This is a genomic window from Thermosporothrix hazakensis, from assembly GCF_003253565.1.
Taxonomy (GTDB): Bacteria; Chloroflexota; Ktedonobacteria; order Ktedonobacterales; family Ktedonobacteraceae; genus Thermosporothrix; species Thermosporothrix hazakensis.
The window spans coordinates 1-48,089 of the sequence record NZ_QKUF01000040.1 but is presented as its reverse complement, the minus strand read 5'-3'; the positions used below and the strand labels follow the sequence as shown (position 1 = coordinate 48,089).

Here is a 48,089-nt window from a genome sequence, read left to right as displayed (position 1 = left end):
GCATGAGTTAATAGAGGAGCAGGTGAGCAGGACGCCGGAGGCGAAGGCGGTCAGCCTGGAGGGGGAGTGGATCAGTTATCGGGAGTTGAACGAGCGAGCGAACCGGTTGGCGCATTTGTTGCGGAGGCAAGGAGTGGGAGCAGAGGAGCTGGTGGGAGTATATATGAGGCGAAGCATTGAGTTGGTAGTGAGTGTGCTGGCGATCTGGAAGGCGGGCGGGGCGTATATGCCGCTGGAGCCGGAGTATCCGTTAGAGAGGATAAGAGGGATGGTGGAGGAAGCGAAGCCGAGGGTGGTGCTGGTAGATGAGGGAGGGGAGGAGCTAGAGAGGATGTGTGGAGTGGAGGTATGGAGCGTGAGGAGAGAGAAGAGGATAGCGGAGCAGCCGGTGACGAATCCGCAGGTGAGGATGGCGCCGGAGAATCTGGCGTATGTGATCTACACTTCCGGTTCGACCGGTCGCCCAAAGGGAGCGATGAACTCGCATCGCGCGATTTGTAACCGTTTGTATTGGATGCAACAGACCTATCCGCTGAGCCCGGAAGACAAGGTGCTTCAGAAGACACCTTTTAGTTTTGATGTTTCTGTCTGGGAATTCTTCTGGCCGTTGTTAGCCGGTGCATGTCTGGTGATGGCTCGTCCGGAAGGGCACAAGGATAGTGCCTATCTGGTTTCCTTGATTCGAGGTCAGCAGATAACAATAGTTCATTTTGTGCCTTCGATGCTGGCACTCTTCCTTGAGGAACCCGAAGCAGGAACATGCAAAAGTTTACGCCGGGTCTTCTGTAGTGGTGAGGCGCTTCCAGCCTCTGTGCAATCGCGCTTTTTCCAGACACAAACGGCAACACTCCATAACCTCTATGGCCCTACTGAAGCGGCTATTGAAGTTACTTTCTGGGATTGTCTACGAACTGATAGGCAGAAGCTGGTGCCGATAGGAAAACCAATTGCCAATGTTCGTATCTATCTGCTGGATCGTTACGGACAACAGGTTCCGATAGGCGTGCCAGGAGAGCTTTTTATTGGTGGTGTTGCTCCTGCTCGTGGTTATATCAATGAGCCAGCACTAACCGCTTGGAAGTTTCTTCCTGATCCATTCAGCGAGGAGCAGGGGGCGCGGATGTATCGTACTGGCGATCTAGCCCGCTATTTGCCCGATGGATGTATTGAGTTTCTCGGACGCATTGATGATCAGATAAAGATTCGTGGCTGTCGCATTGAGCCAGGAGAGGTTGAGGCTGTGTTACAGCAGCATCCAGATATAGAAGAATGTGTTGTGCTTGCCTATACTGCTTCTGGTGAAAGTGCTGAACTCATCGCATATATTGTACTGCGTGACCCAGAGCAGTTCTCTGTGGACGAAATACGGAACTGGCTACAACACCGATTGCCTGATTATATGATCCCTTCAGCGTTTACGGTACTGAGTCATGTACCCCTTACCACAAGCGGAAAGGTTGATAAAAAAGCGCTCCCCGAGCCGCAGCGAGATCGAGACATGCTGAAAACCGAGTATGTCGGTCCGAGAAGTGAGCTGGAACGGATGCTTGCAGTTCTCTGGGCAGAGGTGTTAGACCTCCCACGAATCAGTGTGACTGATAACTTTTTCAGTCTCGGAGGACATTCATTGCTCGCGATTCAGATCGTTGCACGTATCCGCAAAGTGTTTCACGTTGAGCTCCCTATACGCTCTCTCTTTGAAGCACCGACGGTTGCAGCGCTTGCTGAGCAGATACGGACACTGCATCATACAGGAACAGAATATGATGATGTGTTACGGGTAGAAAAGCGTCCCGAGCTTATTCCGCTTGCGCCTGCTCAGCAGCGCTTCTGGTTTCTAGATCGTATGGACCCTGGATCATCTGCTTATACTATTCCTCTGGCCCTCCATATAAAGGGGGGATTGCAGGAGGCATACTGCCAGCAAGCACTTCAGCTCATGGTGCAGCGTCACGAGGTACTGCGTACAACCATTGCGACGGTGAAAGGAAAACCGGTTCAACGCATTGCTGCACAACTTCATGTGCCCTGCCCCCTGCTTGATCTCAGTGATAAGCCAGGCGCTGCTCAGGAGTCTGTTGTGATGCAGACGTTGCAAGCAGAAATAGAACGGCCTTTTATATTGAGTATGGGTCCACTCATTCGCCTGTCACTGCTTCGCTTGCGTAGTGATGAACATATTCTGCTTGTTACGATGCATCATATCATTTCTGATGGGTGGTCGTTTGATATATTCCTACAGGAATTTTGTACACTCTACAATGCACTGGTTTCAGGAAGCACCCCATCGCTGCCAGCGCTTCCCGTGCAATATGCTGATTATGCGCTCTGGCATACTCGTCGCTTAGAGCAGCATATGATCGAAGAGCAATTAGGGTATTGGAAGCAGCAGCTCGCTGATCTGGCTCCCCTGCCCTTGTCCACGAATATGGTGCAGGGGGATCCTCCCCTTGCGGCCTTTATTGTTCGCCTTTCCCCTTCTCTGAGCGAGGCAGCCCGCTTGTTCAGCCGCCGTGAGGGTGTGACTCTCTTTATGTTGTTGCTTGCTGTCTTTCAGATGGTGCTCAGGAAATGGACAAAGCAGGAAGATATTGCTGTTGGGACGCTTGTTGCTAACCGTACACGCGTAGAAGTTGAGGCGCTGATTGGTTGCTTTATCAATACTCTTGTATTACGTACACGACTCACAGAAGAATTATCGTTTTATGCTTTTCTCCGCAGAGTACAAGCCGTCACGTTAGAAGCATATATGCATCAGGATGTCCCTTTTGATGCTGTTATGAGCGCGCTTCGGCCTTCTGCTCAAAAGCTGTATAGTGCTATGTTTGCTCTGCACACCGCTCCTTATCAGGAGCCCCCCACACTGATAGGGCTTGAAATGAAGCCTGTTGATCTCCGATCAGCCGTTGCCAGAGTAGAATTGTTTCTTTCATTAGGGGAGGAGAACGGAGAAATTAACGGAGCACTGGAATATAACAGCAATCTTTTTCCGGAAGCTGTGATTGCTCGTTTAGCTTATTGGTATGAGCGCTTGCTTCAGAGCGTCATCAACTATCCCGAGAGAACCCTGGAAGAGCATCTCAGGCTGCTGGATGACTGATACTCGTTTTCCATCTGTGGAAAGAAACTGAGAGAATAACCACCAGGAAGGCAAGGCCATGATAAGCCTTGCCTTTTGCTGTTTAAACGTCCCTGGCTGAGGAGAGGGGGGGTGGGGGGATGTGTTCGTAATAGCTCTTTGCCAGCCCCTCTGTTCCCCCCTCTATGGGGGGCGCGAACTTTTTGCTAAAAAACCCTACAGTTTGGTGGAGACAACAGAGGACTAAACCCTGTACACTTTCTTCTATTCAAGAGCGCTGTGTCTGAAGGGGGAGGCTGGTTCTGACTGATGCGGTGGTTTGAGTTTGCGACTCAAACGAAAAATATGCGGGCCTTTTCGCGACGTTGTTCAAGGATTTGGTTGTGAGAAATCACCACAGCATAGTTCAGAGCCACCGGTCAGCACTGTAGCAATCGTACGGAGAAAAGAGAGCCTGTTCCCTCCACAGGTTAACGAGGATGAAGGAGAGAGATATGCAATATGTCGGAAGCCCTGTACAGTTTTCTGATTCTCGGCGAAGAGCTTTGCCTGTGCCGGTTTTTCATTTATTCGTTCGGCTCTGCAATCTTTTTTCTCTGGAGAGCCTGGACGTGTCTTTAAGGGCAGTGGAGGTGTCAGAGGCAAAAACAAGTTCATCTTCTATTTCAATCACAATAAGGATTCAATTGTGTGGTTGGTTGGAGAGCAAGGTTTTGGTACAGAAGATGAAAGATGCTTTTCAGGAATATAATAGAAAACTGGCAGCCGTTGGCCTTCCATCGTTACAGCTCTTTGCAGGCTCTTCCCCTTCATGTGTTGAGCAGCAAGGTGCACAGCGTACTCATCTCCTTGCCTCGAATTCCTTAATGGGTATCAGTCTCTCGTTCCTCCCCCAGGAGCGACGCCTTTTACAGATCACTTTACAGCAGCATGCTTCAAACATGAAGGCGCTCATGGGGATGGTACAGGACATACTGGAAATCTTTTTTACAGGGTATCCCGGGGAAAATGAGTGGAGGCGTGGAGAGGATTTTTCTGTGGAAGATGCACCATTACTCACCGAGCGTGAATTAGAGATCCTCGCATATGTTTCTCAAGGCTTTTCTAATCGTGAAATTGCCCAGAAGTGTTGTATTGCGGAAGGAACCGTGAAGAGGCATATGAACAATATTTACTCCAAATTGCAGGTAAAAAGTCGTACTCAGGCGGTTGCCTGTGCTCAATCCCTCAAACTTTTGGCGTAAGGCCAGAACCAGTTTTTTGTGCTTGAAACAGTGATAGAGCGTGGAGAAGCTGAAGGAAAGGACACCTCAAAACAAAGGAGAGAGGCATGCAAGCTTTCATCAATAGAGATTCTCATGACGGTCATACGGAAAACTATACGCCTTTACAGGCTGTCGATATAACTATATATGGGAGACGTCAGCGCGTCTATCTCAAATTAGAGGGAGCCAACCCGACCGGTTCTGTCAAGTATAGAACTGCAATGGGGTTGCTACAGTCGTTGGCAGAGGAAAGCAAGCTCACAACTGATAGCGTGATTATTGAATCAACCTCTGGCAATTTAGGCGTCGCTCTGGCGTATCTTTGTCAGCAGCAAGGGTACCCTTTTATTGCTGTCATTGACCCAAAAACAACTGAGGAGAACATTGCTAAAATGCTTCGCTTCGGAGCCCAGCTAGAGCTTGTTGAGGAGCCTGATGAAAGTGGTGGCTATCTCCTGTCCCGTCTGGAACGAGTAAGAAAGCTCTGCGATATGCATCCTCAGTATGTCTGGACGAATCAATATATGAATCCCGCCAACCCTCGTATCCACGCTATCACCACTGCGCCAGAAATCTATCAACAAATGGATCGTCAGGTTGATGCTCTTTTTGTTGCGGTCTCTACTGGCGGGACACTGGCAGGTATCGGGGACTATTTTGCGGCGGTGAGCCCGGAAACCCGAATTATTGCGGTCGATGCTTATGGCTCTGTGATTTTTGATACAGTATCAGCTCCTCGCAAGCTAACCGGTATCGGAGCATCTAGACGGTCATACTTCATTCAGTCGCATCACTATAGCCAGTATCGCCTTGTTTCGGATGAAGAGGCTTTTGCGACCTGCCGGCTATTCGCCAGAGAGGCAGATATATTCCTCGGTGGTTCCAGTGGGGCTGTACTTTTTGCCTGTGCGAGTTATCTGGCTGCGGCTGCTGAGCTGGAGCATGTTGTCTGCCTTTGCCCGGATGGGGGAGAAAACTACTTGAACACTATTTACAATGATGAGTGGATTCAACAGAACGGTCTTGATCTGAATAACAAACCAGGAGCATTACTGACTCAGCCCCGTTGTGTGCCTTCATGCCTGGCTGTTGATCCGGGCAAAGGCGTTGTGAGATCCCGGGAATAGGTTCACGCTCTGTTGCCAGTCAGATGAAATGAGATTGTTATTATTTTTTTGATAAAAGAGGTGAAATATGCGAAACAGTTTTTTATATCTCACGCGTGAGGATGTGATGCGAGTGTGTGCTGACCTGGATAGTACTGTGATCATGCGCGAGGCATTTCATTTACATGAGAGCGGTCAGACGATTCTACCTGATGAAGCGTATCTGGGGTGGGTGAATGGAGAAGGGGAACATGTGCGAAGCCTGAATATGCCTGCCTATGTCGGGGGAGAGATTCAATTTGCTGGCACAAAAGTGATCAACGGGAATATTGCGAATCCTCAACGTCGTGGAATCCCTCGAGCCAGTGGGCTTACTCTGTTATATGATGAGCTTACAGCACAGGTGGTGTGTGTGATGGAAGCGGCATATCTTTCCAGTGTTCGTACCGCCAGTGTCAGTATGCTGGCCATTTTACTGCTACAGGGAGCGCCTGTGGAAACAGTGGCTGTGATTGGTGCTGGAGTGATTGCGCAACGGCATCTGGAACTGATGCTGCGATATTTGCCCACACTACGAACTCTATTGGTCTATGATCTGATCCCGGGACAGGTGGAGCGAGTTCAGCATATGTTCGAGCCCGAGTTATATCGGCGTGGCGTTGTGTTGAAAGAGATGCATTCGGCAGAAGCGGCAATCCGCCCGGCACAGGTGGTGATCCCGGCAACCACGGTGACGGAAGGATATATTCAGTATGAGTGGTTACAGCCCGGAGCGATTGTCGTACATGTTTCCCTGGATGATGTTCTGCCGGAAGTGGTGCTGCAAGCGGATACGGTGATTGTTGATGATTGGGAACTGGTGCGCGCTGATACGCGGCGTTTGCTCGGGCGTATGTATCGAAGTGGGCAACTCATTGGACCTGACGAAGCGTTCCCGCAGGATGAGAGGCGCTGCCGCCGAGTAGATGCCCAGTTAGGAGAGCTGGTGTGCGGGACGAAGGTAGGGAGAAAAACGAAAAAAGATATCTGTCTGGTGAATCCATTTGGCCTGGCCATCGAGGATGTAGCTCTCGCTGCTCATGTATATCGACATGCCTGTCAGCTTGGTTTAGGGAGAAAGCTACCCTTGTGAACCTTGAGAAGGCCAGAAGACCAGGGACTTCGGCCCGTCAGAATACCAGCCTCTTTCAACTTTACGTACGCGCTCCGCCACATCAGGAGTAGACAGGTCAGCGTGTTGCCTCAACGCATTGAAAGAGATCCGGGCGTCGTATTGAAGTTCGCGTAGAATCTTCCAGACGGTGCTATCCAGTAGCCTTTTTGATCATAAAGTCATCGGGCTTTTTTTCCTTTTGTTGTTTTGTGAATGCAGTATATTTCCTGTTATTTGTCATTTACCAGCCATCTTTTCTCTGCTATCCTGAAGTCTGGAAGAAGCGAGCGTTGTTTGTTCCGGACAAGAGACTAACAATAACATGAAGGCTTATCCACTTGCTTCTTCTGAGAATGTAGAAATAAGCCATACAGAAACTGTGTATAAAGCAGTGGTGCCTATGTGGACGAAGAGAAACGGGCACATATTCAGGAAAGGAAGCATGATGAGTAATCAGAAGGAATATAATCGGAGATTGATAGAGGAGTTTCGCTCCAATGGAGGAAAGGTCAGCGGGAAGTTTGCTGATGTCCCGCTCCTTCTGCTTACCGTTCTTGGAGCCAGGAGTAATCAGCCCCGGACAACACCTTTGGCGTATACAACCGACCGTGATCGGTTTATTCTCATTGCATCTAACAATGGGAGTGGCTCTCACCCTGACTGGTATTATAACCTGCTTGCTCATCCCATCATAACAGTGGAGGTAGGTCCCGAGCGTTTTCAGGCACGAGCAGTGATAGCAGAAGAGCCGGAACGCTCTCGACTCTATACACAGATGGCGAATCAGATGCCGGCGTTTGCTGAATACCAACGTAATACTGAGCGCAAGATCCCAGTGATTGTGCTGGAGCGAATAGACAGTTGAAAGAATGCCTCCTGAAGGTCAATACTGCTACTGTCCCTCACAGTTCCGCTCTCTCGTGATGTACAGGCCTTATCAACAAGTGTGATAGAAATGGCGAAGCAGCGAAGGCGAGTTTCCTGCCTTCGCTGCTCGAACAAGTTCAGACATTGCCAGAGAAAAGAGCGAGAGATCCTGCTTCCATTGACGACGACCGTTCTTACCCTGACCTTACCCTGAGAAGTCACTTCTTCTGCTGCACAAAAGTGAGGAAGCGATGCAGCATTCGCTCTGTAACTGAGGGTATCTCTATACCCAAGCGCCTGAGCCTTTCCATTGCCTGCTGATTTTCAATGACAGGAAGCCCACGTTTTCGAGCCTGCATGATCAGGCGCTCTGCAACCGACTTACTTTGAGCGTATCCCCCTTCCAGACCGTCATAGCCAAACTCTATAGATGTTTCCTCGTGCATTGGGAGCGTATCCGCAGTGTATGTCGGGAAAACAGACAGGGTAGAGACAAAATGCACAGGTTTGATGCGCCGTCCTGCACAGGCAAAGCGAAGCACCTCCTGCGTTCCTTTCACATTAATGGGCTTGAGATCCTGATATGAGGCTGTGTACTGAAGTGCGGCCCCGCTATGATATATATGACATCTACCCGTCCGGCTAATTGCTGAAACTGCTTCATGCTAAGGTTGAATTCCGGCTTTGCCGGATCACCGGAACAAGGCGAGAGTGATCGACCGCGGCAAGCGCTGTATAAGGAGCAAGCTTTGTTTCAAGCTTCTTGCGAGCCTGTTCCAGTGAAGCAGCTCGCACCAGACAGTAGACTGTTGCTTTTGTATTGCAAAGAAGGTCAAACAGCAGAGCTGAACCAAGCAGACCGGTAGCGCCTGTCAGGAAAACAGATCGAGGCGCAAGGACAGCCTCAAGATCAAGCGTGCCATCAGGAACGATCGATGTATCTAAAACGGCATCTTTATACCATGCATACTCTGTGCCTTCCTGCGGCTTCGGCGTAAGACCAAGTTTGAGCAAGTCAATATGAGGTGCCAGATCGGCAAAGGTCGGGGCATCAAAGAGTGAGCGCAGGGGGATATCCAGGTGAAACATGCGCCGAAGTTGTAGAATAGCTGTTGTCGCAAGCAGTCAATCACCTCCACCAGAAGGAGAAGGCTTGTGTCTGAACTCCACCGCACCTCAGGGAACCGGTGTAGGCGCTCTGCTTTGGCTTCCTTGTTCGACACATCAGGGACAATTGACAGGTGCTCCGTTCTCGTCCGGCAGGACCGGGCGAGAAGCGTTCTCTGTGCGTCCGCTCTCGCTCCATGGTATGAAGCGTATCATCCGATGAAGATCGTGTCAAGCATTCTGAAACATTTGTCATGTTTGAGAGGGAGACGCTGCTGTTCTCGCTTTGGCACGCTTAAGCAGCCTTTGCAGCAGACCCATTCCTCTCCCGTCTGAAGACGGGAGAGGAATGGGCCGCTACTGTGAATTCCCTCCGATGCGGTAAAAATTTGCATCCGTACTGATGCGCGGTAACCTGAGCAATGACTCAAACATCGAAATCACTCGTTTTTTCTGTTTTCGTGCATGGAGCAATATATTCATGTGACCTGAACGCCCATCATTTCAAGGATACATGGTTTGTGATGCAATGGACATAGAGAGAAAGAGACCACTCGATGGCAAGAAAAGCATGTTGAGCCCTACAACAACGGAGCAAGTGCTTACATGTCTGCGCGCCTAACGCGGCTTCTGGGGGTACCCAATAGCAGTCTGTTTGCTCGACGATGATCGCCCGCGTTGTTGTGGTTTCGCGCAGAAGGGCGGTGCAAATGGCTCTCTGAAGTTTGAAGAATATAAGTGGCTGTCCAGAAGCAGTCTCAAGAAGACAGGCATAGCCGTTACTGTTGCCTGTCAGGAGATATTCGCTGTTTGCGCTCAGTACTATTATCATACTTCCGGCTATCGCTTGCTGATCAGGTACACTGCTTGGTTTCATATATCCTTGTTCTAGTTGATGGAGATCGTAACGATAGGTCCAGAGAATCTCAATACCTGCCGCGGTGAAGACATATCCATTGGCGCTAAAAGCCAGTGATCTACTTCTCCAGTACAGCGATGACGAGCAACAAGGCGTGGTAGTAAGGCCAATCCATCGCGTAGAACGGAATAAACGTCCTCCGTAGGCGTGTATCTGAAGGCCTCAATAGCCAGAAGGATGCTTTTTTCCAGAGCATAAGGGATTGTGCCGTTGTGGCAATGGACGCTTGTAAGTGGCGAGCTACTTTGAGAGCTAGAAGGCCCGTATTCCGTTTGACTGTTTCCTGCATTTCTTCCATCACTTTTTGTTCTTTTCGAACTTGCTCTTCTTGCCGCTCACTGGCGAGGAGATAGTCTTCTTCATTGCTGATGAAGTGCATTGGGTGGCGGGAGAGCCAGCATTACGCGTCAAATAAGATCTTTTTAATTTGCTAATGATAAATGTATCTCTGATACTTGACGAAGGCAAGCTTCCTGAACCATTGTTATTATATTGCAGCTCTTTGCCCTTTATAGTGTGTTTTAACTAACACATATGGCATGTAGTAGTAGAGGATATTTTAAAGTGAGAAATCTCTTGCGTTTCTAAAAAGAGAAGAGAGATATTTGTATCAAATGAGTAAGTTAGGAGGAAAAATATGACAGATTTTCAAGAGATTGCTTTGGATGTAAACATACCTGTGCTTCATTCAGTAAGAAAAGATGGAGCTAATGTGATTGCTACTCGTGTCCCTCTAGATGATGTGCGCTTACAAAAATGGGGGTGGATTCTCTCGTTAAGCCATGGAAATGAGTATCAAGAACAAAATGATATTGATACGCTGATAGATCGAAGTGGTAAAAGATATCCGAAAGTGTATTATCTGGCTGATATTTTAAATTATATTGAGAAATGGGAGTGTAGGGATTGGGAGATAGGATATCAAAAATCTGATGATAATAAAAAGCCGTTATTACTAAATACCTCTTCAGGCAAAGAAGAGAGAGATTTGCAGCAAATAATTGAGGCCAGCAATGATCATTTGCGTCACACTCTTGAAATGCAAACAATAGAGCTCTATAACCGGCTGATAAAACAATCTCGTGATTTTCATCAGGAAAGTGAGAACCACCTAAATGAAGTAGAGCGTCAGCTAGGAGTAAATGTACAGCAATTGGAAGAGTCTATTGGAAAGCTTTCTGCAACCCTTGTTCATGAACAGTCTCAGACTATGGAGCAATTAAAGAAAATACTTATCGAAGAACTAATGCCTGGGATCGCTCAACATACTGAATGGCAACGGGTAGAAGAAGTGTTTGAAGAAACTAGGGAAAGAATTGTTCGTGAACAATCTCAGACTATAGAACAAAAAAGCATTTTCTTATTAGATTCTCTCAAAGAGAGCCTAAGCCAACAGCTTACCCTGCAAGGAGATGTGATACGTTCGTTAGAGAATAAAATAAGTTCGGGAAGTGTAGGGTATGTGGAAGAAATAATAGATGGGAATAACGATATAATGCAAAAGTTAGATGTTTTAGAAAGTAATATAGAAAAACAGTATATTACTTTGCAAGAGGATAATGAGCGGCTCACCTCTATTAAGGGCTTGCTATCTACACAGCAGGATAAACAGAATGTGGAAGCTCAAGAAATAAGGGAAAAACTAGCGCAAATAATAGCACTACTCGAGCCAGAGGAGGAGCAAGATAGTACGAAAAAAGATGTATTGTCTGGCTCATCAATGAATGTAAAAACGAGGAGAGCGTCTACTCAAATCGAGAGAATTACTAAGGACCATCAGTCCTTAATCAATGAATTTTTTAATAGCAGTAAGAAACAAGCTGATGAAGCATTTGCTGTCGTGAGATTTATCAATATTTTAGGGGCTATAGCATGCGTGTTTTGTCTGGTTCTTTCTGTTGTAATGTTGTTTTTCCAGCAATTTACCTATAGTGCTGTTCTAGGATCTATTGGTGGTATTGGAACAACTCTTGCAACAATTCTGGGAAAGTTAAGTGCAAATACTCAGATGCATGTTGCAGAACAATTTGAGAAATCTCTAGAAATATTGAATACTACTTATCAGCCTATTGTTGCACAGACCATGTGTGCAATCTACGCTGATGAGGATCGAAAACAGGCTGCTCTGGATAAAATTATTGATCGTTTGCTTGTAACAAATGAGGATAAAAGAACTATAAATGCTAAATAGTGTATAATGGGAGTGAAGGATCATTAAGTAGAGGAGATTGATGTCTTCTTTTCAATTCCTCACGCAGCTTCTGGAGGCACCCAATAGCAGTGGCGTACTCCATGCAGCGAATACTGGCTTGCAGAGCAATCATCTGCTCGCCTTGCATATTCGTCGATGTCGTATGATCCAGAACCGGAACCCTCCCCACTCTGAAGGCGACATAAAAACCCGTCAGACTCAGCATTCATGCTCTGTCCCCGCTGCATAGCAAAGGGGTTCCCTCATTCTCATAGGGGACCCCTTGCTCTTGATCGAGCGCTAGCCTGTCTTGATCGTCTTGTCGGAGAGGTACTGCCGCAGGATAGTGGCAAGCTCTTCTACAGCGGGGCGACGTACCAGCGTGTAGTGATGCCCATTCACTGTATGGATGACTATCTTTCCCTGTACATATGATCCCCACCCAAGATAGAGATCGGCAATGTTGTCATCAACACCAACTCCTACCTGTGAGTTGACTGGAGATCGCTCACCAGCACGAATCAATACCATCTCTCCGCGGAACCGCGAAGGAATATACTCACGCAGCATCAGAATATGGTGGCAAGCAACCTTTATCCGCCGTGCCACGTCCTCATCTGCGGTCCTGGAATGAACCAGCCCGACTCGTTTCATCCACTGAATTACTCTGTCCTGCGCCTCATCTGGAGAAAGCCGTAAGAAGTCCGCTTCGGCCACACTGAAGCGCTCCCCCGTTGTACCCTCTCTACTATGGGCAAGAAACAGCTCAAGTGAGCGTACATAATCAAGCATCAGAAAGAGCGTGCGATCCTCTCCTTTCCACGGGTACTGGCGGACGACCATTGATGGTTCGTGTGAGTCTATCAACGCCAGAAGCGCGATCTTTTCTCCCTCTGCCTGAAGCTGACAGGCCATCTCATAGGCGATCATTCCTCCCATTGACCAACCACCAAGCAGGTATGGCCCATGTGGCTGTATTCGGCGCAGTGCCTGAATATATCGTGCTGCCATCTCCTGTAAGTCTGCTGCCTCATGTGTTCCATAAACAGCAGGATCTTGCAGCCCGATAAAGGGACGCTTTCCATCAAGCAAGCGAGCCAGCTCAAGATAGGACATCACATCACCGCCCGAAGGGTGCACACAGAAAAATGGCGGTGCACCCTCACCAGAGCGCAGGAGAACAACCGGATCAACGTTCTTCTCCATATAGCGATTGCGTATCTCCTGAGCTACTCCCTCAACTGTGGGTGACTGGAAGAGCGCCGCGGCTGGAACCTTGTAATGAAGCTGTTGCTCAAGTGCAACCAGCAGGCGCACAATAAACAGCGAGTTCCCACCGCGCTCAAAAAAGTTCTCGTCGACACCAAGAGATGGCACATCAAGCAGCTTCGCGCATAGAGATGCAATCTGCTCCTCTAGCGCATCGGCATCTCTTCTCTTCTGAACTTTTCGTTTGCTACCACCCCTGCGCTCTCCATGAACAGGGGAGGGCCTGTGCTGCAGTGGGCTGCTCACCGCTCTCTGGATCAGCTCCTGCGCTTCCCAGGTATCTGCATCATCGACCAGTCGTAGCAGAGTCTCCTGATACAGTGCGAACATCTCGTCCAGCATTCCAGCCGGGAAAATGGCCTCAACCGCGTCCCAGTTTACAAGCAGTTCACCATCCTCCTCAAGCACCTGTTGATCAAGCCAGACTTGCGGGGTGCGTACTCTCTCAAAGACATCCTCTATAGTCAACATGTCGGTTGGAATGTGCTTATATGTCGAGTCAAAACCAACCGTACTGGTAAAGACGACCGGCAAAAGAGGCCGTGGCGTCCCGCCTCGCTGGCTCACAAGGTCACGCAAGACGCGAATACCCGAGTACAGACTGTGCTCTAAGGCTTCAGCAAACTGCATCTGAAAGTGACGCACCCGCTCCACAAAGCGCTCACGCTGCCTCAAATCGGCAACAATCGGCATCGTCGAGGAGAATGGGCCAAGCACTCGATCCAGTCCGGGGTGCAACGGCTGCCGATTAAAGTAGAGCATATTCAGAGTAAAGCGGGGCTCCTGACTCCAACGCGCCAGCACTTCGGCATAGAGAGCACACAGCACTGCGGAGACAGTTACCTCATAATAACCACAACGCTCTTTCAAGCGCCCCCAGCGAGCGGCATCGAGTGAGAAGCTGCGCCGTGTCATCTGCGGATTTGTCACACTGGCAGGATCGCAGGCCAGCGGTAATTGAGGAGCCTCCGAAAACTCCTTGATTCGCTCCTGCCAGTAGTGCCGGGCTCGCTTGTACTGCTCCTCCTGTTCCATCTGCTGAAGCGCTAACACGTAATCGCGGAAGGTCACCTCCAACGGCGGCAATTCAAGCTGTTCGTCATTGTAAAGCTGGAAAAGCTCATAAAAGAAGATATAGAAGCTCCATCCATCGGCGATCAGCAAACTACAACAGAGATGCACCCGGCTACGCTGCTCATCAAGCTGTTGTACACGGATATCAAAGAGTAATTGCTGTTCATTCCTCGGTCCCATTTGAATCATTCTATCCCGTAAGGCAGTGATAGCGCGCTGCTGTCCATCGGCACTCAAGGCGCGAAGATCTGTCACCAGCACACGATAGGGTTCCACCTCCTGCCTGATTCGCTGGTGACCATCCGGCAGGATCTCACAACGCAGCATTGGCTGATGCGCAACAAGCCGCTGCAATGCTCGTTCAAGGCGGGTCACATCCAGTCCACGCGTTTCAAAGTCAATGTAGAAATGAGCGGAATTGTAGCTCAACTCATAGAGATGTTGCTGTCCGATCCAGTATGCCTGCTGCAAATCGGCGAGGGGGAACGGCTCGTCTTCCTCTGTGGTTACCAGTTGAGAGACAGAAACATGTTGCTCTCCCATGCGCTTCTCAATAGTCGCAGCCAGCGCTTCCAGCGATTTACAGGCGAAGATCTGGCGCAATGATAGCTCAACCTTGAACGTATCTCGAATACCAGATACCAGACGGACAGCCGAGAGCGAATCGCCTCCCATACGGAAAAAGCTATCATCCAGCGAGACCTTATCGATATGCAATAGCTCTATCCAGAGGTGGGCCAGGCGCTGCTCAATAAGGCTTTGCGGCGGTCGACTCTGGTGATCCCGCTGAATATGATGTGGTACAGGTAGCATCCGCCTGTCAACCTTCCCGTTCTGAGTAAGCGGCAGTATATCAAGCGGAATAATATATGCTGGTACCATGTACTCAGGAAGCCGCTCACGCAGAAAATCGCGCAGAGAAGTGGCATCGAGTGGCCTGACCGCCCGGGCATTACGTGCCAGAATCACATCAAAGCCGAAAAAGTCAGTCACTGAACCCTGCCTGTTCAGAATCACAGGCAACTCAAACCCATGCGCTTGCACTATCTGTCGCCATTGTTCACGGGAGAGCAAGGGATGCTCCTGCCGTGTATCGCGATCCTCAAAGCGATCAAAGCCCTGCTGAAGTCCCATACTGAGATCAAAGGCACGATGGAAACGCGTCTCTTCGATCAGCAGCAGTACGCCATCAGTTGCCAGCAACGACTGTATATGGCGCAATGTTTCCGCGATATCAGCCGTTGCATGCAGCACACTGGACGCGATCACAATATCAAACGCATGCAGATCAAAGCCCTGCACCTGTGGATTCTGTTCAATATTGAGCAAACGATACTCGACATATGGGTACGCAGCAAACTGTTTACGAGCATGCTCCAGGAAGTACCGGGAGATATCGGTATAGACGAATGTTGTCTGCTCGGGTGGGAACAAAGGCAACAGAAAACGCGTTGTCGTGCCATATCCGGCCCCGATTTCCAGAACGCGCAGCGGCTTTTCTGTCGGGCGTCGTTCAAGATAGCGCCTCATGACCTCTGCAGCCATCTGATTACAGTAGTGGAAAAAGCGGTAGCTGTTCGCCATTTCCTCGGTTGCATATACCTCGGCAGAGTGCAGCCGTTCCGTCAGCACATCGGCAAGCCCTCTGACATGAGCCGGGACCACAGGCGCGATATTGTCCAACCAGCCCATGTCTCGTAGCGCATCATCCTCGGCTCGTGCTGCCTCATCCCGGTATGCCTGCCATAACTCATCCAATGAAACCACTGGAAGCGGCTCCTCAGCATGAATCATGTCTCCTTGCACGTGTAGATAGCCGCGTTCGTGCAGCAGGTATATATTGCGCTGAAGCCATTTTCGATAGCGGGGACGAATCGTGCTCCGTTGCATCAGTTCCTCAAATGTATACCTTTCATTTCTCCCGGTAAACACTCCAAGATCCCGCAGTGCCTGACAGACAGAAAAGAGTAGCACTTCTTCCAGCCGGGCCAGCGTTGCCGTGATCCCAGTACTCCCCTGTGGAACAGGTAAGCTCTGCACTACCGCTTCCCATTCTTGGATCAGCTCCTGCCACCTCTGCTTTTCTTCACCCTCAGGATCTGCAACCGGCTCCGGGAGCGCATATGCGAGCAGTTGCTTCAGGCCGAAGCGCTCGCCCATCACGGTCACAACAGCCCGGCTCACCGCTTCATGTTGCATCAGTGTGGCCTCGATCTCCTCAAGCTCGATACGGTGCCCGTTGATCTTCACCTGAAAATCTTCCCGTCCCTGAAACTCAATCGTGCCATCAGGCAGATAGCGCCCCAGATCCCCTGTTTCATAGAGCCGCTCACCGGTTTCCGGATGGATAATAAAGCGCTCTGCCGTCTTTTGGGGATCATTCCAGTAGCCCCGTGCCAACCCAACCCCGCCAATATAGAGCCGTCCTGTTACAAAACACGGGCAGGGCTGTAAGCGTTCATTGAGCACATAAAAGCGCTGGTTCTGCATTGGTTTGCCATAGGGAATGCTCTTCCAGTTCTGCTCTACATGCTCGATAGGGTAACAAATCGACCAGATAGAAGCCTCAGTCGCGCCTCCCAGGCTCACTATCTGCGCCCGGGGGAAGAGCGAACGAACACGCTCCGGCAGATGTAAGGCGATCCAGTCGCCACTGAGCAACACCAGGCGCAGATGTTCGGTCCAGCTTGAGGCCAGCTCTCGCGGCTGAAGATACATCACCAGCATTTCCATCAACGCCGGTGCAGTATTCCAGATGGTCACTTTGTGGCGCTGCATCAACTCAAGCCAGTGAGCAGGATCGCGTACTCCTTCAGGATCAGGCAGGAGAAGCGAGCCACCTGTGCCCAGCAACCCGAAGATATCCCAGACGGAGAGATCAAAATTGAGCGCCGAAAGGCCCAGAACACAGTCTTCAGCTGTCAAAGCAAAGCGCCTGTTTACATCGAGAATGGTATTCAGAGCGCTCTGATGCTCAATCATCACTCCTTTTGGCTCACCGGTCGAACCAGAAGTATAAATGATATAGGCAAGGTCATCGGGCCGCGTGGCTATCGGTTCTGGCTTTCGTAGAACGCCATCACGTTCGCACTGCACAAACTCCGTCCACTCTATCTCAAGGAGGTGTTCCACTACAGGAAGTTCAGCCCGAAAGCGAGGCTGTGTCAGTGCGACTGTCGCCCCCAGATTTTTGAACAGCCGTGCAATCCGCTCACCAGGCAGAGAGGGATCAATGGGAACATAGGCCGCACCTGCTCTCAATACTCCCAATACAGCCGCAATCTGCTCTACGCCCTTTTCCATCAGCACCGGGATCGGCTGCCCGGAGTGCACAGCACGCTCCTGTAAACGGCGGGCAATCTCACCAGACCAGCGCTCAAGCTGTCCATAACTCCAGGCACGTTCCAATGTACGCACCGCAATCCGCTCGGGTTGCTGCCTGGCATGACGCAGAAAGGCCATATGTAATAGTTCCGATTCAAACGGCTCCTGTGTCGCGTTCGTCTCCTTACAGATGTGCAGGAATGTCTGAGGCACGAACGACTCAACAGGTTGCTCCTCTGCAAGCTGCCGAAGATAGGTGCAATAGACCTCAAACATATCGTCAAGGAAACCAGGAGGAAAGAGGCCCTCAACAGAGTCCCAATTGAAGAGCAGCGCACCATCAACCTCAAAGACCTGATGATCGAGCCAGACTTGTGGGGTCTGACTGCACGCATATACCTGCTTACCCGGCCAATCCGACGGGGCAGACTGCTCTGTTAGCCCGAGTGTGCTGGTAAAAACGACCGGCATGCTGACCTGTTCCTCACCCCGCGACAGTTCGCGTAACACATCCACTGCCGTGAACAGGCTATGATCAAGATCCTCCCAGAGCCGCGCTTGAAGCCGCGTTGCACGGTGTTGAAAATCATCACCGGCACGATGATCGATCGCAAGCAGTGTTAACGTGGTAAAATCACCAATCAGCCTCATTACATCTGAATGGACCGGGCGGCGATTAAACAGGGTAAGATTCAACGTAAAACGCGCTGAACGGCTCCAGTATCCCAGTACATCAGCAAAAGCTGTCAGCACGAAGACAGTTGGGGTCACGCCGAGCTGAGCGGCTTGCTTTTGCAGCCGTTGCCATAGCGCAGCCTCCAAACGGGCACTTCGACGCTCAAAACGGGGCAGTATGATCGAGGCCGGGCTACGCTGCAAAGGCAGTTGTGGCGGCACAAACTCATCCAACCTGGCGAGCCAGTAACGTGCGTCCTCCTCAAAAGCTGCCGATGCACGCTGTTCCTGCTCCGCTAAAACATAGTCCCGGAAGGAGTAGCGCAACGGTGGAAGCTCTCGTTCAGGATCAGCATACAATGCCGCGAGTTCCTGCTGTAGGAGACCGTAACTGGCAGCGTCACAGATAAGCACATCGAGGCTCAGGTGAAGACGCGTTATCTGCTCGTTCAGGCGCGTCGCCTCAATGGCAAACAGTGGCCAACGCTCCACATTCACCATATGATGCGAGAGCTGTTCACGCCTGGCATTCAACCTGACCGTTTGCTCTTCATCTGACACCCCCCGAAGATCTTCCACCGCAATTTGATATGCTGGTACCGTCGGCAGAATCTGCTGTCTCCCATCGGGCAAGACAACCATCCTCAGCATCTCATGGCGCTGAATTAGCCGATTCCAGGCCCGCGTATAGCGCTCCAGATCGAGCGATGGGCAGTCAAACTCAAAGTAGACATGGCTGGCCACATTACCCAGATCAAAAGTGGAACCACGTCCGACCCAGTACGCATGCTGTACCTGCGTCAACGGAAATGGCTCCGACTGTTGTGCCGCGTTGATTGTGGGTTCTACCTGAACTTCGGCCTTCTTCTCATGCGTTTCGAGCAGCTCAGCCAGCGCGGCGGAAAGTCTTGCAACGGTGGTTGCACGCAGTAAATCGCTGAGCTTGAACGAGATCCCGAAACGCTCCCGAATGCGAGCAACCAGGCCTGAAGCCAGGAGAGAATGGCCACCTAGCTCAAAGAAATCATCATGCCGACCGATTGGTGATACTCCTAGTGTTTCCTCCCAGAGGACGCACATGGCCCGCTCAAGCTCATTTGCAGGAGGAATACTTGTATCATGTGTGGCGTTGCTTTTTATCGGCTGCACAGGTACGGGCCGCTTCTCCTCTCGACGCTTCATTCGTTGCGAGAGAGACGAGGGTGAGACCGCTACAGATGACAACCCAAACGATCCTGCATGAGCCAGAATCCGTTCAAACATATCAAGCGCCTCGTCAGGCCGCATTGCATAGTGCATCAAGCCGCGAGAAAATGCCGTGTCTTCATCTGGCTTATCAAGCAGCCAGCCATCCCAGGCTATACTGAGCCAGCGCCCATTGGTTTCCTGTGCCATGCCATCAAGAAATGCATTGGCCGCTGCATACGCTCCTAATCCCACGCCGCCAACAGTAGCAGCAACCGATGAGATCAAGACACGGAAATCGAGTACCTCGTCCCAGAGCAGCCAGTCAAGATTCAACGTGCCGCTTACCTTCGCTTGAAACTGGGCTTCTAGCTCGTTCATCGAAAGATCTGCCAGCGGGACAAAGGTTTCGTGCCCGATAACGCCCGCCGCATGAATAACACCGTGAAGCGCTCCAAAGTGCCGCCTGACCTGATCCAGAGCCTCCTGTAATGCGTGGAGATCGGCCACATCTGCCGTCACTGGCAAGACCTCACTCCCGCTTTCCCGTATTTGCTGTATTATCTGCATTGTGCGCTGCGCATTCTTTGCGTCAGCAGACACTGTATGCCGACCAAGCAACGCCAGTTTCACAGGGGCCCGCAGTGCCAGACGCTGCGCCAGTTGCAACCCGATATCTCCCAGACCACCGGTAATCAGATAGACGCCCTGCTCTCGTAAACGAAGCGATGTCACAGGCAGTTCTAGTGTCTCCCATTGCCGATCCCAACGCCTCCGCCCACGATATGCAACTTCTGTGTCCTCGGTCTCACGTACTGCCTCGGCTATCAGCAGACGTGCAGCAGCGTCAGCAGCCATTATAGGGAGATCCACTGTACGAGCCTGTAAAAATGGATATTCCTGTTGTGCGATCCGACTCAACGCATGCAACGGCGTATAAAGCGCCTGCATCCTATCACTGCTCTCTACTTTCTGGCTTCCCCGTAGCGCGACAAGGAGCGTACAGGTCGCGCTACTGCTGCGTCCCTGTGAGGCAAGGAGCGAGGCGAAGTCTACAAGCAGGCGCTTCATCGCTTCTTGCCCCTCGATAGCAAGAGCAGGCAGATAAAGCAGATAGCGCGGCTGAATCTGCTGTTCCGTGAGCCGTTGAAAGAGCTGCTCAAAATCAGCAGCATGTCCGGAACGCACCGTAAAACCAGCTTCATGCTCACCGAAGGCGTCTCCCTCCTGCACCAGAAGGGCGTGAGCTGGCTGAATTTGCCGTAAAAGCTCCTTACCGAGTCCGTGGGGATTCCCGACAATCAGCCAGACATTTTCCTGTGGGATTGGTGGAAGAAGCGGAACCGGGGCTGTCTCCTTCCATGCTGGCACCTGTACCAGGATCCGGCCTGGCGCATCTTGCTCTGGCTCGATCCAGTGCCGTTCGCGCTCAAACGGATAGAGTGGCAACGAGACACGCTGCCATCGCTCACCGTGGAGCGTCTCCCATTGCAAGGGAACCCCCGCACACCAGAGCCGCCCGGCAGCATTGAGCAGCGCGACATAATCATCATCATCGCTCTTCGGATGTCGCATGGATGCGATACTATCAATTGCCGCTTTCTGTTCGGGATGCTGCCTGAGCAGCGTTGTCAGCGTCGTTCCTGGTCCGACTTCCAGAAAGAGCCGGGGGCTTGTCAGGAGCGCCTGTAATCCCTGCGAAAACTGCACCGGACAACGCAGATGCTCCGCCCAATAGGCAGGCCGTGTCACCTGCTCAGCAGTAACCCATGTCCCGGTCACATTCGAGATATAGGGAATCTGAGGCGGTCGCAATGTAAGACTTGCCGCAACCTCTTCCAGCGAAGCCATAAACGGCTCAACCAACCGAGAATGAGCGCCCGCTGCCAGCGGAAGCCTCCTCATCTGAACATCTCGGGCTTGAAGCTGCCGCCCAAGTTCTGCAATCTCTTCTTCGGTTCCTGAGACTACACAGAGAGCGGGTCCATTCACCGCCGCAATATCCAGGGATTGCGCGAGCACGCGCACTTCCTCATACGGAAGGGGGATCGTTGCCATGACCCCGTGTGCAATCTTTGCCATCCATTGAGAGCGTGCAGCAACGAGCTTGAGTGCATCTGCAAGGCTCATGACACCCGCCAGCGTCGCAGCGGTATATTCACCCAGGCTATGTCCAATCATCGCAGCAGGCTCTACTCCCCAGGCCATCCACTGTCGGGCCAGCGCATATTCAACGGCAAAGAGAGCAGGGAGCGCCACTGCTGGATCAAGCAATCCGTGCTTATCTGTCTGATAGATAGCTTGCCTGATATCTCGCTGAATATACGGATAGAGCATCTCTGCACAACGATCCAGTTCGTGCCGAAAGGCCGTTTCACGCGCATATAACGCGCTTCCCATCGCAATATGTTGTGAGCCACCACCCGGAAACAGAAACACGACTTCTGGTTGTTCTTGCAGTGCACTTCGTACCCAGAGCGCCCCGGACTCCTGTCTGAGCGCTTCTAATGCCTGCTCCCGACCGGAGGCAACAATAAAGCTTCGTTCTCGAAACGCTCTTCGCCCCATCTGTAAGGTACAGGCAATATCACCGTATGCCTGTGAGCTGTCTGTCAGATGCTCCGCAAACTGCTCAACCGTTCTATGCAAGGCAGACCGCGTACGCGCAGAGAACACAAAGAGTTCTGGTGAGTCGTCATGCTGTGTATTCCGGGACTCCGGTGCCTCTTCAAGAACAACATGGGCATTTGTCCCACCGAAACCAAACGAACTGACGCCCGCGCGTCGGGGGGTATCATGATGCTGCCACTCAACAAGTTCGGTATTCACGGCGAAGGGGGTCTGTTCCGCCTGAATACGGGGGTTCCAACGCTTAAAGTGCAGACTGGGCGGGATCTGTCTGTGATGGAGAGCAAGCGCCGTCTTGATCAGCCCTGCGATACCTGCCGCAGTCTCTGCATGCCCGATATTTGTTTTTACCGAACCCAGCAAACACTTTTTCTCGGCCTGTCTGCCAAACACCCGCGTTAATGCCTCAACCTCGATCGGGTCACCCAGGGGTGTGGCCGTTCCGTGCGCCTCGATATATGAAATGCTCTCCGGTTCTACCTCAGCGACGGCCAGTGCCTCGGTAATCACCCGTACCTGCCCTTCAACCGAGGGAGCAGTAAAGCCGACTTTTCCGGCTCCATCATTATTGATTGCAGTCCCACGAATGATAGCGTAGATATGGTCGCCATCAGCCAGCGCATCAGTCAGGCGACGCAGTGCCACAACGCCAACACCCTGACTGAACAGCGTACCTGCCGCTTCCGCATCAAAAGTCCGGCAATGTCCATCAGGTGAGAATGGGCCGTCTTCCAACGTGAAATAGCCCTGCTTCTGCGGCACGCGTAGCGTTGCCCCACCTGCTAGCGCCAAATCACACTCATGCAGCAGCAGGCTCTGGCAGGCTAGATGGACAGCAACCAGCGAGGTTGAACAGGCCGTCTGCACAGAGATAGCAGGCCCCTTCAGATCAAGCTTATAGGAGACCTGCGTTGCCAGATAGTCCGGCTCATTCCCTATGGAAACCTGTAACATCTCTGCTGGATTTGCATGCGTATAGGGGTCAAAGCGCTCATGTAGATTCTTATGCAGATACGCGCTCAGGCTGCTTCCCGCAAAGACTCCTACAGCGCCTTGAAAATGTTCGGGAAGGTGAGCGGCATCTTCCAGCGCGTGCCAGCTACATTGAAGAAAAAGTCGATGCTGTGGATCAAGCAAGGCTGCTTCCGTTGCGCTCATGCCAAAGAAAGCGGCGTCAAAGCAGTCTTGATCTGCTATGACCGTGCCAATCGGGACATAGTTTTCTGCGGTATAGTCGGAGGGGGCAATTCCACTGGCCCGCAATTCTTCCTCGGTAAACGTGGTGACGGCCTCAACGCCATCACGCAGGAGTTGCCAGAACTCATGTAGATTCTGAGCGCCCGGGAAACGGCATGCCATCCCGACAATCGCAATAGCATCGGAGTTATTTGAGTCCTGATATGACATTCTATCCTCTCTTTCGGGTATATTGAAGTGCTTGCCGTCTGCGAGCGGCACGATGCTGACCAGTATGGGCCGCCTCATCAATCACCTGATCCTGACTCAGGAATGCGGCCAGACTGCGAATGGTGGGATATTCAAACAGGATCAGGACAGAGATCTCACGCCCGAGCTGGCGGCAGATCTGGCCCTGCGCCTGCACTAGCAAGAGCGAGTTTGCCCCTATCTCAAAAAAGTTTTGCTGCACCCCTATTTCCTCCCGCTGAAGCACAGCACAAAAAATGGCATGTAGCGTCTTTTCCAGCTCGTTTACGGGTGGCTCAGCGTTGTGGCGCGGCTCGGGTTGCTGTTTACAGGCAGGCGTCCATAGGACCTCTTCCTGTAGAAAAGGGAACTCGCTCTGTTGCCAGGACCGTTCGTCCTCGGCCAGGAGCGTTAACAGGCGGCAATAGCGGCTGAACAGCCGATCAAGCAAGCCCGGGGGAAAGGCAGCCTCAACAGTATCCCAGTTGAAGCAGAGCATTCCATCACGCTCGAATACCTGATGGTCCAGCGCCACTTGCGGTGTCTGACTGATGCTATACACCGTCTTGCCAAACGCTGTGAGAAGCTGCGAGGCATCACCACTGACACCCCCCTGATCGTAGATGCCACTTGAAAAGACAATGGGTACGATCATGGTTTCGCCTCTCAGCTTCCCGAGTTCGCGCAAAACCACCGTACCGGGAACAGCAGCATGTTCCAGATCGCGCCAGAGCCGCCGCTGAAGTAACCGCGCCCGTTCAAGAAAGGTTGCGCCCTGCCCATCAACCTCTATCAGCAACGTCGAGGTAAAATCTCCTATCAGCCGCTCAATCCCTGCGTATATGCTCGGTCGATTGAACAGCGTCAACGTCAGCAGAAAGTGCCGCCGCTTCATGCCGGCCATCAGCACTTCTGCAAAGGCAGCAAGCAGTAGCCCGGAAGGCGTCAACCCCTGCTGTGCCGCCAGACGCTTCAGCAGTTGCCAGCGTGACACTGCCAGTTCCTGCCGCTGCCTCTGAAACCGCGCTGGCCCCTCTACAGGCCGCAATGGCAGATCCAGCCCTGCTGGCAGGTGTTCCAGCCGCTCCATCCAGTAGGCATAGGCCTTGCGATAGCGCTCCTGCTCTTTTTGCCGTTCCAGATGCTCAACCCAATCGCGAAACAGAAAGCCGGCTTCTGGAAGCTCCGTCTCCGGTCGCTCGTAAAGCTCTCGAAGCTGCTGACAAAGGAGTAATGCGCTATAGGCATCACAGAAAAGCAGATCCAGCCCAAAATGCAGACGATACTGCTGATCAGTAAGTCGGGTCAGACAGAATGTGAAAAGCGGAGGGCGATGCGGATCAAGCACCTGATGCGAAAGACGCTCCCGGCGTATACGTAGCTGCTCCTCTACCTCTGCCGCCGACCTTCCGCGCAGATCAAGGACAGGAAGCTCATAAGGAGGTACCCGTTCTGCGACACATTGCTGACCATCCAGAGTCACAAACGCGCGCAACATATCATGATGTGCCACCAGCCGTCGAATAGCACGCTCAAGTCGCTTCGGATCCAGATTATAGGCATCAATTTCTGTGTAGTAATAAGGTGCGACTTTCCCATAGGCCCATGCACCCGTTCGTCCGAACAGATACGCCAGTTGCATATCAGTCAGCGGGAACGGCTCATAGCGTGCTTCCGGTCGAGATAAAAGAAGTCGTGGCTCAAGAAAAGCTATCAATTCCCGCTTCCAGCGCTGGATCTCTGCCCGCAAATCCGGCGTCATAGCACCCTTCGGAGCCCGAAAACGAAGCTCGCCATGCTGGACCCAGAGCTGAATAGCTCGTTGTTGCACTGTATGTAGCACATGATCCAGAGTCACAGACTTCCCTCCTCCCATGCATCTGGCACAACATCTTCGGTGTAGACAAACAGTGCATGCAGAAGCGGCGACTGATCAGGGAGTTCATCAGGCTCATCAACCCGCCAGCCAAGTTGTAAGGCCGTTCGTTGCATGCGCTCAGTCCAGCGCCCGACCTCCATCAATGCTCGGGTGGCATGATGAGCCTCGCTGGCAACAAAGTAAATCGCAAACGAGCAGTTACGTTGTGGTACATTTACTTTCTCTTGAAGCGGGTACAGAGCATGGGTGGTTGCATCATAGAGATAGCTTCCTGCGCAAATGCCATCCCCTGTATCCTCAGGGAGCGATATATGCAGTTGCACCGCTTCGGGCATCGCTTCACGCAGGAGCTGCCACCAGCGACTCAAGCCGCTTAATGACAGAGGAGCGGGATACACCTCCTCTGGCACATCCTGTAAGAGCGGAATACCGGGCTCACTTCTCACGGAAGAGCTGTGACTATTCGTCAGCCGTTCGACATATGTATGAGCCAGAGCCATCAGGCTGGGTGCTTCTACCAGTTCAATGATAGGGAGACGAAGCTGTAACTCATGTTCCAGAGCGTTCGCAACCTGTATCAGTTGCAGGGAGGTAGCCCCAAGTGCCAGAAAGCTACGCTCTGCATCAAAATGAGGCAGCTTCAGTGCCCGCCGAATGACCGCAAGGATACGCTCTGCTCCTGGAGCAGTTCGCGCTGAAATCCTCTTCGCCTCCATCTCTGACCCGGAAAAGGGATCAGGAAGCGCCTTCCGATCCAGCTTCCCGTTTGCAGTCACCGGCCAATGCTGGACGGCAACATACTGTAGCGGAAGCATATACTCCGGGAGGTACTGCCGTGCATGGGATTTCAGTTGTGCATGCACCTCTTCCCAGGGCCCCTCACTCTGGACATAGGCTACAAGCCGACGTTGCCCATCTCTTGTTTTTGGTGCATCAACAACGGCTTGAATAACCTCTGCATGGCGCTTGAGCACGGCTTCAATCTCTCCCAGTTCCACACGATGCCCTCTAAGCTTGATCTGATGATCGTCTCGTCCCAGAAACTCAATATAGCCTTCTCTGCGCCACACTCCCATATCACCTGTCCAGTAGAGGCGCTCCCCCGTCTCAGGATGCACAAGAAAGCGCTCTTGCGTTCGTGCCTCATCCTTCCAGTACCCGAGAGCTACCCCTGCACCACCAATATAGATGTGTCCCGGTACATCAACTGGACACGGTTCAAGCTGTTTGTTGAGAACCCACATATGCTGATTGCGCAGCGCCCGACCATAGGGAATGCTCTTCCAATCGGGGTGTACATCGGTAATTGGATAGGCAATCGACCAGATAGAGCCTTCAGTTGCACCACCCAGACTGATTATCTGCGCCTGTGGAGCTAACGCCCGCAAACGCTGCGGTAAACTTAATGCAATCCAGTCGCCGCTCAGGAGCACCAACCGCACACTTTGAAGTGCCCTTCTCACCTCTTCCGCCCGAATTTCTGCGTACATCAGCAGCATCTCCATCAAGGCGGGGGCACTGTTCCAGATCGTGACTCTGTGGCGCTGAATCAACTCAAGCCAGTGAGCAGGATCGCGCCGTAGCTCTGGTTCAGGCAGTACCAGCGCCCCACCCGCGCCAAGCAGGCCAAAGATGTCATACACCGATAGGTCAAAACTCAGGGAGGAGAGCGCAAATATCCGATCATCTGGCCCGACAGCAAAGCGCGTCGAGATGTCATGAATCGTATTGACTGCTCCCTCATGCGTAATCATCACGCCCTTTGGTGTCCCCGTTGAGCCAGACGTATAGATAATATAAGCAAGGTCCTGAGGCGTCCGCTCGTCAGGGAGCACGGGTACGCTCTCTGAAACCGGGAGCGTTTCCGTTGCCAGCACACGTATCCCTTCAGGCCATGAAAGGGCCGTCGCAAGCGTTTCTGTTGTCAGTACCGTTGAAATTTCTGCTTGCAGCAAAACCTGTTGCAGCCGGAGCGCGGGCCACTGCGCATCAAGCGGCACGTAGACAGCGCTTGCTGCGAGCACCGCCAGCGTTGAAGCGATCTGTTCCGGACCTGCGGGCAGTACAATTGCTACGAGGTCCCCGCTTTGCACGCCCTCCTGCCGAAGATGAGCCGCAAGCTGCCGGGCTCGTAGGGCCAGTTGGGTATAACTCACTGTTCCACGCATGGTATAAAGCGCGGGACGGTGGGGAAAGCGTTGCGCCTGCTCGAAAAAGGGCTGCTGTAGCACATGATGCGGGAGTACACCCTGTGTCTGGTTTGCCTGTTCTTGCAGCTCTCTATCATCGTCCGGGAGCAAAGGTAGTCGTTTCTGTTGCCAGTATGCCTCGTCATCCGCAAGAGCATTAAGTAAAGCACAATAGCAGGTAAACATTCGATCAAGGAAGCCCGGCGGAAAGACTTCTTCCTGCGCATCCCAGTGAAAGAAAAGCGCTCCATCACGCTCAAATACCTGATGATCCAGCACAACCTGGGGTGTCTGACTGATTGCGTAGATCTGCTCTCCGAGCCATTGGGTTGGGAAAGGACCATCAAGGAACTGGGGAGTATGCAGACCACTGGTAAAAACAATGGGAGTTGCAATTGTGAATAGATCATCACGCTGCTGCACCAGTTTTCGCTGCACGCTCACACCGCTAAAGCTGCTTTGCTCCAGATCTTGCCAGAGCTGACGGTTCACGATCCGGGCAAATGAAGCGAAGTCCTCCCTATTGGTTTCCACCGCCAGCAAACTGGTGGAAGTAAAGTCCCCGATAAGTTGTTCAAGATCAGGATGGACAGCCGGACGATGAAACAAGGTCACATTGAGCGTCAGGGCAGGACTGCGGCTCCAACGCTGAAGCAGTGCAGCAAAGGCCGCCAGCAACGTCGCCGATGGCGTAATCCCATACCCGGCGCTCAGGGCTTTTAAGCGTTGCCAGCGTTCCCGTTCCAGCACCGCGGCGCGTCGTGTAAAGTGTGGCTGCTCAACCGCCGAGAATGCCTTACAATATGGCAATTCAGGCCCGGGAGGAAGTGTGGCAATGCGCTCAGTCCAGTATGCCTCTGCCCGTTGATACCGCTCTGTCAGTCGCTCCTGCTCAAGAAAATGAACATAATCACGAAAAGTGATAGCCGCTGTTGGTAACATCAGATCTGGCTGTTGATAGAGCTGGCTCCACTGCCGCATCAGAAGAAAGAAGCTGGTCAGATCCAGAAAGAGTGCATCGAAACTCAGATGTACCCGGTAACGCTGCTCAGTGAGCCGGCTGAGTCGAATATCAAAACATGGCCACGCCTCCGTGATAAACTGCTGATGTGACATCTCATTACGAACACCCTGTAGCTGCTGCTCTTGTAGTGCCTCATCTCGCATGTCATATACGCGAAAGTGGTACAAAGGCACCTGCGTTTCCTTTAAAACGCGTTGCATCCCATCAGGTTGGATCACCGTTCGCAACATGTCGTGTTGTACAACAAGCCGATTCCAGGCATATTCAAGCCGCTCAATGTCCAGGCCTTCCCGTTCATACTCCTGATAAAAATGGGTTGCGACGTTGCCAAGCACAAAGCCCCGTTGCCGCCCGACCCAGTATGCTTGCTGAATCTCTGTCAGGGGAAAAGGTTCATAGCGCTGCTCGGGGTCGGCAGTCAGCAATGTGGCAACCTGATGGACTCTCTGCTCCTGCGCCACTCGCTCAACCAGAGTTTGGAGCGTTGTTTCCCCCAGAAAGAACAGCAGAGGGAGTTGCACCCCGAACTCCTGCCATATCAGGCTCTGAAGTTGAAGAGCGCTGATTGATTCCAGGCCCAGTTGTGTCAGCGGGAGGTCGGGGGAAAGCTGTTCCTCTGACACCTGGAGCAGAGAGGCAACACTGTATTGTATACTCTTCAGAATATCAATTGGCATTTCTTTCTCACATTCTTTTGCAAGGGATCGCCATGCGTCAGAGGACTCCTTACGCCATGCGATCCACTTGCAGTCTGTTCGCTACGCGCTGGCACAGGGTGAGGTATTGGAGACAAAGACCTTTCCCCATGTTTCCGGAGACACCAGGCCTACTGTATTCGCGGTAAAGCCCTGGATACAAGGCTTCAGCAAATAGACATTCATATATTGATAGACAGGAATAATGGCCGTATCCTCAAGCAACCTTTGCTCGGCGGTATGATATAGCCTCATCCGCTCCTCGATTTCTGTCGTCACGTCTGCCCGCTCAAGCATCTCCTGTACGTCCTGCTGCTGCTTTACAGTCGCGGAGAAGTTCGCGCCGTAGTTCATCGTATTGCCAGGCGCATGTTTCCCGAAGTAGGCCGTTGTTGCCTCACGAGGGTCCGCATAGGAGAGCGAGAGAAAAGCGGGCCACATCTGCAATCCCCGAGGATTATTGACGCTGGCTGCCACCTCTTTCAGATGCAAGCTACTATCCACGTTGTTGATCTTCACCGTCACACCAAGCACCTTCTGCCACATCTGCTGGGCAGCCGCGAACTCGTTCTGGTAATCGGGATAGCCACTGGTTGCCACTGTAAAGGTAATCTCCGGGAGGGAAGTTATTCCTGCTTCCTTCATCCCTTCCTGCAACAGCTTCTTTGCCTGCTGCTCATCTCCTCCAGTCTTAGATGGAACAGAGCCTGTCTCTTTGTCGTAGTCGGGCATTCCCTGCGGGACAATGTGATTGGTTGGTTGAACCGTTCCCTTATACACCTTTTCCGCTATCTGGGTTTTGTTCAGCGCCAGGGCAAACGCCTGCCTGATCTTGATGTTATCGAATGGCTTTGTCAGATAGTTGAGTGCATAATAGCGCGTCAACAGTTGCGGTTGCTGATGATACTGTTGTTGGGGTAGCGCTTTTGCCTGTTCGGTCTGAGCAGAAGGAACAAAGGTAAACGAGAGCTGCCCGGCTTCATATGCCTTATAGATCGTGCCCGGATTCTTATAAAAAGGAAGGAGAACCTTCTTCAGTTGTGGCTGTTCTCCGTAGTAACGAGGATCAGGCACCAACTCAACCTTCACCCCCTCTTCATACTGTGCCAGCCGAAAGGGGCCGATACCCGCCCCTTGCTGCACATGTTCTGCCCGACCAAAGGAATCAGAGCCATAGCGCTCGACAACCTTCTTCTGAAGTACAAAGGCACACATAGACGAAAGGGCATTCAGAAAAGAAGGCGTTTTTCGGTTCAGCTTGATGATAACCGTCTTCTCATCAGGCGTCAGCAAACTGTTCCCGATCAGCGTTTTCAGTTTTCCGCTTGTAAGCTGGTCGGCATCGCGAATCATGGAAAGAGTGCTCAGAGCCGTTGGCGACTTTGTGGCGGGTTGCAGCGCCCGATCAAGGCTATACACAACATCGTTGGAGGTCAGCGGGGCTCCATCGCTAAAGGTCACGCCATCCTTCAGCGTAAAGGTATAGCTCAGACCGTCATCGCTGACCTGAGCTGAAACGGCCAGTTGATTACGTACGCTTCCCTGTTCATCAAGAGTCACCAGACCGGTATAGATCATGCGCAAAGGATTGATCATCCAGATAGACTGCGTACGAGCAGGGTCAAACGTATCGACCTGAGAAGCTCCTGGGAGCGGGCTGATAAATATCTGCTTGTCATCGGGTGCTTTCCCCTGTGCCGTCGGTGATGAGCTGGCAGCCCCGCCACAGGCGGCCAGCAAGAGCACAAGGAAAAGCATAGTCAATAACATGCGTTCAAGCGTATGTCCTTTCATAAGGATTTGCTTTTTCCTTTCTAACAGTTACATGAAGCGATAGCCGGTTGCCTCGCTCTGTAAAATGGTATTGATGAACATACCAACCAGCGTCCCCTGAGACACGGCATGCGCCAGGATAGTGAAGTGCGTTGCCGCATCTCCTGCCGCGAAAATACCTGGGATGGAGGTTTGCCCGATCTCATCGACTTTGATAGATCCATGCTCCGTCAACTCACATCCAAGTTGCTCAACGAGGTTGCTGCGTTGATGCATATGAGCATGAAGCAGCATCGCCTTGCGCGTCAATACATCGCCATTTTTAAACACAATGCGCTCAAGTCTGCCATCGCTCCCCTCAAGTGCGGTTATTGGCTCCTCATAGAGGGGAATACCAGCACGTTCAAGGTGCTGATGCTCCTCGTCGTTAAGGTCTGCCGGCCCACCAGTGCAGAGAACAACATCTTTCGTCCACTGCAAAATCATCAGGGAGGCTGCCACCGCTACCGAACCGTGAGCATAGACGGCAAGCGGGAGATCCTGAACTTCCCATCCATGACAGTACGGGCAATGGATCACGCTTTTTCCCCAGAATTGCTGAACTCCCGGGATATCAGGCAGTTCGTCGACCATACCGGTGGCTAGAAGCACTTTTTTCGTAGTAATCTCCGATAGATCATCCAGCCGCACCTTGAAACCCTGCTCAAGCGGCGTAATCTCCTGTACCATGTTCTGTCGATATTCCACGCTCGTATAGGGGGTAAGCTGTTCCCTTCCAAGACGCAGCAGCTCAAGCGGCGCAATCCCATCACGAGATAACAGGTTGTGAGCAGCCGCTGCCGGGGTATTCCGTGGATTGCCAGCATCACAGACCAGAACCTTCCTGCGCGATCGGCCAAGCACCAGAGCCGCACTCAACCCGGCACTTCCACCTCCAACAATAATCACTTCATAGTCCATTGGTTTCATTCTCCATTTCAATGACGCAAATCTGATCAATTTGATGGCTGTGTACACCATCTCTATATTGATACAAAGTATCAACAAGGAGAGCATACCGAATTTTTCGCTTTCTGTCAACCAGGTACGAAAACAAAGGAATATTTCACCTCAACCACAAATACAGCCCTGTTCTATACCTGCGATCAAGCTACCTGGTCTCGGCTCGTCTGTGATTTCTAAAATAGATTGGTTGATGAACGTTTCGCTACCCGGAGTAAGTTGTTACACCATCTATGTCATTCTGCATCTTCTTTTTCTCGACAGATGTCGTTTTTTGTGAACAAGCGTAGCTCAGTTGTGCCTGGGGGCTTCTAAAGAACTATCACAAGCTGGACAATATACACCCATTTGCTCTGCTTTGTGTGGTAGGCAGAGAGCGAGCTACAGTGATCGATAAAAAAACAGTTTAGGAACAACGCCCTAAACTGTTTTGTCAACAGCCCCATAAGCTGCACGACTTTTTAGGCAAGGCCTCCTTCGATCATTCTTTTGAAGGCTCAAGAAGTTTCTTCTTTTTCATTCTCAGAAGGGAAGAAGAAGAGAAACATGCTTTACACAACCTTCGGCGTGGCACGCATGCCCATGTAGCAATAGGCTGAACCATCTGGAAGTTGAGTGAATACCACAGGTATCCAATCCTGACCAGCGCCTGCCCAGGCAAATACCGTCTCTGACACTGGCAGAAGGTCCATTTCAAACGATGCGGCGCCTTCATAGGCGAGATGTAATGTTCCTTTGCGCTCTGTGATGGTCATGATGTTTCCTTGACGCATGTAGGTGCCAACGAAGGGGGCAATGTTTACCGTAGGTGGGTGTGGTGATGGTCCAAAGGCGACATTCGGCATGCTCACACCAGCCAGTTTCTCAAACAGTTCTCGATACAGGAGCGAGTAGAGTTCGTCTGAACTGCCACCATTGGTTAACAAGGCAATGGCCATGCCTGCTTCAGGAACAACACGCAAGTATGCTTTCTGTCCAATAGTGGCACCATCGTGGCCAAATACTGAGATACCATCCCAGTCGTAGAGCATCCAACCCAGTCCCCACCCCACGTTCCCACTTGTCCATTTGTCGGGGGCTTCGGACTCAAAATGTCGCATCGCGGCAACAGCTTCAGCAGTTAAAATGTGGGTTCCGTCCTGTGCTCTCCCATCATCAAGATGCATTTGAGCAAAGTAAACGAGGTCCGCAGCCGTAGCACATAAAGCACTCCCGCTCGGACCGTATGAGCGCGGTAACAGGTTCCAAGATGGTGCCGGATCTGGATCTTGACTTTCTTCGCCCAGGTGCCCCATCGCTGCTCGAAACCGCAGCACCTCCTCGGGCAGCGTCACGGCGTGCTCTAGCCCTAGCGAAGTAAGCAACTGCTCTCTCAGCGCATTATCCCACATCTGGCCCATCAGAACCTCGATGATGCGGCCCAACACGTTGTATGCAAAGCTGCTGTACGAAGTTATCGCTCCGGGAGGGCTGTCTAGCCTCAACTCCTTACTGATCTCGATGTAACGGGCCAGACAATCATCACCGCGACCTGTATCAACGACAAAATCGCTCGTGAGACCGCTTGTATGGCTAAGTAGTTGACGAATTGTGCTCTTTTCGGAACCAGAGACGGGAAACTCTGGCAGCACATCTTTGATAGATGCGTCCAGAGCAAGTCGACCAGCATCGACAAGCTGCATCACCAGGGTAGCGGTATACACCTTACTGATTGAACCGAGCTGGAAGACCGAATCGGTGGTGGCTGCCACACCCGTTCCCCTATGGAGCAGCCCGCTGGCTACCTCATGGATTTTCCCATCCATAAGTACTGCCAGAGACGCCCCCGGAACGTGAGTGGCTCTCCGTAACTCATCCAGTCGCTTTTGCCAGTAATCATGATGAAAAGCCATAGCATACACTTCTTTCTTCTTGTTGAGGGGCAAAACATGTTTCCCTTCTCCCTCTTTAATGGGGAGAAGGGGGTGCCCTTTTCGCTAGGCTCATGATACAAGGGATTTGTAAACTGAGTTTAAACTGGACGATGTTCAAGAGAAGAACCCCACTCGCTGGAGTGAGGTTGCATTCTCAATGGAGACTCTTTTGTAATGCTACAACCCGTTTGGTAAAGAGAGAGTGAAGGTAGTACCTGCTCCCAGTTTGCTCTGAACTTCTATTGTCCCGCGATGCATTTCCACAATTTTTTCACAATTGAAAGGCCTAGACCACTGCCCTGGAGAGAGGGGGCGCACAATGGATCTGCCTTAAAAAAACGCTCAAAGATCAAACGCTGATCCTCCTCTGCGATACCGCTCCCTGTGTCAGCAATCTGAAATACGATAGTAGTGTCATGCTGCTGTACACGCACACTCACGCTGCCACCCTCCGGGGTGAATTTGATGCTGTTCTGAAGTAAGTTGATCCAGACCTGGCTCATCATATCTTCATCTGCTTTGATTTTGACCGCCTCTAGCGATATATCCATCGTGATGTTCTTTTCCGACCAATGTGGCTCACATGCCAGAATAATCCTTCGTATTTGTTTATCCAGGCGATAGACAGCTGGTTCAAACTTCATCGTATCGGCTTCCAGCGAGGCAAGTTTGAGCAGGTTATCGCTGAGCCTGGATAACCTCATGCTTTCTGTTTCAATGATAGAGAGATAGTGGGACCTCGTTTCATTGCTCAACTTACTGTTGCGCAAAGCCTGTGCAAAACCGCGAATGGATGTCAAAGGTGACTGGATTTCATGCGAGGCGTTGGAAATAAATTCCTGTCGCATCTTTTCTATCTTGCTTAATTCCAAAGCCATATCGTTGACGCTTTCTACCAGTTCGCCAAATGCCCCCAATTGTTCAGTATTCTTATCCATACGGATATGAAAATCCCCTCCTGCGATTTTCTGTTGAGCCTTGATAATGGACTCAAAAAGACCTGTGGTTTGCCGGTCGAACCGTAATCCAAGTTTGAGGAGAAGAGCCATCATCATCAAACCCAAGAGCGAAGTGATGACCTAAACAATGTAAGCAGAGGAAGATAGCCCTATCTTCGCAGAAATGAAAGAAATGAGAAAAAAAGCAGCTGAAAAGCAGCCGATGAAGAGCATCAGCGCAAGAACTATTCCAAGAACCTGGTGATATAGGAGGTTTGTTTTCATGTGCGTGCCTCGATACGGTAACCTAGTCCCCGGATAGTGGTAATGGCCAAAGCATGATGACGATCCGAAAAGCGTTCTCGCAACCGGTTGATGTGCATATCTAAAGTGCGTTCGTTTCCCTGATAGTCATATCCCCAGATGTCTTCAATCAATTGATCCCGCGAAAAGGTCTTCCCCGGATAACTTGCAAGCTGAAATAATAGCTCGAACTCCTTGAGAGGCAGCGTGATAGGTTCACCATCAAACATGACTTCATAGGTTTTTCGGTTCATGAACAACGCTCCCAGTTGCACGACTTGTGACGCATTAATGTGATAACGTTTCAAGAGCGCTTATACTCTGACAATCAGCTCCTGTTGATCAAACGGTTTGACGAGATAATCATCTGCTCCTAATCGAAACCCTTTGACTTTTTGGCTTGTTTCGCCATGCACTGTCAGCATAAGTAAAGGGATAACATACTGTTTTCTCAGTTCAGCGCATAATTCCCATCCATTCATAGTAGGCATCATGACATCGAGAATCACCATATCCACTTTGATTGCTTCAAGCTTTGATAAAGCTTCGGCCCCGTCGCAAGCTTCATAAACATCAAAATGCTCCTCACGTAGAGTTAGACTAACTAAATCACGTATATGCAGATCATCATCTACAATCAATATTTTAGACAAGATCAGCGCTCCTTCTTCTATCTTATACTGAATCCAAAAATACTATTACATGTATTTAAACAACATGTAAACAGCTTCCTTAAAAAGTCGATGTGCCTTTCTCACATGTGCGGTGTTTGTAGGAACAGAGCCTTAACCGTTCTTAGAAGATGAAGCTTTTGAGGACTGGAGCAGGAAGACGCTTTGATCGATTTTTGCGTGTGTCTTGGGTCAGGCTCTCCAGTGCGTTTCTCATGTGCGCGCCTTCCTGCTTTCCTCGCCATAGACATTGTGTGGCAATGGCTCAACTCGTATGGACAGTTGCTCAATGGTAGGCTGGCTGTAGATTCTCGTTGTATCAAGGGAGGTATGTCCCAGGAGGCTGGCAAGCCCCCACAATATCGCCGGGATGTTCTGCCAGATAGTTGCGTGCGAAGGTATGCCGCAATATATGCGCACTCTTTTGTGTTGGGACTAACCCGCGTGCCGCAGCATCGATCATCTGTCGCATCACCGAAGTTGTCAGGGTACCTTTTTTCTGGCTTTGCCGCAATGGAGTTGAAAGACAACCGGATGGATGATCTGGAAAGGCTCGTGCCACCACTTTCATTGTTGGATCACAGCTCAACCGAGGATCCAGATACTCGGCTAAAGTCTGACGTGCTGAGGCATTGAGCGGAATCATGCGAGCCTTGTTCCCTTTGCCCTGGCGGATCACCACCCGGATGCTGGCGTTCTCCCAATTTGAGGTCATCCAGCGTGAATGGGTTGCACTCATCCAAACGCATGCCCGTCTGTAAGAGCACCTGGACGGTGGCGTAGTTGCACAGGGACTCGCATGGGGTTCGAGCCTGGTCTAAGAGGGCAATGGCCTGGGCATCGTTGGGTCCCTTGCGAGACAACGTATCTTGCCGACCAACGAGTTTGAGACGTTTCGCAGGGTTGACCTCAGGATAGCACGCTTCAGTGAGCCAGGCGCAAAAGGCCCGTAAGGCACTGTGCTGCCCATTCACGGTACCGGTGGTCCGACGCTGGATGCGTTGGACATAATTGCGGTAACCGACCAGGGCAATGGGAGTCAAAGCAGCAAAGGTGAGTGACCGTTGTTTTTCGTGGGAATACCAGGAGAGAAAGCCTGCTACTGCACTTTTGTAACGACGAATAGTCCCTTTCGTGCAGTCACTGGCCTGTCACTCTTCCAGCCAGCGCGGTAAAACCTCTTCAGGAGACAGAGGAGGAAGCACCGTGGTGGTCATGTTTTTTACCTGTTTTTTCTAACGTTAGCAGTATAGCACAACGATAGGCCCGGAGGGTAAGTGAGTGAGAGAAACAGGCGAAAATGTGAGTTTTCACCTGTTTTTTGGTCTCCTCTGTATACTGATCAGTGAGTGATAACTCTACGTATATACACATGCAAGTATGATGATTATCTGTAGACGGAGATGATGAAGATGACATCCAAGTAATCGGGCTGTCTGGTTGCCAGGCTCAAAGCCCGTTGCCGCCCGACCCAGTATGCTTGCTGAATCTCTGTCAGGGGAAAAGGTTCATAGCGCTGCTCGGGATCGGCAGTCAGCAATGTGGCAACCTGATGGACTCTCTGCTCCTGCGCCACTCGCTCAACCAGAGTTTGGAGCGTTGTTTCCCCCAGAAAGAACAGCAGAGGGAGTTGCACCCCGAACTCCTGCCATATCAGGCTCTGAAGTTGAAGAGCGCTGATTGATTCCAGGCCCAGTTGTGTCAGCGGGGGGTCAGAGGAAAGTTTGTTCCTCGACGAACCTATGGCACCGTCCTGGTAGATCTAACCCGTTGCAAGGCCATCGATCTGCTCTCAGACCACAGAGCGGAAACGGCGAAAGCCTGGATGCAGGCACATCCAGAGACTGAACTTGTCAGTCGGGATCGTGGTGGAATTATGTCACAACAGCTAACCAGGGTACTCCCCAGACTGTTCAAACGGCATATCGCTTACACTGCTGTAAAATATTACATGAGCGGTAAAAAGGTGAGACCATGTTGTCGTGCAGAGACAGACCAGCGCCGCAGCAGAGATAATCTATCAACTCGTGCGGGAGTTTTTTCGTTTGGTACGCTCCCATCAAGGAATGCAAATCGATTCCTGGATAAGGAAGGTGGAAGCCTGCGGTATCCAGGAAATCCAGCGCTTCGCTACCGGCCTTGAGCGGGACAAAGCAGCTGTGTTGGATGAGCTAACACTCATTCACAGCAACGGGTAGGTAACGAGAATCAAACGGATTAAACACATGATGTTCGGGAGGGCGGGATTCATATTGCTGCGTCAACAGGTGCTCTATCATCGCGAATGGGGTGTCCACAATCGTGTAGAGGCAAGCTTTGTAGCTCGTCGCTTATCTTCGCTCTAATCCTTTTCCCTCCCCCTCTCACAATCATCTGATCGGGTGAAGGCAACTCACCCCCTGGCGCTTTATACTCCCTACAAATTCAACAAAAGGAGGCAAGTGCTAAACATTCGATGCTCCATTGGTATCAAAGAACAGCTGTATTCGTCCTGGCAAGGATGGTTTGAGGATCTTCAGACCCTTCCGCAGGTCTCTAGCACCACGATCTTGTATGGTTACAGTGACCGGCCCAGAAAGCCCCGTCCTTTGAAGGCGGGGATGAATGGGCCTTCCTTATGTTGGGTTGGGGCATCGGGGTACCGTGCCCTGTTGCCATGTACCCAGAATGGTGCTATCATAGCCACATGAAAGACGGTATCAAATCGCTCAACGTCCGGCTCCCTGCTCATCTGTTGGAACAGATACGAGAGGTAGCCAAACAGCATCATCGATCCTTGAATGGGGAAATCCTGACGGCAATAGAAGAGCATATCAAGAAACAGAAGAAAGGCTAGTAAAAGCGCGCATGTTGCTCTACGAGGACAAGGTGAGCGGGAGCAGGCAGCAAGACGCGGCGATTGATGAAGCCATCCGGATTGTCCAGTTCATCCGTAATAAGTCGTTGCGCTTGTGGATGGAGCAGCGTGGCACCTCCAAAAACGACGTGCAGACCAACTGCGCCGTGCTTGCCAAAGCGTACCCTTTCGCCTCTCGACTCAACTCCCAGGCCCGTCAAGCCTCTGCTTCTCGTGCCTGGTTCGCGATCTCCCGCTTCTATGAGCATTGCAAGAACAACCAGCCTGGCAAGAAGGGCTATCCCACGTTCCAACACCACAATCGAAGCGTCGAGTACAAAACCAGTGGGTGGAAGCTTGATGCTGATGGCCGACACAGCATCTTCACCGATGGCTGTGGCATAGGCCGTCTCAAATTAGTTGAGAACAAGCAGCAAAGCATCGAAACATTTCCCATCAAAGCGATCAAGCGGGTTCGTCTCGTCAGACGAGCAGATGGATACTCTGTCCAGTTTTGCCTCAAGACTGAGCGCAAAGTTGAGCATGTTCCAACGGGTCGGAAGATGGGAATTGATGTCGGACTGAAAGCGTATCTGACCGACTCTGAGGGCAATACGATTGAGAACCCCCGCCACTCCCGCAAAGCGGAAAAGAAGCTTGCGCGGCTGCAAAGACGCCTCTCTCGCAAACAGAAGCAGTCGGCGAACAGGAAGAAAGCCCGAAAAGCACTTGCTAAACAGCATCTGAAAGTCCAACGGCAGCGTGAGGATGTTGCCAGAACGGTGGCAAACGCGTCTGTCTCGTCTTGCGACCTGATTGCCTATGAAGACCTTCAGATACGGAACATGGTCAAGAACCACAAACTTGCGAAATCGATCCATGATGCCGGATGGGGCATCTTCCTTCAATGGGTGAAGCGCTACGCCTTGTTGCATGGCATTCCAGTGATTGCCGTTGCGCCCCATTTCACCAGCCAGAAATGTTCTGAATGCGGCACGATCGTCAAAAATCGCTCCGTGTTCGCACCCATGTTTGTACTGGCTGTGGAGTAGTACTTGATCGCGATCACAATGCCGCGTTGAATGTCCTGCATGAAGCACTCCAATACTCTCTAAACGGTACCGTGGGGCACACGGGAACCAGCACACCCGTGCGTGTGCAAAACGCTTCTGGACAGACCGCCTCTCCTCGCCGCTCCACAAGGGCGACAGGCAAGCGAGCTGGATGAAAGAAGAACCCCTGTCTTTTTAAGGCGAGGAGTGTCAGCTAAGGACGAGCTTGGAGCTTATGCTTGCGTATTGACAACAACGATGTACCACCATTCACCCTGTGCGAGCGGCTTGATCCGTTCCTCATAGGGACGCTGTGGCAACGAGTGAGGGCAACTATTCGTAAACAACGGACACGAGGTGCTCCCCGACTGGCCTCTGAGACAAAGAGCCGATTGAGTTGTGTGCAGAAGGGGAACGATCCTGCTTCTGGAAAATCGAGCCATTCTTCAGAAATGAGAGATGCAAATAGTAATTCTCTCTTGTACAGTTTCGTATCTTTTAAGCAAATAAAGAAATGATATGTGTCTATAACATCAAATGAAGTTATTGTTGTATATGCCTTCAGGGATGTGGATACTTCTAACCCGGCAGCCAGTGAGGTGGAGTATTATCGCGATCTAAAGAACTATGTTGCAGCCTATGCTTCGTTATTGAATTACTGTCAATACCGCACCAATTAGTCCCCCAGACATCTGATACAAACGCCTTAGAGGCCTATCTTCGTCTGGTCTCGTCGTTTCCGGGGTTCAACATGCAACAGCAGGGTACGATCACCACTTCGTTACAAGCCGCAGTGTGGAGGGAGTATGTTCGTTCACTGGTTGAGGTGTTAGAGAAGCCGGTGGGACCTCTTGGTCTACCAATCATCGAGCGGCTCACCGACCTTACAGACGTCATAAGTTCGCGCAACCAGGTCGCTGGTATCCTTTTCCTTCAGGTGATACAGAAACCCCGGGGCTCGAACAAAGTTACCTATGCAACCTCTCATGTACCGCTAGTTTTCTCTCGTGCAGCAGATGGAAAACTAGCGGTCAAGAGGGTCTCGTGATGTATATGAAATTTCAATTGAATTCTGGTTTTCTCATAGCACATGCCGAGAGTTTCGCCGAAATTCCAGTGAATAAGTGGTTGAAAGCCAACACCTCGATGGTTAAAGAACCGATTAGAACCTATTAAAGAGGTGAACTCAGAAGATGAGAGAAGCATCACAACAGTGCTTCTCTCATCTTCTGTCCCAGCGTAGGGAAATTTCTCAGCAAACGAAGGTTTTTGACACTCAGCAGTTTATATCGGTTTCTTGTCATGCAAGGCAAGACTATGCTCAAACGGGCTGTGATCGCAGGATTGCTTGGGGCTGCTCCCTTGTCGCTCTCGGCCTTCATCGAGTACATGCGGGAGCTGGCATTCTCTCAGGAACAGATCTCGCAACGCATGCAGCAAGGCGCTCGTGCATAGCTGAGCAAGCAGGCAGATGAGGGTAACAAGATGGCCTGTGCTCTTTTCTGCCTGGGTGCCTGTATTCCTCCACCCTGGCGGCTTGCAGGGGCTCATCAGTCACCTGGCCCTCTCTTGTCTCGGTTTTTCTTCCTGCTTGCTCGTTGGCTACGCACAGATGAAGCGAAACCCGTCACCTGCTGAAGGCGGTAAACCTATACACAACGCTTAGTTCGGTCGCCCCATGCCGGCTTTTGCTGACATGTTCGTCTCGGACCTTTTTCATTCATACTAACGTTTTACATAGGGATAATGCTCCAGAAGAAGACCCAGTAGCAGGTTCCCTCATATCCCTTCTGGATCCATTTATCTCTATAAAGACGCTTTACTGCTCTGCTATGGGAATTAGGATATGAGAATATCGAATCCAGTCCAGTAGAGCTTATTATGCCTCATCTTTGGTATATTCTTGATTCATGGCTGTTATTTGCGAGCCTTTCTGATAGAGTAGATATTTTTACATGAAATTACTCCTCCCCGTTTTCATTGTTATTCCTGAAGCGCAGGACATTATCTACATACAAATCAATAAGATGAAAGGCATATGGATACACTGTATATTGGTCTAGGCGTACAAATTGGACGCTGCTTGCTAACAGGAATGGACGGATATCAAAATGTTCTTTACCCAAATAGATATCGAAGTGTCGAATGAGATGCGCTCGCGGCTGATTCTGAGGCATCGATGTTGTCGCTCCAACCATATAGCAGTGGTTTTGATCATACCAGATACCTTTATATATCTGCTGGATATCATTACCTTTCGCGCTGGCGAACTTACCCAGCTTCTGGTAGTATAAAATGAGTTTACGACGATTATAGTTACCCTTTTCATCTGGTGGGATATCAAAGATCTGGCCTATTCGCTCCATGCGCTCTCCGTGCGTTAGTTCTTGATAAGAAATGTATAGATGAGTTTGGTGTATCTCTTCCAAAAATTCGTCATACTGTTCAAGTCGGCGATAGAACTCCAATGCTTTTATCTCTGCTTCCTCAATAGGTTTTTGTTCACCGTTTAGCAATCCTTTGCTAACCAGGTCTTGATAAGAGGCCATCTTCTTTGATCGTAAACGTTCATAGTATGGAGCTAGTTTAAAATCGTGAACAGGAAAGCGTTTTTCAAGCTCAGCCTGCCGTTTTGTAATTTCGTCATAGTTATACAAAACTCGCTCATTTAGGCCTTCAAGTTCTACAAAAATCCCGGGACCAATGATAACATCGTAGTGTGTAAGATGTTTGACAGTTTCACCGTCTTTTAACTTGTGATATTTTTGCAGCATCTGTTTATACATCTCTTCCCAGCATATACCAAATTGCTGAAGCAGCTCATCACGTTGGTCAGGACCATCTGGTTCATCCAAACAAATAAATCGTAGCTCCTCTTTATCGATGTATAGAAGAGTTTCATGACTGTTCTCTTTTCGAATAAAGATATAGCCTGTAGGAATAAGTGGCAAGCACTTCTGAACGTTTCGTTGATTGAGAATGACATCTTTGAGATAGAGCTGAGAAAGAGCCATTTCAATTTTTTGCTTGAAGAGTTTTAGTTGCTCCTTATCTTTGGGAAGAAGAGGGTATTTGAAATAGGTGGCTTTCGCTCCTTCATCATCATTCAGATTAACGTTGAAGGATTGTTTGGGTATATATGGGTACTGCTCATAGAGAGTAAGATATGGATCATTAAAATGCCCATAAAGGACTCCATCTTCTTCGAAGTCTTCCTTACGGCAATCTTGTATGACTAGCACAGCGCCATCTTGAAGAGTATCAAAACTATCGAGAGGACGAAAGCGCAAATCAGGCCGAAGTTCTGAAAGTAGATCGATATAGGCCTGAAGGGAATGAGTTGGCTGTAAGCGGTTATCGTAGACGTAAATTGTTTGCAACAAAGCGAGAGGTAGCTGATCCAGACCTTTAGGTGGAGTAAAAGGCTGAAAGAGCCGTTCTTTTGAGGTGGCTATAATCCCGTATTTAGCGAGGTAAGCAGTATACCCTCGAATAAAATCATAAAGTATTTTGCCTATGCATTCATCGATACGGCGTAGATCGTGATATAGCAAGGTCGTTCGGTGCCCTTTTGTGGGGCGGATCTCGTATATTTCTTTTTTAGGATGGTTGGATAAATCCGGCGTCCTCAGATGTACAAAGGAAACTTGCCCTTCTTTAAGAATTCGCTGACCGAAATAAGCATGTGATGCCCTGTTAGGCTCTTGAACACGCCGAAATGGTGTTGCATGACCAACAACCTTAAATTCCTGAACTAAGTCTTGTTCCTGGTTACGGACGTCACCTACAAGATCAATCCTCAAGCAAATGTGATTGTTTTTACTGCGCTTTGCGTAAATGTAACATGCATCTTGTCCCACAAAGCTTTCGTTCTGTTCTCCACGTGTATAGGCAATCTGAAGTAGTTTGAGTAGTATATGAAACTCAAGCTGTTTAAATGCGATGCTGCGTTGTTTCAAGGGAGCATTTGATAGGAATGGAATAGTGATCAGCGGGGGAGCAATATTATGAGGGATAAGGGCATAGACAACCCATTTCTGATTACCATCCAAGCGATCAAATTTGTATGTTTTATATGGATAGTCTAGCCTGTCCCGTAAGCAATTGTGCATTTGTCCGTAATCATTGCTATTCTTGCGATGTCCTAAATGTTTGGGGAGTTCATAACGAACGAGCTGAAAATGCGCCTCCAAGAGATGAAAATCTGTTGGTCGCTGAGCGATCAGTGTAGTTGTTTGTGTTCTCTGAAAATTGGTCATCGTTAGGCCTCCATTTGCTTTATTTCGGATAGGAAACGGGTAAATGCGGGTTGATATTCGTTAGGTTGGTTCCGTTGTATTGCTCCTTGAATAACGACGATAGCTGCGTCGCTGAAGCGGTGTACTTGACGAAATTGATGATCATAGAAACCGAAGGGCAGATCCCTGGCACTGATAAGATTTAAATAGATTATCTTTCCTGCTTGTCCATGAAACAGAGATATTCGTTGCAACTTTCTTAGAGCATTTTCCTTAAAGTGTCTTTCATTCAATTTTGGATGCCATGCAGGATCATTTTCAGAAAGTGAAAAACGCTCTAAGGTAAACTCATTATAATTCTTGCAGTCAATATACCAGGGGACACCTTTTATTTTTGAATCAGCTATCTCAAATAGTGCGTCAGGAACACTCTCTAGTTGAATATGCTTATCGCGAAGGATAGCAGTGATCGCTTCTTCACCGACCGCCCCTGTAAGAATTGCTTGGTAACAATAAGGGGTGAAGAAGTGTTGTGTACTGTGATCAAACACAAGTTCATATCCATGACTTAAAAAGTAGTTGCAAATCACTGTATTTTCTTTAATAACCCTATAGAGGTCATTCATGTTCCAGCATGTGGTATCCGCTTGTTTAAGGCGAGCAGGAATGATCTCCCTCTGTGGGTTGATATGTAACACCCCCTTTGAATAGAATGGTGACTCCATTACGCAGAAATACTTTTTAAGTAGTGTATCACTAAAATGATGCTTTAATGTAGCTTGTCTGAGTTGCTCCCAGAGATGGCGGGCTTCGTTATCGCAATTCCCTCTCCGTAAACCTTCCAACCGAGCAAGTAAACGGTGTACTGCATCTTGGCAGCGTTGATTTGCTGTAACCAACCGAGCGTCTCTTTGGCGCCATGACTCACGCTCTCGTCGGGAAAGGTCTTCCCTGACTTGAGCAAAAATTTGCTGTAAGTTATCAGAAAACATAGATTCACGCTCATTGTGGCGATCATCAAAGCGTTCAGAACAAAATGCTTGAAAGCAGGCATAGACATCTTCACTAAAAAAGACTGTTTGATCTGGCATTTTACTCCAAACGCGTTCTATACGTCCTAGTGCTTGTATAAAAGTCGCTATGTTATTTATCAATGCATCATCAGCCGTGGAAGGATCATTTTGGTAGCGGTTGCTCCAATCATTTGGTTCGTTCAATGAGCTTAGAACCTGAATAAATCGGTGCTCTGAAATTGCTTTACCTGAAAAAAGTTTTGCTTGATACCAGATATTTTCTTTAATTGCTGCTACTCTTTCTTCAGGCGTCATATTTTCATCCAATTTGCGGAAGTAAAAGTAAGGCTTTTCTAATAAGCCAATACGAGTAAAATCTTGCTTCTCTGTCTTCCCTTCACTTATCGAGTATTGCAGATTTACACCGTTACCAGCTGATAGATATTGTGTAACAACTATTACAGGCTTATTCTGCCAGAATAACTTATCGAAGCTGTTTTGTAATCCTTGCTCTTGTCGGACTTTATTGCCCATTTCTGCATTATAGAATACCACAAGGAAAGATTTTCTCTTGAACTCTATCTCATAGGTATCAAAACATGAGTTGCCTTCATGTTTTTCGATCAAGAAGAGATTTCCTTCCGGTCGAGGATAACGATCAAAAATCAACTTTATTTGTCGAAATGTATTGAAGAAAAGGAGTGTAGTATCATGTTCTGGTGTTGGCAAGGAATATTCACATAGCCACAGAAGTGTAGCAAAAAAGAGTTGTGTTCGACGCTTTAAATGTCCTGAGGAAGTGTCGTCTCCAAAATCGTCGTGTTTGGCTACAGCAGATAGAAATTGATCAAGTGCGTGCTGATAGGGATCATTAAGATCTAAACCTTCTAAAATGACATTTTTTATTTTGTTATTTCTTTTCCGTTTTTTCTCCAGATGCAAGCTACGAATGATATTCTTTTGATTTTCATTGATTGGGATCAGGGCTTGTTGACGTTCAAGCCAGTCGATATGAAAGTGATGCACAAGCCGAGAAATATCGGCAGTTGCAGAGAGTCCAAAGACGAGATTATCCCGAATAAGGGAAGAAAGGATTCTTTCAGGCGTAAGATACATACTGTAGTATCGGACTTCGACTTCTTCATGATCGGTTTGCTGTTGTAAGTCTTTAATATTGTAGAGGCTATAGCCGGTTTCTAGCAGCGCTTGGAGCTGTGTTTGTTGTAGCTTGTCAACACGAACATAGTGAGTGATTTGCTTTACCTGATCAAGAAAAACGGTTTCTTGGAAGCATTGGCGTAGTATTTCTTGGTAGATAATTTCATTCTCTCGTTCAAGTTCCTTCAAAAGGGTAAGGATAAGGGCACAAACAGAGCTGACAGTATCAAAAAGGCGTGGAGCTGGTCTTATTTGTGTGTCATTGAGAGCTTGGGCATCTGCTTTTGAGAGTATCTCAAAAGAACGTTTTGTTTGTTTTAAAAAGAGTAAATCGGTGCTTATAATATGACGTGTGCGAAAAATAGTAGAAACTTTTTTCTGCATAGTGCTAGTAAATTGATAAATCTCTGGAAACGCTAATCCCTCCTTCTGCAATTTTTTCAAGAGAGCTAAGATATCTAGAATACGATTACGTACATTTTGAGAGAAAGGGTAGGTTTCGAGTGGTATTTTATGCTTCTCCATTGCACTATAGAAGCGTTCTATAAAGTGAAATGGATTACCAATCTGTGCTGAGCGGCAAATCAAGCTCACTAAATCATGTTCTAGAAAGTCAAATTCGTCCAAGAAGATAATATAGCCGCCGTCTAGATGTTGTAATCGAGTAAGGTTGAGAGTTCGTTTTCCATCGAAAAAACCGTAATATGCTTTTTGTAGTGTGACTAGTAGAATCCTTACCTCTTTTCTTCTTTTAAAAGCGATATAGGGAAAAAGGTATTGAATAACAGGATGATCAAGAAGTTTCTCGTAGATTTTAATATTGCCTTTATGATAATATGTCAGAAGGATAAACTTAAAACTACCCAATATTTGACGTGCAAGGTATTCTGCATGGCTTTCTATGAATCTATGGATATGCAGTTTTTCCTTAATCAACTCTTTGAGATCCTGACAATGTCGCTGTATGTCCGCTATATCAAAACGAATAATACTGTTTTCTTGGGCTATATTTCGAGCAGCCTGAGTGATCATTGGATCATTTAGAAACTCATATAACTCATCCTGGTGCTTTTCTAACGTTTGTACAACTACATCTAAGTCGCGACGGAGATAAATATAGGATGATGAGTCAAGTTCTTGTGCCATTTCCTCTAAAAGTTGTGTACGGTTAGCGCAATATATAAACTTTCGGTCTTGGTACTTAGGAATTGTTACTACTTTTCGAATCGCACTGGTTTTGCCTATACCTGTTCCACCCAAGACAAATTGAAAGCCTCTTTGGTAATTATCAATAGTTTGACCATAATAATCTGCGTAATCTGCCATTATTTTACTCCTTCGCTCCGAATAAAGTAGGGAAGTAAACAATCAAGTCCTGCTTTAGCAAGCGAACGTTTGCAATTTAGCGGGAACTGCTTCAGTAGCTTTCCCTTCGTTACTAATCTTAGCTTTCTTTTTGACTATGTAAAATTCGGTAAATACATATGACTAAAGGCAATATTCATTTTCTTTTTAGGCGGGAGAAGCTGGCAAAGATTTGAATGCTATGTATATTTATTTCCTTTTTTAAGTATATAGAATGTATAGCCTACACGAGAATATGGGATGAGACCAGATCATGGAGCTGACTCAGCGGGTTCTCGTTGCTCTGGCGAGGCACATCCTCCAGCTTGCGGGAGATACTGGCAAGGGGTTTTTGCCAGGCATGCACCTCTGCATGGATACCTGCACGTTTCATCTCTTCCTGTAAGGTGCGACAGACATCACTGATGTAGGGTAGACGCCATTTGATCTCCTCCTCCACCTCACGAGCGAGCCGCTGATATTTCTCCGGCTCAAGGGAGCAAAAGGCTGGGTTTTCCAGTTCTGCCTGCACCAGCATCATGCCCATGCGCCGGGCCAGGGGCACATAGATTTCTCAGGCCTCGCTTGCTGTCCTCTGCTGCTGGTGCGGTTTCATGACACGCAGGGTACGCATGTTATGCAAGCGATCCGCGATCTTTAAGACCGCTACCCGTGGATCTTTCATCATCGCGATCAGCATTTTCCGAATCGCTTCTTTTCTCTGGTGCTGTTTGTTGGAACCTGTTGGGAGGAATGTGGTTCCTGAATGTGTCTGGTGTCCCCGTGGCGTGACC

General features: G+C 49.9%; 27 protein-coding genes and 2 pseudogenes. 9 read left to right on the top strand and 20 right to left on the bottom strand.

Translation table 11 applies throughout. The features are described from left to right. The 4 genes from EI42_RS28785 to EI42_RS28770 all read left to right on the top strand — a co-directional run. On the top strand, window positions 1-3,100 hold a 3,100-nt coding region (locus tag EI42_RS28785), incomplete at its 5' end, for a non-ribosomal peptide synthetase (protein WP_146505448.1). 473 nt (window positions 3,101-3,573) lie between these two features. Continuing rightward, complete coding sequence (locus EI42_RS34570) at window positions 3,574-4,323, top strand: response regulator transcription factor (RefSeq protein ID WP_281279013.1); 750 nt, start codon at window positions 3,574-3,576, stop codon at window positions 4,321-4,323. A gap of 86 nt (window positions 4,324-4,409) precedes the next feature. Beyond that, on the top strand, window positions 4,410-5,471 hold the full coding sequence (sbnA, locus tag EI42_RS28775; protein ID WP_111326088.1) for a 2,3-diaminopropionate biosynthesis protein SbnA: 1,062 nt from the start codon (window positions 4,410-4,412) through the stop codon (window positions 5,469-5,471). Between the two features lie 67 nt (window positions 5,472-5,538). Further along, the gene (locus tag EI42_RS28770) at window positions 5,539-6,582 is read left to right on the top strand and encodes an ornithine cyclodeaminase family protein (protein ID WP_111326087.1); all 1,044 of its coding nucleotides are present in this window, start codon (window positions 5,539-5,541) and stop codon (window positions 6,580-6,582) included. Here EI42_RS28770 and EI42_RS28765 read toward each other — a convergent pair. After that, window positions 6,571-6,711 (bottom strand): hypothetical protein, encoded by a 141-nt coding sequence (locus EI42_RS28765; protein WP_246046515.1) that lies wholly within the window; start codon window positions 6,709-6,711, stop codon window positions 6,571-6,573. The genes EI42_RS28770 and EI42_RS28765 overlap by 12 nt on opposite strands. 334 nt (window positions 6,712-7,045) lie before the next feature. Here EI42_RS28765 and EI42_RS28760 point away from each other — a divergent pair, with 334 nt between their 5' ends. After that, on the top strand, window positions 7,046-7,468 hold the full coding sequence (locus EI42_RS28760; RefSeq protein ID WP_246046480.1) for a nitroreductase family deazaflavin-dependent oxidoreductase: 423 nt from the start codon (window positions 7,046-7,048) through the stop codon (window positions 7,466-7,468). A gap of 220 nt (window positions 7,469-7,688) precedes the next feature. On the opposite strand, the gene EI42_RS34565 is transcribed toward EI42_RS28760, so the two are convergent. The 3 genes from EI42_RS34565 to EI42_RS32900 form a co-directional block, all read right to left on the bottom strand. Then, window positions 7,689-8,093: an SDR family oxidoreductase gene (locus EI42_RS34565; protein WP_281279020.1), complete on the bottom strand. Its 405-nt coding sequence runs from the start codon at window positions 8,091-8,093 to the stop codon at window positions 7,689-7,691. Between the two features lie 37 nt (window positions 8,094-8,130). Then, the gene (locus EI42_RS34560; protein ID WP_111326083.1) at window positions 8,131-8,559 is read right to left on the bottom strand and encodes an SDR family oxidoreductase; all 429 of its coding nucleotides are present in this window, start codon (window positions 8,557-8,559) and stop codon (window positions 8,131-8,133) included. A gap of 995 nt (window positions 8,560-9,554) precedes the next feature. Beyond that, window positions 9,555-9,875, bottom strand: coding sequence for a hypothetical protein (locus EI42_RS32900; RefSeq protein ID WP_137686323.1), 321 nt, complete (start codon window positions 9,873-9,875; stop codon window positions 9,555-9,557). A 258-nt stretch (window positions 9,876-10,133) separates the two neighbouring features. Here EI42_RS32900 and EI42_RS28740 point away from each other — a divergent pair, with 258 nt between their 5' ends. After that, window positions 10,134-11,687 (top strand): hypothetical protein, encoded by a 1,554-nt coding sequence (locus tag EI42_RS28740; protein ID WP_111326081.1) that lies wholly within the window; start codon window positions 10,134-10,136, stop codon window positions 11,685-11,687. A gap of 300 nt (window positions 11,688-11,987) precedes the next feature. On the opposite strand, the gene EI42_RS28730 is transcribed toward EI42_RS28740, so the two are convergent. From EI42_RS28730 to EI42_RS28680, 11 genes and pseudogenes are all read right to left on the bottom strand, one after another. Next, window positions 11,988-23,249, bottom strand: a complete 11,262-nt coding sequence (locus EI42_RS28730) for a non-ribosomal peptide synthetase/type I polyketide synthase (protein WP_170142987.1) — start codon at window positions 23,247-23,249, stop codon at window positions 11,988-11,990. Window position 23,250: 1 nt separating this feature from the next. Then, window positions 23,251-25,125, bottom strand: a complete 1,875-nt coding sequence (locus tag EI42_RS28725; RefSeq protein WP_170142986.1) for a condensation domain-containing protein — start codon at window positions 25,123-25,125, stop codon at window positions 23,251-23,253. Continuing rightward, window positions 25,122-29,036: a non-ribosomal peptide synthetase gene (locus EI42_RS28720; protein WP_111326077.1), complete on the bottom strand. Its 3,915-nt coding sequence runs from the start codon at window positions 29,034-29,036 to the stop codon at window positions 25,122-25,124. Before EI42_RS28720 ends, EI42_RS28725 begins: the two co-directional genes overlap by 4 nt. Window positions 29,037-29,117: 81 nt before the next feature. Further along, complete coding sequence (locus EI42_RS28715) at window positions 29,118-30,848, bottom strand: peptide ABC transporter substrate-binding protein (protein WP_111326076.1); 1,731 nt, start codon at window positions 30,846-30,848, stop codon at window positions 29,118-29,120. Between the two features lie 27 nt (window positions 30,849-30,875). Then, complete coding sequence (locus tag EI42_RS28710; RefSeq protein WP_170142985.1) at window positions 30,876-31,787, bottom strand: NAD(P)/FAD-dependent oxidoreductase; 912 nt, start codon at window positions 31,785-31,787, stop codon at window positions 30,876-30,878. A 593-nt stretch (window positions 31,788-32,380) separates the two neighbouring features. Continuing rightward, window positions 32,381-33,721 (bottom strand): serine hydrolase domain-containing protein, encoded by a 1,341-nt coding sequence (locus EI42_RS28705; RefSeq protein ID WP_111326074.1) that lies wholly within the window; start codon window positions 33,719-33,721, stop codon window positions 32,381-32,383. A 260-nt stretch (window positions 33,722-33,981) separates the two neighbouring features. Beyond that, complete coding sequence (locus EI42_RS28700) at window positions 33,982-34,680, bottom strand: sensor histidine kinase (RefSeq protein ID WP_211326392.1); 699 nt, start codon at window positions 34,678-34,680, stop codon at window positions 33,982-33,984. A gap of 281 nt (window positions 34,681-34,961) precedes the next feature. Further along, a pseudogene (locus tag EI42_RS34745) lies at window positions 34,962-35,639 on the bottom strand (response regulator transcription factor). 334 nt (window positions 35,640-35,973) lie between these two features. Next, a complete protein-coding gene (locus EI42_RS28690; protein ID WP_249033488.1) occupies window positions 35,974-36,333 on the bottom strand; it encodes a tyrosine-type recombinase/integrase in 360 nt (119 codons plus the stop codon). Continuing rightward, window positions 36,233-36,697, bottom strand: a complete 465-nt coding sequence (locus EI42_RS34060) for a site-specific integrase (RefSeq protein ID WP_111326072.1) — start codon at window positions 36,695-36,697, stop codon at window positions 36,233-36,235. Before EI42_RS34060 ends, EI42_RS28690 begins: the two co-directional genes overlap by 101 nt. A gap of 344 nt (window positions 36,698-37,041) precedes the next feature. Further along, the gene (locus EI42_RS28680) at window positions 37,042-37,398 is read right to left on the bottom strand and encodes an acyl carrier protein (protein WP_346268207.1); all 357 of its coding nucleotides are present in this window, start codon (window positions 37,396-37,398) and stop codon (window positions 37,042-37,044) included. 873 nt (window positions 37,399-38,271) lie between these two features. On the opposite strand from EI42_RS28680, the gene EI42_RS35030 reads away from it, so the two are divergent. Next, complete coding sequence (locus tag EI42_RS35030; protein WP_111326069.1) at window positions 38,272-38,490, top strand: Arc family DNA-binding protein; 219 nt, start codon at window positions 38,272-38,274, stop codon at window positions 38,488-38,490. Window positions 38,491-38,501: 11 nt separating this feature from the next. Beyond that, a pseudogene (locus EI42_RS28665) lies at window positions 38,502-39,718 on the top strand (RNA-guided endonuclease InsQ/TnpB family protein). A gap of 680 nt (window positions 39,719-40,398) precedes the next feature. Here EI42_RS28665 and EI42_RS34545 read toward each other — a convergent pair. Beyond that, entirely contained in the window at window positions 40,399-40,530 is a 132-nt protein-coding gene (locus EI42_RS34545; RefSeq protein ID WP_282957339.1) for a hypothetical protein, read from the bottom strand. 329 nt (window positions 40,531-40,859) lie between these two features. Between EI42_RS34545 and EI42_RS32890 the strand changes: the two genes are divergently transcribed. Further along, window positions 40,860-40,997 carry a hypothetical protein gene (locus EI42_RS32890; RefSeq protein WP_170142983.1) on the top strand — a complete coding sequence of 46 codons (138 nt, stop codon included), beginning with the start codon at window positions 40,860-40,862 and terminating at the stop codon, window positions 40,995-40,997. A 506-nt stretch (window positions 40,998-41,503) separates the two neighbouring features. Here the strand turns inward: EI42_RS32890 and EI42_RS28655 are convergent. From EI42_RS28655 to EI42_RS28640, 4 genes are all read right to left on the bottom strand, one after another. Continuing rightward, complete coding sequence (locus EI42_RS28655; RefSeq protein WP_111326067.1) at window positions 41,504-43,801, bottom strand: hypothetical protein; 2,298 nt, start codon at window positions 43,799-43,801, stop codon at window positions 41,504-41,506. A gap of 2 nt (window positions 43,802-43,803) precedes the next feature. Beyond that, window positions 43,804-47,277: a hypothetical protein gene (locus tag EI42_RS28650; RefSeq protein WP_111326066.1), complete on the bottom strand. Its 3,474-nt coding sequence runs from the start codon at window positions 47,275-47,277 to the stop codon at window positions 43,804-43,806. Between the two features lie 262 nt (window positions 47,278-47,539). Beyond that, window positions 47,540-47,860, bottom strand: a complete 321-nt coding sequence (locus EI42_RS28645; protein WP_137686324.1) for a bifunctional (p)ppGpp synthetase/guanosine-3',5'-bis(diphosphate) 3'-pyrophosphohydrolase — start codon at window positions 47,858-47,860, stop codon at window positions 47,540-47,542. Between the two features lie 9 nt (window positions 47,861-47,869). Next, window positions 47,870-48,089 (bottom strand): HD domain-containing protein (locus tag EI42_RS28640; protein WP_146505446.1); only part of this gene is annotated, 220 nt, incomplete at its 5' end.

Excerpts from the sequence above, each read along its gene's own strand:
- EI42_RS34570 (WP_281279013.1), top strand. The coding sequence starts at position 3,574 with ATGCAATATGTCGGAAGCCCTGTACAGTTTTCTGATTCTCGGCGAAGA.
- sbnA (WP_111326088.1), top strand. The coding sequence starts at position 4,410 with ATGCAAGCTTTCATCAATAGAGATTCTCATGACGGTCATACGGAAAAC.
- EI42_RS28770 (WP_111326087.1), top strand. The coding sequence starts at position 5,539 with ATGCGAAACAGTTTTTTATATCTCACGCGTGAGGATGTGATGCGAGTG.
- EI42_RS28760 (WP_246046480.1), top strand. The coding sequence starts at position 7,046 with ATGATGAGTAATCAGAAGGAATATAATCGGAGATTGATAGAGGAGTTT.
- EI42_RS34560 (WP_111326083.1), bottom strand. The coding sequence starts at position 8,559 with ATGTTTCACCTGGATATCCCCCTGCGCTCACTCTTTGATGCCCCGACC.
- EI42_RS32900 (WP_137686323.1), bottom strand. The coding sequence starts at position 9,875 with ATGCACTTCATCAGCAATGAAGAAGACTATCTCCTCGCCAGTGAGCGG.
- EI42_RS28740 (WP_111326081.1), top strand. The coding sequence starts at position 10,134 with ATGACAGATTTTCAAGAGATTGCTTTGGATGTAAACATACCTGTGCTT.
- EI42_RS28730 (WP_170142987.1), bottom strand. The coding sequence starts at position 23,249 with ATGTCATATCAGGACTCAAATAACTCCGATGCTATTGCGATTGTCGGG.
- EI42_RS28720 (WP_111326077.1), bottom strand. The coding sequence starts at position 29,036 with ATGCCAATTGATATTCTGAAGAGTATACAATACAGTGTTGCCTCTCTG.
- EI42_RS28715 (WP_111326076.1), bottom strand. The coding sequence starts at position 30,848 with ATGAAAGGACATACGCTTGAACGCATGTTATTGACTATGCTTTTCCTT.
- EI42_RS28710 (WP_170142985.1), bottom strand. The coding sequence starts at position 31,787 with ATGGACTATGAAGTGATTATTGTTGGAGGTGGAAGTGCCGGGTTGAGT.
- EI42_RS28705 (WP_111326074.1), bottom strand. The coding sequence starts at position 33,721 with ATGGCTTTTCATCATGATTACTGGCAAAAGCGACTGGATGAGTTACGG.
- EI42_RS28700 (WP_211326392.1), bottom strand. The coding sequence starts at position 34,680 with ATGGATAAGAATACTGAACAATTGGGGGCATTTGGCGAACTGGTAGAA.
- EI42_RS35030 (WP_111326069.1), top strand. The coding sequence starts at position 38,272 with ATGTTGGGTTGGGGCATCGGGGTACCGTGCCCTGTTGCCATGTACCCA.
- EI42_RS34545 (WP_282957339.1), bottom strand. The coding sequence starts at position 40,530 with ATGAGAGGTTGCATAGGTAACTTTGTTCGAGCCCCGGGGTTTCTGTAT.
- EI42_RS32890 (WP_170142983.1), top strand. The coding sequence starts at position 40,860 with ATGCTCAAACGGGCTGTGATCGCAGGATTGCTTGGGGCTGCTCCCTTG.
- EI42_RS28655 (WP_111326067.1), bottom strand. The coding sequence starts at position 43,801 with ATGACCAATTTTCAGAGAACACAAACAACTACACTGATCGCTCAGCGA.
- EI42_RS28650 (WP_111326066.1), bottom strand. The coding sequence starts at position 47,277 with ATGGCAGATTACGCAGATTATTATGGTCAAACTATTGATAATTACCAA.